The 57,671-nt window shown below is 58.1% G+C and carries 50 protein-coding genes, 1 tRNA gene and 3 pseudogenes (2 of these 54 running past the window's edge); 30 read left to right on the top strand and 24 right to left on the bottom strand.

Features of this window, described 5'->3' with window-relative positions:
* From G5193_RS14395 to G5193_RS14380, 4 genes are all read left to right on the top strand, one after another.
* A protein-coding gene (locus G5193_RS14395) for an AAA family ATPase (RefSeq protein ID WP_421206240.1) crosses the window boundary here: on the top strand, nucleotides 1-1,602 show its 3' portion. 1,089 nt of this gene lie to the left of the window's left edge; 1,602 of the gene's 2,691 nt are visible here — the last part of the coding sequence; its start codon lies off the left edge, out of view; it ends in the stop codon at nucleotides 1,600-1,602.
* A gap of 470 nt (nucleotides 1,603-2,072) precedes the next feature.
* Nucleotides 2,073-2,276, top strand: a complete 204-nt coding sequence (gene mads1 / locus G5193_RS14390) for a methylation-associated defense system helix-turn-helix domain-containing protein MAD1 (protein ID WP_219311437.1) — start codon at nucleotides 2,073-2,075, stop codon at nucleotides 2,274-2,276.
* A 51-nt stretch (nucleotides 2,277-2,327) separates the two neighbouring features.
* On the top strand, nucleotides 2,328-4,448 hold the full coding sequence (locus tag G5193_RS14385; protein WP_410741848.1) for a site-specific DNA-methyltransferase: 2,121 nt from the start codon (nucleotides 2,328-2,330) through the stop codon (nucleotides 4,446-4,448).
* 2 nt (nucleotides 4,449-4,450) lie between these two features.
* Entirely contained in the window at nucleotides 4,451-7,036 is a 2,586-nt protein-coding gene (locus tag G5193_RS14380; protein WP_219311434.1) for a DEAD/DEAH box helicase, read from the top strand.
* A gap of 144 nt (nucleotides 7,037-7,180) precedes the next feature.
* Here G5193_RS14380 and G5193_RS14375 read toward each other — a convergent pair whose 3' ends face one another.
* The 7 genes and pseudogenes from G5193_RS14375 to G5193_RS14345 all read right to left on the bottom strand — a co-directional run bounded on the left by G5193_RS14375 (nucleotide 7,181) and on the right by G5193_RS14345 (nucleotide 11,073).
* Complete coding sequence (locus tag G5193_RS14375; RefSeq protein ID WP_219311431.1) at nucleotides 7,181-7,483, bottom strand: hypothetical protein; 303 nt, start codon at nucleotides 7,481-7,483, stop codon at nucleotides 7,181-7,183.
* 70 nt (nucleotides 7,484-7,553) lie between these two features.
* Nucleotides 7,554-8,039, bottom strand: a pseudogene (locus G5193_RS14370) (JAB domain-containing protein).
* A 169-nt stretch (nucleotides 8,040-8,208) separates the two neighbouring features.
* Nucleotides 8,209-8,619 carry a hypothetical protein gene (locus G5193_RS14365; protein WP_219311429.1) on the bottom strand — a complete coding sequence of 137 codons (411 nt, stop codon included), beginning with the start codon at nucleotides 8,617-8,619 and terminating at the stop codon, nucleotides 8,209-8,211.
* A gap of 9 nt (nucleotides 8,620-8,628) precedes the next feature.
* Nucleotides 8,629-9,054, bottom strand: coding sequence for a DUF2787 domain-containing protein (locus tag G5193_RS14360; protein WP_410741847.1), 426 nt, complete (start codon nucleotides 9,052-9,054; stop codon nucleotides 8,629-8,631).
* 61 nt (nucleotides 9,055-9,115) lie between these two features.
* Nucleotides 9,116-9,562, bottom strand: coding sequence for a hypothetical protein (locus tag G5193_RS14355; RefSeq protein ID WP_421206239.1), 447 nt, complete (start codon nucleotides 9,560-9,562; stop codon nucleotides 9,116-9,118).
* A gap of 218 nt (nucleotides 9,563-9,780) precedes the next feature.
* Complete coding sequence (locus G5193_RS14350) at nucleotides 9,781-10,236, bottom strand: IrmA family protein (protein ID WP_362838202.1); 456 nt, start codon at nucleotides 10,234-10,236, stop codon at nucleotides 9,781-9,783.
* A 3-nt stretch (nucleotides 10,237-10,239) separates the two neighbouring features.
* Entirely contained in the window at nucleotides 10,240-11,073 is an 834-nt protein-coding gene (locus G5193_RS14345; RefSeq protein WP_198505933.1) for a hypothetical protein, read from the bottom strand.
* Nucleotides 11,074-11,234: 161 nt separating this feature from the next.
* Here G5193_RS14345 and G5193_RS14340 point away from each other — a divergent pair, with 161 nt between their 5' ends.
* Nucleotides 11,235-11,585, top strand: coding sequence for a helix-turn-helix domain-containing protein (locus tag G5193_RS14340; RefSeq protein WP_024945995.1), 351 nt, complete (start codon nucleotides 11,235-11,237; stop codon nucleotides 11,583-11,585).
* A gap of 11 nt (nucleotides 11,586-11,596) precedes the next feature.
* Here G5193_RS14340 and G5193_RS14335 read toward each other — a convergent pair whose 3' ends face one another.
* From G5193_RS14335 to G5193_RS14315, 5 genes are all read right to left on the bottom strand, one after another.
* A complete protein-coding gene (locus G5193_RS14335) occupies nucleotides 11,597-12,577 on the bottom strand; it encodes a hypothetical protein (RefSeq protein WP_319888704.1) in 981 nt (326 codons plus the stop codon).
* A complete protein-coding gene (locus G5193_RS14330) occupies nucleotides 12,574-13,563 on the bottom strand; it encodes a YqaJ viral recombinase family protein (RefSeq protein WP_198505931.1) in 990 nt (329 codons plus the stop codon). Before G5193_RS14330 ends, G5193_RS14335 begins: the two co-directional genes overlap by 4 nt.
* Nucleotides 13,564-13,657: 94 nt before the next feature.
* Nucleotides 13,658-14,608: a DUF932 domain-containing protein gene (locus G5193_RS14325; protein ID WP_024943923.1), complete on the bottom strand. Its 951-nt coding sequence runs from the start codon at nucleotides 14,606-14,608 to the stop codon at nucleotides 13,658-13,660.
* A gap of 254 nt (nucleotides 14,609-14,862) precedes the next feature.
* A tRNA-Thr gene (locus G5193_RS14320) sits at nucleotides 14,863-14,938 on the bottom strand.
* Nucleotides 14,939-15,027: 89 nt separating this feature from the next.
* Nucleotides 15,028-15,768 carry a phosphatase gene (locus G5193_RS14315; protein WP_111900856.1) on the bottom strand — a complete coding sequence of 247 codons (741 nt, stop codon included), beginning with the start codon at nucleotides 15,766-15,768 and terminating at the stop codon, nucleotides 15,028-15,030.
* A 461-nt stretch (nucleotides 15,769-16,229) separates the two neighbouring features.
* Here G5193_RS14315 and G5193_RS14310 point away from each other — a divergent pair, with 461 nt between their 5' ends.
* The 5 genes and pseudogenes from G5193_RS14310 (at nucleotide 16,230) to ruvC (ending at nucleotide 24,132) form a co-directional block, all read left to right on the top strand.
* Nucleotides 16,230-16,883 (top strand): TetR/AcrR family transcriptional regulator, encoded by a 654-nt coding sequence (locus G5193_RS14310; protein WP_421206238.1) that lies wholly within the window; start codon nucleotides 16,230-16,232, stop codon nucleotides 16,881-16,883.
* A 48-nt stretch (nucleotides 16,884-16,931) separates the two neighbouring features.
* The gene (locus G5193_RS14305; protein WP_005353557.1) at nucleotides 16,932-19,271 is read left to right on the top strand and encodes an acyl-CoA dehydrogenase; all 2,340 of its coding nucleotides are present in this window, start codon (nucleotides 16,932-16,934) and stop codon (nucleotides 19,269-19,271) included.
* Nucleotides 19,272-19,437: 166 nt separating this feature from the next.
* The gene (locus tag G5193_RS14300) at nucleotides 19,438-22,500 is read left to right on the top strand and encodes an efflux RND transporter permease subunit (protein WP_421206237.1); all 3,063 of its coding nucleotides are present in this window, start codon (nucleotides 19,438-19,440) and stop codon (nucleotides 22,498-22,500) included.
* A gap of 15 nt (nucleotides 22,501-22,515) precedes the next feature.
* A pseudogene (locus G5193_RS14295) lies at nucleotides 22,516-23,495 on the top strand (efflux RND transporter periplasmic adaptor subunit).
* A 115-nt stretch (nucleotides 23,496-23,610) separates the two neighbouring features.
* Entirely contained in the window at nucleotides 23,611-24,132 is a 522-nt protein-coding gene (gene ruvC, locus G5193_RS14290) for a crossover junction endodeoxyribonuclease RuvC (RefSeq protein ID WP_005334512.1), read from the top strand.
* A gap of 142 nt (nucleotides 24,133-24,274) precedes the next feature.
* On the opposite strand, the gene G5193_RS14285 is transcribed toward ruvC, so the two are convergent.
* Nucleotides 24,275-25,465, bottom strand: a complete 1,191-nt coding sequence (locus G5193_RS14285) for a MalY/PatB family protein (RefSeq protein WP_323910586.1) — start codon at nucleotides 25,463-25,465, stop codon at nucleotides 24,275-24,277.
* An 88-nt stretch (nucleotides 25,466-25,553) separates the two neighbouring features.
* On the bottom strand, nucleotides 25,554-27,125 hold the full coding sequence (malX, locus tag G5193_RS14280) for a maltose/glucose-specific PTS transporter subunit IIBC (RefSeq protein WP_115522584.1): 1,572 nt from the start codon (nucleotides 27,123-27,125) through the stop codon (nucleotides 25,554-25,556).
* Nucleotides 27,126-27,405: 280 nt separating this feature from the next.
* Here malX and G5193_RS14275 point away from each other — a divergent pair, with 280 nt between their 5' ends.
* The 18 genes from G5193_RS14275 to G5193_RS14190 all read left to right on the top strand — a co-directional run bounded on the left by G5193_RS14275 (nucleotide 27,406) and on the right by G5193_RS14190 (nucleotide 45,134).
* Nucleotides 27,406-28,443 carry a Mal regulon transcriptional regulator MalI gene (locus tag G5193_RS14275; protein WP_323910585.1) on the top strand — a complete coding sequence of 346 codons (1,038 nt, stop codon included), beginning with the start codon at nucleotides 27,406-27,408 and terminating at the stop codon, nucleotides 28,441-28,443.
* 306 nt (nucleotides 28,444-28,749) lie between these two features.
* A complete protein-coding gene (locus G5193_RS14270; RefSeq protein WP_088869536.1) occupies nucleotides 28,750-29,013 on the top strand; it encodes a hypothetical protein in 264 nt (87 codons plus the stop codon).
* A 365-nt stretch (nucleotides 29,014-29,378) separates the two neighbouring features.
* On the top strand, nucleotides 29,379-29,651 hold the full coding sequence (locus tag G5193_RS14265) for a hypothetical protein (protein WP_139407914.1): 273 nt from the start codon (nucleotides 29,379-29,381) through the stop codon (nucleotides 29,649-29,651).
* Between the two features lie 83 nt (nucleotides 29,652-29,734).
* Nucleotides 29,735-30,457, top strand: a complete 723-nt coding sequence (locus G5193_RS14260; protein ID WP_139407916.1) for an NYN domain-containing protein — start codon at nucleotides 29,735-29,737, stop codon at nucleotides 30,455-30,457.
* 45 nt (nucleotides 30,458-30,502) lie between these two features.
* Nucleotides 30,503-31,219 carry a sugar isomerase domain-containing protein gene (locus G5193_RS14255; RefSeq protein ID WP_421206236.1) on the top strand — a complete coding sequence of 239 codons (717 nt, stop codon included), beginning with the start codon at nucleotides 30,503-30,505 and terminating at the stop codon, nucleotides 31,217-31,219.
* Nucleotides 31,220-31,324: 105 nt separating this feature from the next.
* Complete coding sequence (locus tag G5193_RS14250) at nucleotides 31,325-31,840, top strand: AAA family ATPase (RefSeq protein ID WP_421206235.1); 516 nt, start codon at nucleotides 31,325-31,327, stop codon at nucleotides 31,838-31,840.
* Nucleotides 31,841-31,851: 11 nt separating this feature from the next.
* Entirely contained in the window at nucleotides 31,852-32,628 is a 777-nt protein-coding gene (locus tag G5193_RS14245) for a phosphotransferase family protein (RefSeq protein WP_266134038.1), read from the top strand.
* A 535-nt stretch (nucleotides 32,629-33,163) separates the two neighbouring features.
* Complete coding sequence (locus G5193_RS14240) at nucleotides 33,164-35,071, top strand: PTS fructose transporter subunit IIABC (RefSeq protein ID WP_421206234.1); 1,908 nt, start codon at nucleotides 33,164-33,166, stop codon at nucleotides 35,069-35,071.
* Between the two features lie 578 nt (nucleotides 35,072-35,649).
* On the top strand, nucleotides 35,650-37,056 hold the full coding sequence (gene uhpT, locus G5193_RS14235; RefSeq protein WP_005334609.1) for a hexose-6-phosphate:phosphate antiporter: 1,407 nt from the start codon (nucleotides 35,650-35,652) through the stop codon (nucleotides 37,054-37,056).
* Between the two features lie 218 nt (nucleotides 37,057-37,274).
* On the top strand, nucleotides 37,275-37,580 hold the full coding sequence (locus G5193_RS14230) for a PTS fructose transporter subunit IIB (RefSeq protein WP_113740754.1): 306 nt from the start codon (nucleotides 37,275-37,277) through the stop codon (nucleotides 37,578-37,580).
* The gene (locus tag G5193_RS14225) at nucleotides 37,580-38,347 is read left to right on the top strand and encodes a PTS sugar transporter subunit IIA (protein WP_421206233.1); all 768 of its coding nucleotides are present in this window, start codon (nucleotides 37,580-37,582) and stop codon (nucleotides 38,345-38,347) included. Before G5193_RS14230 ends, G5193_RS14225 begins: the two co-directional genes overlap by 1 nt.
* A gap of 104 nt (nucleotides 38,348-38,451) precedes the next feature.
* Nucleotides 38,452-39,375, top strand: a complete 924-nt coding sequence (rluE, locus tag G5193_RS14220) for a 23S rRNA pseudouridine(2457) synthase RluE (RefSeq protein ID WP_421206232.1) — start codon at nucleotides 38,452-38,454, stop codon at nucleotides 39,373-39,375.
* Entirely contained in the window at nucleotides 39,375-39,872 is a 498-nt protein-coding gene (locus tag G5193_RS14215) for an NUDIX hydrolase (RefSeq protein WP_227343090.1), read from the top strand. The genes rluE and G5193_RS14215 overlap by 1 nt, the downstream gene beginning before the upstream one ends.
* Nucleotides 39,873-40,022: 150 nt before the next feature.
* Nucleotides 40,023-41,129: a tRNA 2-thiouridine(34) synthase MnmA gene (gene mnmA / locus G5193_RS14210; RefSeq protein ID WP_421206231.1), complete on the top strand. Its 1,107-nt coding sequence runs from the start codon at nucleotides 40,023-40,025 to the stop codon at nucleotides 41,127-41,129.
* 23 nt (nucleotides 41,130-41,152) lie between these two features.
* A complete protein-coding gene (hflD, locus tag G5193_RS14205; protein WP_005334622.1) occupies nucleotides 41,153-41,767 on the top strand; it encodes a high frequency lysogenization protein HflD in 615 nt (204 codons plus the stop codon).
* Between the two features lie 129 nt (nucleotides 41,768-41,896).
* Entirely contained in the window at nucleotides 41,897-43,267 is a 1,371-nt protein-coding gene (gene purB / locus G5193_RS14200) for an adenylosuccinate lyase (protein WP_005334624.1), read from the top strand.
* A gap of 139 nt (nucleotides 43,268-43,406) precedes the next feature.
* A complete protein-coding gene (locus tag G5193_RS14195) occupies nucleotides 43,407-44,537 on the top strand; it encodes a cupin domain-containing protein (protein ID WP_005353621.1) in 1,131 nt (376 codons plus the stop codon).
* 183 nt (nucleotides 44,538-44,720) lie between these two features.
* Complete coding sequence (locus G5193_RS14190) at nucleotides 44,721-45,134, top strand: hypothetical protein (RefSeq protein ID WP_266134046.1); 414 nt, start codon at nucleotides 44,721-44,723, stop codon at nucleotides 45,132-45,134.
* A gap of 96 nt (nucleotides 45,135-45,230) precedes the next feature.
* Here the strand turns inward: G5193_RS14190 and G5193_RS14185 are convergent, their stop codons facing one another.
* The gene (locus G5193_RS14185; RefSeq protein WP_005344037.1) at nucleotides 45,231-45,770 is read right to left on the bottom strand and encodes a GNAT family N-acetyltransferase; all 540 of its coding nucleotides are present in this window, start codon (nucleotides 45,768-45,770) and stop codon (nucleotides 45,231-45,233) included.
* A 285-nt stretch (nucleotides 45,771-46,055) separates the two neighbouring features.
* Here G5193_RS14185 and G5193_RS14180 point away from each other — a divergent pair, with 285 nt between their 5' ends.
* Nucleotides 46,056-46,136 carry a polyketide synthase docking domain-containing protein gene (locus G5193_RS14180; protein ID WP_368150394.1) on the top strand — a complete coding sequence of 27 codons (81 nt, stop codon included), beginning with the start codon at nucleotides 46,056-46,058 and terminating at the stop codon, nucleotides 46,134-46,136.
* Nucleotides 46,137-46,592: 456 nt separating this feature from the next.
* On the opposite strand, the pseudogene G5193_RS14175 reads toward G5193_RS14180, so the two are convergent.
* From G5193_RS14175 to G5193_RS14145, 7 genes and pseudogenes are all read right to left on the bottom strand, one after another.
* A pseudogene (locus G5193_RS14175) lies at nucleotides 46,593-47,417 on the bottom strand (GNAT family N-acetyltransferase); the annotation flags it as partial.
* Nucleotides 47,417-48,031 (bottom strand): glutathione S-transferase family protein, encoded by a 615-nt coding sequence (locus G5193_RS14170; RefSeq protein WP_421206230.1) that lies wholly within the window; start codon nucleotides 48,029-48,031, stop codon nucleotides 47,417-47,419. The pseudogene G5193_RS14175 and the gene G5193_RS14170, both read right to left, overlap by 1 nt.
* Before the next feature lie 36 nt (nucleotides 48,032-48,067).
* Complete coding sequence (pdxH, locus tag G5193_RS14165) at nucleotides 48,068-48,706, bottom strand: pyridoxamine 5'-phosphate oxidase (protein WP_005353629.1); 639 nt, start codon at nucleotides 48,704-48,706, stop codon at nucleotides 48,068-48,070.
* A gap of 140 nt (nucleotides 48,707-48,846) precedes the next feature.
* Nucleotides 48,847-49,182 (bottom strand): hypothetical protein, encoded by a 336-nt coding sequence (locus tag G5193_RS14160; protein ID WP_227341066.1) that lies wholly within the window; start codon nucleotides 49,180-49,182, stop codon nucleotides 48,847-48,849.
* Nucleotides 49,161-51,128, bottom strand: a complete 1,968-nt coding sequence (locus G5193_RS14155; protein WP_421206229.1) for a reprolysin-like metallopeptidase — start codon at nucleotides 51,126-51,128, stop codon at nucleotides 49,161-49,163. Before G5193_RS14155 ends, G5193_RS14160 begins: the two co-directional genes overlap by 22 nt.
* Nucleotides 51,129-51,380: 252 nt before the next feature.
* The gene (locus G5193_RS14150; protein ID WP_227341068.1) at nucleotides 51,381-51,710 is read right to left on the bottom strand and encodes a hypothetical protein; all 330 of its coding nucleotides are present in this window, start codon (nucleotides 51,708-51,710) and stop codon (nucleotides 51,381-51,383) included.
* On the bottom strand, nucleotides 51,707-53,713 hold the full coding sequence (locus tag G5193_RS14145) for a reprolysin-like metallopeptidase (protein ID WP_421206228.1): 2,007 nt from the start codon (nucleotides 53,711-53,713) through the stop codon (nucleotides 51,707-51,709). Before G5193_RS14145 ends, G5193_RS14150 begins: the two co-directional genes overlap by 4 nt.
* Before the next feature lie 222 nt (nucleotides 53,714-53,935).
* Between G5193_RS14145 and G5193_RS14140 the strand changes: the two genes are divergently transcribed.
* Nucleotides 53,936-55,147, top strand: a complete 1,212-nt coding sequence (locus G5193_RS14140; RefSeq protein ID WP_111900853.1) for an RsmB/NOP family class I SAM-dependent RNA methyltransferase — start codon at nucleotides 53,936-53,938, stop codon at nucleotides 55,145-55,147.
* Nucleotides 55,148-55,253: 106 nt separating this feature from the next.
* On the opposite strand, the gene G5193_RS14135 is transcribed toward G5193_RS14140, so the two are convergent.
* Both G5193_RS14135 and pflB read right to left on the bottom strand, forming a co-directional pair.
* Complete coding sequence (locus tag G5193_RS14135) at nucleotides 55,254-55,643, bottom strand: RidA family protein (RefSeq protein ID WP_421206227.1); 390 nt, start codon at nucleotides 55,641-55,643, stop codon at nucleotides 55,254-55,256.
* A gap of 69 nt (nucleotides 55,644-55,712) precedes the next feature.
* Nucleotides 55,713-57,671, bottom strand: the 3' portion of a protein-coding gene (gene pflB / locus G5193_RS14130; RefSeq protein WP_421206226.1) for a formate C-acetyltransferase. The gene runs 336 nt beyond the window's last position; only the last 1,959 of its 2,295 coding nucleotides appear in the window; its start codon lies beyond the right edge, outside the window; it ends in the stop codon at nucleotides 55,713-55,715.

Here is a 57,671-nt window from a genome sequence, read left to right as displayed (position 1 = left end):
GGTGCAGGACTCTGGCAAACGATGTACCGGGCTGCTGAAGCATTCTCTCTGCAGGCGGCATACCCTGAACACTCCTTCCCACATTTGGAACCGGACGCTTACTGTGTACTCTGCCAACAACCCTATTCAACGGATGCTTCGGAGCGCATGCGGCGTTTCGCAGCATTTGTCGCCGACAGCGCTACTGCAGATGCGCAAGCCGCCACCCTTGCACGCAAGGACGCTCTAGGGAAGGTGTTGGCTGTCGATTTGAACGTTCTTGATGTGCCGACGTTGGCTGACGTGGCGGAGCGACTGCCTGATCTGCATGCTGCCATTACTGCTGCGGCGTCGGTCTGGACTATTAGGCACACTTGGGTTCGCGAAGCACTAAAAGTTGGAAACTGGTCTCCCGAGTCAGCAGAGCTTCCTATCGAAGCGAACCTCGATAACCTCTTTGCAACCAAAGCTGCTTCGCTGCGAGCCGACGCCAATACCCTGCGGACCTCTGCCGATCCCGCTGTTCGCTTGGCGCTGACCCAAGAGCTGGCAGAGTTGGAAGCCCGGCAACGTCTCAGTAGTCAGCTTGGCATGGTGGAGAGCTTCATTCAGAACAGTAAGGTCCATGCCACGTTGAGCCGCTGCCATGCCGCCCTCAACCCAGCGGGCATATCACGCAAACTGACAACCCTAGCTGCGACGCATGTAACAGAGGCATTGGCCGCCTCCATGAATGCTGAGTTAAAAGCCCTGGGCTATAAGCGACGGGTGCAACCCGACCTCAGCGGACGCACGGAGCTTGGGGTAACCAAGGTCACGCTGCGTCTGCAAGAAATCACGGCAAAAGCCTCCAAGATACTGTCTGAAGGGGAGCAGCGTGCTTTGGGAATGGCAATGTTCCTCGCCGAACTCGAATCCCTGCCACATACTTCGACCGTGATTTTCGACGATCCGTCTACCTCGCTGGACCACATATATCGTCGGGCCATCGCTCGACGTTTGGTGGCGCTAGCTGATACCCGCCAAGTACTCGTATTTACTCATGATGCGGTGTTCCTGACCGAGCTCGCCATGGCGCTTCAGCGTGCTGATCGAGCGGCCAATTACAAGACCATCTGTTGGGATGAGTCGCCGGGTTTGGTGAGCGAAGGACTGACATGGACGACGATGGACACCAAGGCCCGCCTGACTAATCTGGAAAATCGCGCGAAAGCGCTGCACGTTCCGGCCGGTAGCGACCCAGACGATGAGCTTGAGCGGCAAATTGCATCGGGGTACTCAAGCCTCAGAGGCACAGTCGAACGCGCCATTCGCGAGGTTTTCCTAAACAACACGGTCCAGCCGTTCAGCGATGTGGTGAGCGTAGAAGCATTTGGGGCCGTCATTGGCCACCCCGCTGATGAGTGGGAGCAGTTGCTAGCAGTGTATGATCGGGCCTGCGAAGCTACCGAGGCCCACGACACCCCAGGCGAGCGTCAACTACCACTTCCAACGCGTGACGAGCTGCTCGGCGATATTGCCCAGGTCTTGGAGTTAATCAACAAGGCGTCTAAACGCCGAACCGCCTACGAGAATCTACGCCGGGATAGGACCGCGCAACGCAAGAAACTCTTTGGTAGTTAGTCTGACTTTTCAAGCCGAGCTGGTCGGGCTCGGTTTGATGCAGCTTTGGCTTGCTAAATAATCACCATTTACCCAAGTCAGGTTTAACCGATTCATTTGTTGAATACTTTGCTCTGTCTTTGTTCACTCATAATCTCGCACTTTTTATACAGGTAATCAGACTCTGGTGAATGTTGACGAACCATGTTGTGTGAGCTCCTCATTTGGAAAGCAATCCCCATTCAAAATTCGTCTATTCTGTGTGCTTTAAAATGGAGTTTCAATTCCACGTTGTGGCTGAAACCCATCATTGCCGGGTAATCGCTATTCCTAGCACGACCAAGTGCCCCGGCTCCATGTCCTCCGTCCGCACCATCAGGTGAGCCAAGGTGCGGATATCAACCAGTGTCAATTCTGGATGCTGATTGAGATTTTATGGTAAATTTGGCTAAATTCTGCAATCTGAATCCATCCTTGATATAGGCACCGCCATGACAACCTCTGAAGGCGAAATCCTCACCCTCGAAGAAGTTGCCGCATACCTTAAAGCAGGCAAGCGTACGGTCTATCGACTGGCGCAGGAGGGGAAAATCCCTGCCTTCAAGCTTGGCGGCAGTTGGCGCTTCCGCCGTGCGGAACTAGACAACTGGATTGCCGCCAGTATCGGGAACTCACATAAACAAGGTGAAAGCTGATGTCGCTTTTTATTGCCATACACCGCATATCACGACAAACAGGGAGCGGCCGTGTCTCGACTCACTGACCTACTCGCCAACGCCAAGGCTAAGGACTCACAGCTGGGTGCCGATCTGGAGCGTGAGTTCAAGTTACTCTCCTCTCGACTGCCGTTTGGTCTGAACTTTGAACGTCACAGCCCGGAGGCGGTTGAGTTGCCTTTGCGCCCTGTTCGTAAGGGTGACAAAGTGCGCGTACTGCCTCAACGTGGCTCGGTCAAAAAAGGCGATCAGCGCCTGTGGCAGGTTAAGGCTATTCACAAGACCACGAAAATTGCTGACTTGGAACTACTAGATACAGCAGAGCCTGAAATACAGTCTGTGCCGCTGGTCGATCTGGTCGTGGTAGCGGAATTCCGGGACACGATTTACCCAGGCTTGGTTAGCACCGGCAAAGTCACGCGCGGCGGCGACAAGCCCTTTCACACAGTCATCAACGGCGAGAACTATCACGTGTTGAAGGCTCTGACCTACACGCATCGAGGTAGGGTTGATGCGATCTACATCGACCCTCCGTACAACACCGGGGCGAAGGACTGGAAATACAATAACGATTACGTTGAAGGTGATGACCTGTACCGCCACAGCAAATGGCTGGCGATGATGGAGAGGCGTTTGGATATGGCCAAGGTGCTGCTTAATCCTGCGGACTCTGTGTTGATCGTAACAATCGACGAAAAGGAATATCTTCGACTGGGAATGTTGCTGGAGCAAATGTTCCCCGAAGCCGCTATTCAAATGATTAGTAGTGTCATCAACCCAAAAGGTTCAGCCCGAACGGGAAGGTTTAGCAGAGTTGACGAATACATTTACTTTGTTTTCTTCGGCAACTCCAAAGTTACCCCATGGCGTACTGACATGCTTAGAGAAGTGAAGGAGGACGGCCGCAGTGTTCGTTGGGCAGGTTTGATGCGAAATGGGGAGGGAAGTCGAAGAACGCGAATTCCTTCGATGTTCTTTCCCATCTTTATCGACAAAGAGACCGGCCAATACCATTCGACTGGTGAGCCTCCTGCAGTCGATGTAAAGCCAGATGAAATACCTGTACCAGAGGGAACCATTGCAATTTTACCTATTGATGGGAACGGTCAGGAATTGATGTGGCGCCTAAGTCCAAGTTCATTTCGAGAATATTTGGAGATTGGACACGCAAAATTTGGCCCCCGAAACAAGAAGACGGGGTTGCGTTCTGTTTCATACCTTCAATCCGGTATTCGCAAGATGATTGAATGCGGCGAGATCATAGCTACCGGGCGCAATAGCGAGGGAGCTCTTGAACTGCAGTTCGCGGATTCAGTAGGTACAAGAAGCCCAGGAACTCTTTGGAATATGGTTTCCCATAGTGCAAGCGAGCACGGTGCAGGCTTGCTGAAGCGAATGGTTCCCGGGCGACGCTTTCCGTATCCAAAATCTCTGTATGCAGTGGAGGACTGTCTAAGGTTTGTGCTCGCGAAGAAACCTAATGCAGTAGTAGTCGATTTCTTTAGCGGCTCGGGTACCACAGCCCATGCCGTGATGAGGCTGAACAAGCAGGATGGCGGTAGCCGCCAGAGCATTTCGGTAACTAACAACGAGGTGGCTGCCGACGAACAGAAAGCACTTCGTGAGCAGGGGTTGCGCCCCGGCGATGCCGAATGGGAAAAGCACGGTATCTGTGACTACATCACCAAGCCGCGCGTTGCTGCTGCTATTACCGGTAAGACGCCAGCCGGTGAGCCGATCAAGGGCGATTACAAGTTCACAGACGAATTCCCGATGGCTGATGGATTCGAGGAAAACGCTGAGTTCTTCACCTTGACCTACGAGGCCAAGAACGCGGTCAATCACAACCTGGCTTATGCGCGTATCACTCCCATGTTGTGGATGCGGGCGGGGGCTCAAGGTCGCCGCATAGACAAATTGCCACCAGAGGGATGGGCAGTGGTGGATACCTATGGTTTGTTGACCGAGGTGGATCAGGCCACGCCGTTTATCCATGCAGTGAGTCAAGCCAGCGGCTTGCGCGTTGTTTACATCGTTACCGACGATGAGCGGCGCTTTCAAGCCATTGCCAAGCGCCTGCCTGATGGCGTAGAGCCAGTGCGGCTGTATGAGTCGTACCTGTCCAATTTCAGCTTCGCAAACGGGGAATAGAGATGAAGTTCACCCTCAAGGACTATCAACGTGACGCAGTACGCGATGCATTGAACAACATCAGAGATGCGCAGGATGACTGGCATCGTAAATCGCGCAAGAGTGCGTTCTCTCTAACCGCCATCACGGGTGCGGGTAAGACTGTAATGGCAGCTGCCGCCTTCGAGGCGCTGTTTCACGGCGATGACGAGTTTCAATTCGATGCTGATCCTGGTGCTGTGGTGATCTGGTTCAGCGATGATCCGTCACTGAATGAGCAAACGCGTTTCCGCTTGATGGAAGCCAGCGACCGCATCAATCACACCGATCTGGTTGTGGTGGAAAACACTTTTAACCGTCCACGGTTTGAGGCCGGGAAAATTTATTTTCTCAACACGCAAAAGTTGGGCAAAAACAGCTTGCTGGTGCGGGGGCATGACCAGGAAGAACTGGAAGCCAAGGCTGGCTCTCTGTTTCCAGAAACTCGGCCAGATCTGCGTACTTACACCATTTGGGATACGATCCAGAACACCATTGAAGACCCTGAGCTGACTTTGTATCTAGTGCTGGACGAGGCTCATCGCGGCATGGGCAATTCCACGGTCAAAGAAAAAGGCACTATCGTGCAACGCCTGATCAATGGTTTTAGCAGTGTGCCAGGAATCCCGGTGGTGTGGGGGATTTCGGCAACTGTGGAGCGTTTCAACAAGGCCATCGAGTTTGCGGGTAAGCACATCAAACTGCCGAATGTCGTTGTAGATGCAGTGAAGGTGCAGGAATCCGGCCTAATTAAAGACACCATATTGCTAGACATCCCAAACGAAACCGGTGATTTCGATACTGTGCTAGTACGACGCGCCACAGACAAGCTGAAGGAGTCCACCATCGCTTGGCATGAATATGCTAAACAACAGGATGAAGCACGCGCGGTGGTTCCGCTGATGGTGCTGCAAGTCCCCAATACGCCTGATCCGAACGAAATTGGTCGGGCACTGGACACGATCTTTGATCGTTACCCGGACTTGCCTATTGCTAGCGTGGCGCATGTGTTTGGTGATCACACCACGCAGCAATTCGGTAACCACAATGTGCCACACATCGAACCGCAACGGGTGCAGGACGCGACTTGGGTGCGGGTGTTGATCGCCAAAGATGCCATTAGTACCGGTTGGGATTGCCCACGCGCAGAAGTAATGGTGTCTTTCCGTGCGGCCAGCGACCGAACCCATATTACCCAATTGCTTGGCCGGATGGTCCGTTCACCCTTGGCCCGACGAATCCCCGGCAATGATCGACTGAATGCGGTGGATTGCTTGCTGCCGAAGTTCAACCGCAAGGCGGTTGAAGAAGTTGTCGATACGTTGATGAAAGGCGATGAATCGGCACCACCCACTGGGCGCATACTGATTGATTATGTGGAAGTCAAACCACACAGCGAGGCCAACACCTCGGTATGGAGAGCTTTTGAGTCCCTTCCATCTCAAACCCGACCGCAGCGCGGTGCGAAACCGGCAAAGCGCCTCACCGCGTTGGCTCACGAATTGGCGTCTGACGGTATTTTGGCTGGAGCTGGCAGGTTGGCTCATGCCCTGATGCACGAAGCACTGGATGCGTTCCAGGTATCTCAGAAAGAGAAGATCGAGGCTAAGCGCAAGTCTGTGCTGACCGTCGATGGCAAGACGGTTATTGCCGACATGAAGGGTAAGGAAAAGACCTTCGATCAGTTCTGGGAAGACGCCGACGTCGCAGTGATCGACGACGCCTACCGGCGCGCGGCGCGCATCTTTAGTCCGGACATTGCGAAAACATATGTCGAGCATTTGGCCAGGCAGGTCGCCAACCCACACGACGATCCAGAGGAGTTTCTTGATGCCATCGTAGAGGCCCGAGTCACTGTCGCAGGTCTAGGCTTGGTTACTGAAGTTCAAGCCTATTTTGATGAAAAAGCCGACACGCTTGCGAAAGCGTGGCTTGCGGAATACGCGCCTCAGATCAAGGCACTCTCGGACGACCGCAAGGAGTCCTATCGGCAAATCATCGAGATGAGCACCGAGCCACAGAGCGTGGATTTGGCAAAGCCTGAATCTCGCTATGAAGCTACTAAGGCGCGAGAAAACGACAAGGAAATTACCTTCCAAACCTGGAAAAACCATCTGCTGATCGACAAGGACGGCAAGTATCCAGCCGAGCTGAATGAATGGGAACGCACGGTTGTCGAAGCGGAATCCAAGCGCACTGGCTTCCGATTCTGGTATCGTAACCCACAGCAACCGGGACAGTCCTCATTGGGTATTGCTTACCGTGAAGATGAGCAATTCAAGATCGTCCGTCCAGACTTTATCTTTTTTGCAGAGCAAGATGGCAAGGTCGTGGTGGATTTGGTCGATCCACACGGGCTTCATCTGGCCGACGCCTTGCCAAAGTTGCAGGGGTTGGCTGAGTACGCTACTAAACACGCAGACGCTTACCGTCGTATTGAAGCCGTGGCTGAAGCAAGCGGTAAACTGCGTGTGCTTGATTTGACCCGCACAGATGTACGGCAAGCGGTGTTGGATGCATCGAGTGCGAAGGTCTTGTTTGAAGGTCTATTGGCCAACGACTATCTGTGACATGAAGGCCATTGAGGCCATTTTTGGCAGGTCAGGATGTCAGCCTACAACGAGCGATTCAGGAAAACTGTGGCTTGCTCAATTTCAACAACATGGAGTTTAAAGAGTAAACAAAAAAATGAAGGCCGGGTATCCCGGCCTTCTTCACATCCAGTGTTCCGGGATCGCGAGTTCAAAAGATCGTGCCACGTAGTGCAGCATGGCGATGACCTCCTTATGGCGAGCAGTATCAATCAGTTGCCCTGCCTTACGCCGCTCCAGCATATCTTGTAGCTCAGGCAGGTCAAACATGCCGAGCCGGTAGAAGTTTCCCCAAGTTGGTTGACCAAACAGGTTGTAGATGACAATGGTGCTATCACGCTCGCTAGCAAGGCGCTTCTCGCCGCTTATCTTGGTCAGGGCCGTTTCGGCTTCCTCTTTGTCATCGTAGGTGTTTAGCAGTTTCATAGTCGGATGTTTGGCAGAAATTAAACCACAGAGTCTAGCAAAAATGGTGATAGAACCACAGCGAGAGCGTTTAACCCAAAGAGCCTCTCTCCACAAGCGATACAATCCCCCCTCCGTGGCAACCACCAGATGAACTAGGATAAGGATATAGACCAGTGCACTCTGCAGCTGTTGGGTGACCTTAATGTCTGCTCGACTGGGCTCCGGGTGGCCTGATGGGTGATTATGTACCAGCACCATTGCCGCCGCATTGATTGCAAGCGCACGTTTGACAACTTCCCTTGGTTAAACGGAGGCACTACAAAACAACTCTTCATACGCCAGAACCCGGTGCAGGTTATCCAAGAACAGCATGGCATGTACTTCATGCCCTTTACTCTGCTACAAGGTTTGTAATGCACTTCTGTGCCGAGTGTTTGTCGGTAATCGATTCTCCCTTGGCCAGTTTCTGACGGGCAATCTGGTTGGCGATAGTCAACAGGTCCTCTTCGTTAATCAGTTCAGTGACGAGATAAATTCCGGAGATCTCCCCGGCGAGCAGTTTGTGGTGCAACATGATGGTGCTCCATACGCCATCGCCCCGCCATTGAGCCAGTGCATTGCCCCGTTCGTTTTCATAGCACAGGTAGAGGGCACATCCGTCAAACGGCTGACCTCGGTCATGCACTGCTTCAATCTGACCATTGTGCTCAAGGTAAGCCTCCAGCTCGATGGCGATCACGGCGTTAATCATCTTCGGTCTCCTTGTCGGGGATGGGATCACTCTCCACGCGATAGCCACGATTGATGCAGGTACGCTGCAGGTCAGCCAAGAAGCTTGCCAGTACGCGAGGCAGCTCGGTGAGCAGCACGGGCCCAGCTTGGCAACGCCAGAAACAGCGACGCTTGGGGTCGATACAGATTTCATCTCTCGGCTGGCTCATTGTGTGCCAGTCCTCGGCATTGCTGAGGGAGAGCAGTTGCCACTGTGCGCCAGACCAACGGACTTGCAAGGTGACTGTGCTGGCTTGTGGGCTATCCGGTGTCAGGTGCAGTAGCCAGCGTTGACCACTGCGAGTGGGGGTTAGCTTGGCGCTGGTGGCGACTCGTCCCAGCCACTGACGTGAGTAGTGGGAGAGCGCTAATTCTTGGCTCATAGTTACCTCCTAATCCCCTGCGACCGTGACGCTGAAGCATTCCAACAGGCAGTAGGCAATAAAGTTGCTCTGCCAGATATCGAACAACTCCCGCGCTTCGGCCAGCCGCAGCGGTCCCCAGCCCAACATGGTGTGATCCCCATCGAGGAAGTTGAAGTCGAGCACCTTGCAGAGTTCCGCATCATGGCCGAGCCCTTGGTAGCTGAAGTCGGTGACGTAATCGAACAGCCAGCCATCTAGCCCACGGATCAGGCGGATCTCGACTGGGTGCACACCGCCTTGTTCGACGCTGTAGCCGGGGTTGCGAAAGTTGAAGGTCAGTTGGGTTAAGCGCTCGATATTGAGATCGGTTTTAGCGACTTCCTGGTCGAGCAGAACCAGCAATGCTTGGGCTACGGGCAGGGCAAAGCCGTCCCGGAAAAAGGGAATTGTCATGGTGTTTCCTCATTGAGTTCCAGCAGGAGAGCACCCCTGCGTTTTGCTTTGAAGTGATGGGTCAGTCGTTTAACCAATCCCACAGTTTGCTGACGCCATAGGCTGCGACGGCGCCCACGGCAAGGGGCGCTAACAACGGGGCTGTGGCAATACCGGTCACCGATACTACCGTTGCAGCAGCGCCACTACCTCCAGCAGTTGTGGCTAGGGTGCTGGCAGCAAGTCCTGCCGTTGCACTGGTGGCCGCCTTGCCTAACGTGTGACGAGCCACTTCGGCAGCCACCACAGTTGCTACAGCGGTCTGCAGCAGCTTGGGAGGGTGCTTAACCCCTTCTATGCACCAAGTAACAAACTGCTCGCCACTGGCAAATGGTTGGCCTTGCTCACCTTCATTGAGTCGGGCGTAAGCCCGTGCCAGGCTCTCTTCTCGGCTAAACAGGCGCATGGCATGGGGCCTGACCTCGATGGCGTGGTGCTGGCTGAATTCAGCCAGGGAGGTCAGCGCCAATTGAACTGAGTGCTCACCGGCAGGAGTGCGTAGACAGTGAATGACCTGGTCATGGCCAACAAAGAGACCATGATGAGGGCCTTCTGGCTGTGGTGTTACTAAGTGATCGCCAATAATGAAATGTCGTGTCATGGGATGATGATCCTCATCAAAGGTTGGAAATGAAAAGGGCGTCACCGTTATGGTGACGCCCTTTGACTTTATTTTTTCTGAGTAGGCTACTTGCCGCCCACTGTGATCTTCAGTGGTTGATGAAATTCAGGAGTGAAGGTTGATATCGGCAGTCGGGTGACTTGGTTGTTGGCGAGCACCTCGGTTGCCTGAATAATGGCGATGGACTTGGCCTGCTCTACTTGGGCGCAATCCACTTCTGTAAAGCCACCACCATAGCGGGTAGCGTCGCTCCCACCGAATGGCTCAACCTCCAGCGTTGATTCAGCTAAGGCTTTGCCCTTTTTGTCATTAAACTGCAGCGTGATATACAGCCGCCCAAACTCATCCGCTCCCCCACTATCGAGAGAAAAATGGTACGCGCAGACGCCCTGGTTGGCGTAGACAGTATCTGTGTGCTGGATAGCGAGGTAGCGTTGATCTTCTGCATGGCTTGGGTGGGCCCAGAGCAGTCCACAAGCCATCAGGGCAGCAATCGAGCATTTAATTGAAGTGATGTTCATGATTCACCCGTTGTAATAGTCGCAAGTGGAGGTCAACTTCGTGGGCTTGACCGTCCATGTGGCTTTTTGATCCTGCCCACGGTAGATGCTCAGGGTTGAGGCGGAGAGGATCGCGTTGACGAGCTCAGTCCATTCGGCCTGGCTTTTGGCTTTACCGGACAGACGTTGGCCATTAACCTCGATCTCCTCAACGTTGCTTGAGGTATCGTAGGCTCTGGTGTATCTGAGTTCAGAGTGCAGGGGCCAAGTTGCCCCCGGCATCTGAAAGGCGCATTTGATTTCCAGTACGTATCGTGAGTAACCCTGGCCCTGTGTCAGGGTATAGCGAGGGCCATAACGCCCCTCTTCCGCCACCCACTGTGCAGGGGGACCTTTCGGGGCATCCAGCATCTGAGGCTTCTTGGCGTTCTCTTCTGCTTTTTTCCAAGATGCCACATTACCCTTCTTTCGTTCTTCCATGTACATCCAGGTATCCAGTGGATAACGCTTGATGAGCCGGTCACCGACCATGATATCGACGTTGTTCAGCCGATTGTAGGTATTGACCTCGATACTGGCGGAGGAGCTGCAGGTGCCGGTATCCAGTTTCTTAAAGCTGCGACTGGCGTGTTCGGCAACCAGCAGATCGCCAGTGGCACAGCCCGTTTGGGAGCTGTTGTTGACGAGGGCAAGGTAGTGGCTGTTTTTGTAGATCAAATCACAAGTACGTTTGTTATTACACGCTTGAGCCAAGGTGGTGCCGGTACTGTCTTCATAGGACCAGATGTCATTGGTGTTGCTGGCCATGATACTCGGTGCAGTGACTGCCAGGGTGAGCAATGGAACGAGTCGTTTCATAAGAACTCCTGTTGGTAGTAAGTCGTAGGGAATTGGGTAACTCTATACCGGTTAGATAGGCAGAAAATGCCCAGCACCAACCTTTTGGGTTGATCCTCACCTTTTGTGGTTCTTCATGTCAACGAGTCCACCCCCAACCATAGGGGTTGGTTGGAGGACTTATGACAGATATCAACTTTGAGCAGTTAGCCAAGAACGTGGGTAAGGCGATTGGGCGTCAGCGTAACCAAGCAGGGTTTACCCAGGAGCAGGTGGCTGAACACCTCAATATCGGGATGGAGGCCGTCTCCCGGATGGAGCGGGGGATTGTGGTGCCGACCGTGGTGCGGCTGGCGGAGCTCGCGCAACTTTTCGGCTGTGAGCTGGCGGATTTCCTGCGCGAGACCAGTAACCGCCCGACCGAGCAGGGCATTGTGCTGAGCCAGCAACTGGCCCGGCTCGATGATGCTGACCGAACTCTGTTGCTGGAAACAGTAGAACGGTTGGTGGAGCGGTTGGCGCGTTCCCGCTGATCATCCACCATTCACTGGGGAGGGGATGGGTTCTCTTTCCCCAATTTGTTGGTGAGTGGACTCCTTCTTGGTTGTGGTCTCTGTGGCGTTCTGGTTGCTTGGCTTTGCGGTGCGTTACGCGAGGTAGCCGCCTCCGCCCCTGCGTTTCCATTCGCCGTTTCATCGCTGTTGGCTTCGGGATAAAACTCCTCCAGCAGCATCGGCACCTCTTCATCGATATCTTCAAACTGGCCGTTACGCAGCAACTCATGAGCAGCCAGCTCCATCTGCTCGATGGCCAAGCCTGCTTCTTGGTCACGCTGTGCTGCCTCCTGTGCCAACCTGACTGCCTCAGTCAGGCTGGTCTCTTCCCGCAAGGTCAAATCCACGTAGTAGACCGGTGTGCGGTAGGACTGGGTAGTGCTCTTGGCTCGCAGCCGCAGGGTGAGCGGCAGATAGCGGGTATGGCCACTGCTCACAGCCTCCAGGTACTTGAGCCGTGCCGCCAGGGTGCGCACCGAGTTGTAGCCGGTGGTGCGGAAGATAAAACTGCCAAGCTCATCCCCTTGCCCCTCCACAAACAGGTTCAGTCGCCCGTACAGCTTGCAGCCCTGTTGCCCTGCAAAGGCGCAGCGCTCGGGCCCAGAGCAGCTGACCTCCTCCATGCCTTGCGCCCCCACTCGTCTTGCCACCTCCCCATTCCCGACACAGAGCGGCCTGCCGGTTTGCCGGTCAAAGGCGCTGTATTCCGCCCGCAGATTCAAGTCGCTATCGTTGAACAGCACCCGCACCGGAATGGCGCGGATCTTGGTCTGCTCCTGCCCTTGGCCACTTTTCTGCGATGAGTAGTGTTGATGCAGAGGATGGAGCAACCATCCCCCCTTTTGTTGTACTTGGGTGGTGAGGGTGAAGCTGTCATCCTTCTCCGGTACCCACTTATCCTGTTTTTGCACCAGTTTGCCGATGCAGATCCGCCCGATCACGGGCGGGGTGATCGCCAGTCCTTTGATCATGGTGTTTGCCTCAAGGGTTGAATGGTGAAACGGCGCACGCCGGGCACCGGTTTGACGTAACGGGTGAGCAGGTCGGGATGATCCTGACCGAGCTTATCGAGATCCGGCGCCAGCCGGTCTTTACTGCGCTTCCAGGTGATCTTGCCATCGGCAAATAGCCCGGCTGTCGCTTCGCCCAAAGTGACTTGCAGCCGCTGCTTGAGTTGTGACTCCTGCAGCTCGACGGCTTCCTTTTGCTGACGCAATCGCAGTAGCTCGCCAAACAGCTGGTTGAACTCGGGGGAATCGGAGAGATCCAGCGTTTGGCCATCATCGCGGGGAAAGAGCCAGCTCAGGGCATTGGCGGCATCACTCGAGCCGTCAGGCTCAGGCTGCTGATCTTGTTGCACCATCTGCCAGAACTGCGCTTCCCGCTCGATGAGATCCTGGATCTTCTCCTCATCGCGCTCGATGCGATAAATCCGGAAATCCTGGCCGCCGATCAGCACTGCCACTTCGGCCCAGGCATGGCCGGTGACGGCCAACTGATGGAGTACCTGACACTGGTAAGCCACAGGCACCCCTTCCTCCCACTGGGGGGCGCTGTGATAGCTGGCGGTCTTGATCTCCAGAATGCCCGGCCCATCGGGATGGCCGACCACCTCTCGGTCGAGGTTGGCGAGCATGAAGGGTTGCTCGGGGTGTTGTAGCACTGCATTGACCCGGCGCACACGAAAGCCGGTGCGTTTGGCATAGACCTGCGCCAGCACAGGTTCGAGCTCGATGCCCCACAGCACAGCTTCCTTGTGGGATATATCTTCCGGCTCCTTGCGACCGGTCTTCTCCAGCCACAGGCTGAGCGGGCATTTGTAGGGGGATAGCCCCACTGCCACGGCAGCATCGGAGGAGCCAATGCCGAGTTTACGGATAGCGAGCCATTGCTCGCGGGTTAACTGGGTAGTAGAGGCCAGCCGCAGGGCTTGGCCATATTTGGCTTTTGCTTTCATGACGACTCCTTGTTGACGGCATAAATGGCGACGCCCGGATTGGCTTGCGCCAGTCCGGGTGAGGTCGTTATGCGGTTTGAATGGGGAAGCGGAATTACTGCAGCAGAGTGAGTGCTTGGCTCAGGGCTTGGGATTTGAGTTGAGCGCCCTGACCAAACCAGGCGGAATCGAGCCGGTGATCTTGGCTGCGAGCACGGCGATGATGGTCCACGTATTCTGTGACCGCATTGACCAGCCCCCAGGCGGTATTGCGGGAACTGGCAAGCTCTGAACCCATACCCGCGCCTTGATAGAGCTCATGCAGTCGTTGTACCGGCTTGGTGAGGATGATGCTCTCCTCATCCAGCGGTTGCGCCAACAGATCACTGAAAAAGCGTAGCGCCTCTTCGGGGGCGACTGGCCGCTGTGCCAATTCCTTAGTCTGTGCCTTGAACTCATCCCAATGAGACAGCCCGAGCCCAAGCGACTCTTTGACGGCAGCGGCATCGAACTGAGTGGAGTGTGGCACCTTGATGGCACCAGTAGCGCCGCGCAGTGCCATCTGCAGGGTGTTGTTGCAGACCACCCGCAGCGAGGTGAACTGCGCCGTGGTGCAGAGCGTGCCGTCGCAGCTGGTTGCCAGCAGCAGATAGGATTTTACCAAGTCATTGCCTTTGAGTTTTAGATCCTGGCCGGTCTTAGCCAGTGCCCACAGCTTGCGGCCGCCTTTAAGCGAGCCTGCGGTCTCCAGCTCAAATCCACCGGCCTCCACTAGGTCTTGATAGAAGTGCAGTACCTCGTGAGGCTGTACCACGTTGTAGCGGCTTGAGACCACCGACAGGGGTGCGAGGGTATCGGAGCGGTAAAGTACCTTGCTGTCGCTGTAGGGGCGAATATGCAGTGCATCGGAGGCGACGTTAAACATCACGTCGCTCTGCTCGATGGTCCAATCCATGCCGGCTGCCTGTAGCCAGATATCGAGGGATTGTTGCGGGGGCAAAACATTTCCAAGGCCATGCCAGGGCGTTTGACCGGTGTAGGCCATTGTGTCGATCAGGTGAGCCATGAGAAATCTCCAATGAAAAAGGGACTGCACAGAGCAGCCCCTTGGGTAGGTTCATAGAGATAACATATACCTGTAAATGAATGTAATGAGACGTATTCATTATTTGACGAAAGGTAAACGGATTCGGGACATGGCTGAATCAGAAAATGAAGTGCAGGAGGGTAATGAAGAATAAAAGCGGGGTATATGGAGGGGTATTTATCGAAAAAGCACAAAGGGCTAGCTTCAATTAGAAGCTAACCCTTTGTTTTATATGGTGCCGATAAGGGGGATCGAACTCCTGACCTTCGCATTACGAATGCGCTGCTCTACCAACTGAGCTATACCGGCTTGTTGCTCTCCACATTCATAAAAAATGACCGGCAAGTCAATTGAGCCAACTCGATTTTATGAGTTGGCTCATGGTGTTAGAGCACGATTTACAGATCGACAAACTCGGGGATATGGGCACGGCCGCGGCTCTCGAGGAAATCGAGCAGGGCGCGGGGGGAGCGCACCAGGATCCGCTCTTGCGGGAAGCCCGCTTCGGTCACCAGACGGTGGCAATGGTCAAAATCGCCAAGGGTAAATGCCACGTGGGAATCAGAGCCGAAGGTAAGATAGGCCCCCAGATCTCGCGCGGCTTCGACTATGGCACGGCAGTTGCCTTCGCTCCCCGGGCGGGAATGAATGAAGGAGGAGTTGTTGATCTCCAGCGCCACCCGATAGTCGGCCGCCGCCTTGACCACCGCCTGAATGTCGATGGGAAATGAGGGGTTGCCCGGGTGGCTGATCATATCGACCCGGCCGCTCTTGATGGCGTTGATCATCGCCTGGGTGTGAGTGGCCTGATCGCAGGGAGGGAATACCTGCTCATGAAAGCCCGCCATGATCATGTCGAGGCGCGACTCGTAACGCTCGGGAAAATCGATCTCCCCGTCGAGGTTTTTGATGTTGGCCTCGATACCCCGCAGGATCCCTACCCCATCCACCACTCTTGGCAATATCGGCAAGTTGGCAAAATGCCAGACATGAGGGGCATCGGCCATCTCGGGGCCGTGATCCGTGGTGGCAAACAGCTTGATCCCCTTGGCCCTGGCTATCGGCAGATAGTCGTGGATGGTGCTGTAGGCATGGGTGCTGGCAATGGTGTGAGTGTGGGTATCGACCGGGTACTTCATCTTCTCTCCCCTCATATTTTGAAAGGGCAGCATAGCAAAGAGCCGCAGCTTGGGCCACGCCAGTGCTTGCCACACTTTGTCACAAAATACCGCGAAGCTGACATAGTCTGAAGGACCCTGGCTGGCATACTGCCCCCGTCGATACATGCCTGAACTCGCATCGACAGTTTGCCGTCAGGATGACGCGAACTCACTTTCCCCACCGTCGCGCCCTGCGGCGGTTTTTTTTGCCTGCAAACCGGTAACAGACGCGCAAAAAAAGGCCCAACTAGCATGGTGCAGGTTGGGCGAGACTTAATGTTTAATTGCAGTGGCATAGATATAGAGTCCTGCTTTTTGACTAAGTTCCGCCCACTTTGCTTTTTTCATCGAAAAACATTCCGCTAACACTCATTCACATTCTCTTGACACTTCACGTTATGAAACGTACTTTTTAAACATTCGTTTAAGTGAGGTGTCCAGTGAGTAAAATCGATACCAAAAACCGTATTCTCGACGCCGCTGAAGTGCTGTTTGCCGAGCGGGGATTCGCCGATACCTCTTTGCGTCTGATCACCAGTGAGGCCGATGTCAATCTGGCATCGGTGAACTATCACTTCGGCTCCAAGAAGGAGCTGATCCAGGCGGTGCTCGACCGCTATCTGAGCCTGTTTATGCCCGATCTGGATGCGCGCCTGCGGGTACTGATGGAGCAGGAGCAGCTGACCCTGCTGCAACTGTTTGAAAGCTTTGTAGAGCCGCTGATGAAGCTCTCGGCGGTGCGGGCCAACGGCCCGGCCATCTTCATGCAGTTGCTGGGGCGCGGCTATATCGACAGCCAGGGCCACCTGCGCCGCTTTATCACCGCCCACTACGGCGCCATTCTGATGCGGATCACCCAGGCCATCTCCAAGGCCAATCCGGCCCTGTCGCCGGCAGATCTCTTCTGGCGCCTGCACTTCACCCTGGGCACCGTCGTATTCACCATGGCCTCTGCCGATGCCCTGCGCGACATCGCCCTGGCCGACTTTGGCCAGCAGCTCGATGTAGAAGGGCTGGTGCGCAACGTTATTCCTTATCTGGCGTCCGGAGTCGGGGCGCCCGTGGAGTCGACCAGGCTCTCCCTGGCCGTGTAACAACCAACAATAAATCAACGGAAACAGTGAAATAGAAGGAACTTCGGTATGATCACATTGCTTGTCCTGCTGGTGCTGGCGATAGCCGTTGTGCTCGGCGTACCCTCCATCCGTAAAAAGGTGGTAACCCGTCCGGTGTTCGGCATCTTCAAAAAGATACTGCCGCCCTTGTCAGCTACCGAGCGGGAGGCCATGGAAGCCGGCTCCGTCTGGTGGGATGGCGAGTTGTTTCGCGGCAACCCCGACTGGAAAAAACTGCACGGCTACGGCAAGGCCGAACTGACCGCAGAGGAGCAGGCCTTTATCGACAATCAGGTCGAAACCCTGCTCGCCATGGTTGATGACTTCAAGATCGTCAACGAAACCAAAGACCTGCCGGAGCCGGTGTGGGACTATCTGAAGAAGGAAGGCTTCTTCTCCCTGATCATCCCGAAATCCTACGGCGGCCGCGAGTTCTCGGCGATTGCCAACTCCACCATCGTCACCCGCATCGCCACCAAGAGCCTGAGCGTGGCGGTCACCGTCATGGTGCCGAACTCTCTCGGCCCGGGTGAGCTGCTGATGCACTACGGCACCCAGGCCCAGAAAGATTTCTGGCTACCGGGGCTGGCCAACGGCAAGGAAGTGCCCTGCTTCGCCCTGACCGGGCCGGAGGCGGGCTCCGATGCCGGCGCCATTCCTGACAAGGGGATCGTCTGCAAAGGGATGCACAAGGGTGAAGAGGTGCTGGGTATTCGCCTCAACTGGAACAAGCGCTACATCACCCTGGCGCCCCGCGCTACCGTGCTGGGGCTGGCGTTCAAACTCTATGACCCGGAAAAACTGCTGGGTGACAAGGAAGAACTCGGCATCACCTGCGCCCTCATCCCCACCAGCCACCCGGGCGTGCGCGTCGGCGATCGCCACTACCCCATGGGTCTGGCGTTCCTGAACGGCCCGACTTTCGGCAAGGATGTGTTTATTCCGCTCGACTGGATCATCGGCGGCCCGGATTACGCCGGTCGTGGCTGGCGCATGCTGGTGGAGTGCCTCTCCGCCGGTCGCGGCATCTCGCTGCCTGCGCTGGGCACCGCTTGCGGTCACATGGCGAGCCGCACCGTGGGCGCTTACTCCTACGTGCGTAAACAGTTCGGCATGTCCATCGGCAAGTTTGAAGGGGTGCAAGAGGCGCTGGCTCGCATCGGCGGCCTCACCTATCAGCTGGAAGGGGCCCGTCGCATGACCGCCGGTTCGCTGGATTTGGGTCAGGCACCGGCCATCGTCACCGCGATTTCCAAGTACCACATGACCGAAATGGCGCGTCAGATCATGGATGACTCCATGGACATCCACGCCGGTCGTGCCATCCAGCTGGGCCCGAAAAACTACACCGGCTACGCCTACATGGGTATTCCGGTCGCCATCACGGTGGAAGGGGCCAACATCCTGACCCGCAACCTGATGATCTTCGGGCAAGGGGCTACCCGCTGCCACCCGTACGTCTTTGCCGAGCTGGAAGCGGCAGCCGATACCGACGTGGAACGCGGTCTCGAGAAATTTGACGCCCTGCTGATGAAGCACATCGCCTTCGGCGCCGGCAACTTCTTCGGTTCCCTGTTCCAGGGGCTGACCCTGGGTCAGTTCAACAGCGCGCCGGTGGCCGGTGAAACCGCCCGCTACTACAAACAGCTGTCCCGTATGAGTAAAGGGCTGGCCCTGTGCGCCGACGTCTCCATGCTGATGCTGGGGGGCGATCTCAAGCGCAAGGAGATGATCTCCGCCCGTCTGGGTGACGTGTTGAGCCACCTCTATCTGGCCTCCGCCACCCTCAAGCACTACGAGGATCAGGGCCGCATGGTCTCCGATCTGCCGTTCGTGCAGTACGCGGTGGAGCGCAACCTCTACCTGATTGGCAAGGCGTTCGAGGGCTTCTTCCAGAACTTCCCGAACAAGGTGGTGGGTGCCGTACTCAAGCGCGTGGTGTTCCCGTTCGGCGTCGGTTACAAGATGCCGGCCGACGATCGCTGCCACGCCATCTGTCTGGCCATGATGAAGCCGGGCGAGTTCCGCGACCGTCTGACCGCCCTCTGCTACGTGGGCAAAGACGAGGCGGATCCGGTCGGTCTGATGGAGCGTGCCTTCCAGGCCATGGTCGCCGTGCAGCCCTACGAGAAGAAGCTGGTGCAGGCCCAGAAAGAGGGCAAACTGCCCCGCAAACTGGCGCTGCCGGAGCTGGTTGCCGCCGCACTGGCCGGTTCCATCCTGAGCAAGGACGAAGCGGACAAGCTGCTGGCCGCAGATGCCCTGCGCTACGAAGCCATTCAGGTAGACAACTTCGCCCCGGGAGAGCTGGAAGGCTTCTCCCAGCAAGCAAACAAGCAGCCAAACAAGGTCGAGCACGCCGCCTGATCCCCTGGCAAACCAGTACCAAACCGGCCCTCGTGGCCGGTTTTTTGTTTGCTAACCATGCATTTACAAGCCGGGAGAATTCCAGTTAAATGCTTGAGTCCCTGTTGCAGGGACTTTGGAAGCAAGGCCAGCGGAATGGCCGATAACAACAACTCAGGAAGAGTGAATGAATCTCGCCAAAACGGCGATCGAACGCCCCATCTGGGTGGCGGTCTCGATCGTGCTGATTTTCCTGCTGGGCCTGCTCAGCATCCGGGGACTGCCGATCCAGCTGTTCCCCGACATCGACCGTCCACACCTCAACATCTCGGTGAGCTGGCGTTCCGCCTCGCCGCAAGAGATGGAGTCGGAGATCACCGACCCCATCGAGCAGGAGATGCAGGGGGTTCAGGGGCTCAAGAGCCTTGTCAGCAACAGCTATCCCGGCTTTACCGAAATCGACATGGAGTTTGCCCTCGGCACCGACATGCAACGGGCCCAACTCGATGTGATTTCGCGATTGAACCGGGTCTCGGGATTGCCGGACAAGATCGGCGGCCCCTACGTCAACAACTACAGCAGCAACGACACCCTCACCTTCTTCTTCATCCAGCAGCTGCCCGGTGCCAAAGGAGTGATCGATGATCATCAGGCGCTGATCGAGGCGCGGGTCAAACCCGAGCTGGAGCGCATCGAAGGGGTCTCGACAGTCGCAGTCGAGGGGATCAACGAGCGCCAGATCCAGATCCGCTTCGACCCCTATCGCGCCGCCGAGCTGGGGGTGGAGATCCCGGTGTTGGCCAGCCGGGCCACCACCGGCTGGGACGTATCGGCCGGTACCCTCGACATTGGTCGCTGGGAGTACAAGCTGCGCTTCGCCGGTCGCTACGATGTCGAGACGCTGGGGGACAAGGTGGTGGACTGGCGCGATGGCCTGCCCATCTATCTGCGGGATGTAGCAGAAGTAAGGGTGGCCAGGGAAGAGAACCCGGTGCTGCGGATCCAGAACGGCAATACCGCCATCGCCGCCCAGATCTTCAAGGAGAGCGGTGCCAATGCTCTGGCATCCCTTGAGGCGATCAAGGCTCGGGTGAACGAGCTCAACCGCGAGGTGCTGGAGCCGATCGGGCTGCACATGGAGCAGTCGTTCGATGCCTCCCTCTACATCAATCGCGCCGTCAGCATGGTCACCGCCAACCTGGGGCTCGGGGTGCTGCTCTCCTGTGCCATCCTCTGGCTCTTTCTGCGCCAACTCAAGGCGACCCTGATGATTGCCCTCGCCATCCCCATCAGCATCATGCTCACCTTCAGCCTGCTCAAGGTGATGGATCGCACCCTCAATATCATCTCGCTGGCAGGCATCGCCTTTGCCGTCGGTATGGTGCTCGATGCCGCCATCGTGGTGCTGGAGAGCATCTACCGGCGCCACGAGCGGGGGGATTTGAGCAAGGCGGAGGCGGCGCTCGAAGGTACCCGTCAGGTGTGGACGGCGCTGGTCGCCTCCACCCTCACCACGGTCGCCATCTTCCTGCCGGTGCTGCTGCTCAACGATGTGGAGGGTCAGCTGTTTGCCGATCTGGCGCTCACCATCGCCTGCGCCGTGACGGTCTCCATGCTGGTCGCCGTCATCGTGCTGCCCGCGGTGGCGGCGCGCTGGATGGGGCGTGAAACGCTGACCGATCCCTATGAGTCGCTGTGGCAGAGCACCACTCGTCATGTGATCCGCTGGACCTCGACCTCACGCCAGCGCTGGACAGTCATCACCCTGATGATGAGTCTGCCGGCACTGGCCACCTGGGCGCTGCTGCCCAAGATGGACTATCTGCCGGACGTGAAACGGGACGCGGTGGATGTCTGGATGAACTTCACCCCCGGGGTCAACCTCAAGGCCCAGCGCGAAGAGGTGATCGATACCCTGATCGCCCGCCTTGCCCCCTACATGAAGGGGGAGAAAGAGCCTGCCCTCAAGAACTACTACATCTTGCGCTACCCGGGGGGCGCCCAGATTGGCGTGCGCCCCAAAGACGAAAACCGCATCAAGGAGCTGGAGAGCCTGTTGATGAAGCAGCTGCTGGTGGGTATTCCCGACACCCGGGTGTTCGGCGGTCAGGGGTCGCTGTTTGGCGGCTTTGACAGCGAGAACGGCGTCTCCCTGCTGCTGCAGGGAGGCAACCTGCCCGAGCTCTATCAGGCGGCCCGAGCCAGCATGGGGATCCTCAGCAAGGACCTGCCGGGAGCACAGATCCGGCCCGAGCCGAGTCTCGACTTCACCGCCCCCGAGCTCAAACTGGTGCCGCAAGATCGACGTCTCGCCGAAGTGGGTTGGGATCGCACACCCCTGCCCGCCATCATCCAGACCTTTGGCGACGGCTTGCGGGTTGGCGAGTATTTTGACGGCGAAGATCGGCTCGACATCATGCTGATGGGGCAGAGCTCCGCCAATCCGGACGAACTGAAGGCAGTGCCGCTGGCCACCCCCTCCGGGCGCATCGTTCCCCTTGGCGAGCTGCTGCGGGTAGAGCACGACATGGGCCCGGCCAGTATCTTCCGGGCCGATGGGCGGCGCAGCATCAGCCTGCAGATAGCACCTCCGGCGGGCATGACCATGGAGCAGGTGATCGACACCCTGAAAAACCGCAGTTTTGCCGCCATCCGCCCCCTGCTGCCCGCCGGTGGCGAGCTGCGCATTGCTGGCAACGCCGACAGCCTGCAACAGGCGCTCGACAATCTGGGGACCATCTTCCTGTTCGCCGTGGTGATCCTGCTGGTGCTGCTGTGGGGAGTGTTTGCCTCCCTCAAGGATGCGCTACTGGTGCTGCTCACCCTGCCCCTAGCCTCGGTTGGCGGCGTGCTGGCGCTGCAACTGAGCGGGCTGCTGGTGCCGCTGCCGATGGATCTGCTCACCATCATCGGCTTTGTCATCCTGCTGGGACTGGTGGTCAACAACGCCATCCTGCTGGTGCATCAGACCCGCACCGCCGAGCGGGACGGCATGAGCCGTCAGCTGGCGGTGGCCGATGCCCTGCAAAGCCGGATGCGCCCCATCGCCATGACCAGTCTCACCAGCATCTTCGGCATGCTGCCGCTGATGCTGAGCCCGAGCGAAGGGAGTGAAATTTACCGCGGGCTCGCCACCGTCATTGTCGGCGGCATGAGCTGCAGCACCCTGTTTACCCTGATCCTGTTGCCTGCCTTCCTGCGTCTCGGGGAACAGGTGGCGATCCCACAACCCCTGCGCCAGCGGGCCTGAGCAAGGAGCTCATCGATGACACACATGATTACCCGAATGTTGGCTGGCGCTGCGCTGATTGCAGGCAGTGCGCTACCGGTATTGGCCGATCAGGGCAAGATGGTGACCCTGGCGGATGTGACCCAAGGGGATGCGGCCGGGTGGAATGGATCGCCGAATTTGGCAGCCGGGTCAAAAAAGGGGATGAGCTGCTGCGCCTCGACAGCGCGGCGCTGCGCCTCTCGCTGGAGCAGGCTCGCGCCGAGCAAGCGAAATGGCAGAGCAACTTGCGCTTCGCTCGCGCCGAATCCCAGCGGATCACCCGACTGCACCAGCAAAAGAGCGCCTCCCAGAGCCAATACGACAAGGCCAGTTACGATGTGGAGCAGGCCGCGCTGGCCGAGCGGCTGGCCGCCATACAGGTGAACCAGATTGAGGAACAGCTGCGCCGCAGCCACATCTATGCCCCGTTCGACGGAGTGGTGAACAACCACTTCATCCAGCCCGGCGAGCATGTGGACGCGGGCGAGCAGGCGCTGGAGCTGGTCAACCCGGATCAGCCGGATATCCGCCTGCAAGCCCCCATTCTATGGGCCCAGCAGCTGGCGCCGCAAACCCGGCTGCGGGTGGAGGGGGAGCAGCTGAGCGGTCACGGCGTCTATTACCAGCGAGCCGCCAGCGCCGATCCCAAGTCGCGCCTCATCGAGCTGCGCCTCAAACCGGAAGCGGGCAACTTCATCATCGGCTCGCCGGTAAGGGTTGCCCTGCCACTAGGGGATCAGCAAAGCATGCTGCTGCCCCGGGATGCTCTGGTGCTCGGCACCGATGGCAGCGTTGTCTATCAGGTGGCGCGAAGCGGCAAGTCGCTCAAGGTGAATCGGGTGCCGGTCACCGTGCTGTTTGGCGACAGCCAGCAGGTGGCGGTGAGCGGCGCCCTCAAGCAGGGGGATCGGGTGGTGGTACGCGGTGCCGGCAGCCTGCAGGATGGCGACACCATAGAATTGTTCAAGGGCTAGCCACGCTCGACGCAAGCTGGCCAATCTTTGCCCGCTTGACCCGGGACATACAGCCAAAAGGGCCACAGTTTGCTATCTTGGCGGCCATCACTCGCGTTTAGAGCAATCAACACCCATGAGCATTATTTTGGGCATCGATCCGGGTTCGCGGATCACCGGATACGGGGTTATCCGGGTCGTGGGCGGCAAGGCCGAATACTTGGGCTCTGGCTGCATCCGCACCGATTGCGGCGAGCTGCCGGAGCGCCTCAAGCAGGTTTATGACGGGGTATGCGAGATCATCACCCAGTTCAAGCCCACCGAGTTTGCCATCGAGCGGGTCTTTATGGCCCGCAACGCTGACTCGGCCCTGAAACTGGGGCAGGCCCGGGGCAGCGCCATCGTCGCAGCAGTCAATGCCTACCTGCCGGTGAGCGAATACTCCGCCACCCAGATCAAGCAGGCGGTGGTCGGCACCGGCGGCGCCGCCAAAGAGCAGGTGCAACATATGGTGACCCATCTGCTGAAACTCTCCGCCACCCCGCAGGCGGATGCGGCGGATGCCCTCGGCGTCGCGCTCTGCCACCTGCACACCCGCCAGAGCCTGATCAAGATGGCCGGCCGTGCCAGCAGCTCGGTACGTGGCCGCTATCGCTGAGCCCTTGTGTCGTCCACGACTCATCTCGGTATCGCAAAATAAAAAACCGCCCCGTAAATCCGGGGCGGTTTTTTATATTTCCCCACATAACGGGGCCATCACTGATGGCCCCGTTATGTTTCTCATGTTGAATGGATTTGCTCTACCCCACCTCCCCCAGCGCGCCGATCAGGGCGTCGAGCCCCTGGTCAACCTTCGAGCGCGGGCAGCCGACGTTGAGGCGGATATAGCCTGTGCCTTCGGGGCCGTAGGTGTCGCCGCGCATGATGGCGACCCGGTATTTCTCCACCAGCAAGGTTTGCAATTCATTCATCCGTTCGGTGGTGTCGATGCCAAGACCGTTCAAGTCAATCCAGGCGAGATAGGTTCCCTCGGGCACCCGATAGTCGATGGCGGGGAAGGCTGCGTTGAGGCGCGCCGCTACGTGGGCGAGATTGCCGTGCAGGTAGGATTTGAGCGCATCGAGCCAGGCAGCCCCGTCCCGATAGGCGCTGATATGGGCCAGCACCCCGAGAATGGGCGGCGATGATAGGCCATGGGCCGCCTTGAGCCGCTGCAGATAGGAGGCCCGCGCCGCGGCGTTGGCGATAAAGGCGTAGGCGCCGCCAAGGGCGGGAATATTGAAGGATTTGGAGCCCGAGCTCACCAGCGCCCAGTGATCGTCCGGTGCCACCTCGCTCCACGGCAGGTAGCGGGCAAAGCTCACATCCATATGGATGTCGTCCGAGATCACCTTGACCCCGTGGCGCTGACAGATGGCGGCCATCCGGCCCAGTTCATCCCGCGTCCAGACCCGGCCGGTGGGGTTGTGGGGGCTGCAGAGCAGCAAAATCCGGCAATCGGGACGAGCGGCTTGCTGCTCGAAGCAGGCCCAGTCGATCTGGTAGCTCCCCTCTGTTTTTTTGAGCGGACAGGGCAGCAGCACCCTGTCGTTGGCAGTCAGCATATTGCCGAAGGCGTCGTAGGCGGGGGTATGCACCAGCACCCCCTCACCCGGCGCCGACCAGAGGCTCACCAGCTGGGCAATCACATAGATGACCGAGGGGCCGTAGACCAGCGTCTCGGGGTCGAGGCTCGCCCCGTGGCGGTGGGCAAACCAGTCGCTCACCGCCCCTTTGAAGTCGTCGTGATTCCAGCGGCTGTAGCCAAATACCCCGTGCTCCAGGCGAGTTGCCAAGGTCTGGCGAATGCAGGGGGCGGTCTCGAAATCCATGTCGGAGATGGTAAAGGGGAGCAGATCGGCATGGCCAAAACGGTCGGCTACATAGTCCCACTGAGTGCAGTAGGTGCCGTGGCGGTCGACCACATGGTCGAAGTCATAAATATCGTGCATGAAGTTTCTCCCTCCATAAACAGGAGACATATTGGGAGAGGCAAACAAGGGGGGGCTTGCGCCCCCCGTTCGGATTTTATTGGCCGGTTCAGGCCCCCATCAGGCTCTGCAGCTGGTTTTTCACCAGATGCACCTGCGGGCCGATCACCACCTGCAGGTTGTGCTCGTCGAGCTTGATCACCCCGATGGCGCCGTTCGCTTTCAGTACCTTGTCATCGACCCGGCTCATATCCTGCACCGACATCCGCAGGCGGGTGATGCAGTTATCGAGCGCGAGGATGTTATCAGCGCCGCCCAGCGCATTGAGGATGATTTCACCGTTGTAACCGCTGTTGCCTGCCTTCTTGCCTGCGGGCTGGGCAGCCTCGCTGGTCTCGATTTCGCGACCGGGGGTTTTCAGGTTAAAGCGCACGATGGCGAAGCGGAACACGCTGTAGTAGATGGCAAACCAGATGGCCGCCGCGACCGGCACCAGATACCACTTGGTGGCGGTGCCCTGCAGCACGCCGAACACCAGAAAATCGATGAGGTTGCCGTCCGTGTTGCCGATGGTGACGCCGAGCAACCCCATGGTCATAAAGCCCAGACCGGTCAGGATGGCGTGAATAACGTAGAGCACCGGTGCCACGAACAGGAACAGGAACTCCAGCGGCTCTGTGATGCCGCCGATGACGCAGGCCACCACGCCGGAAACCAGCAGTGCCTTGATCTTGCCGCGATTTTCCGGGCGGGCGCAGTGATACATGGCGAGCGCCGCACCCGGCAGACCGCCGAGGAAGGCAGGCATCTTGCCCTGAGAGAGGAAGGAGGTGGCAGAGACCGAGAAGCCGCTGGTGTCGGCGCAGGAGAGCTCGGCGTAGAAGATATTGAGGGCGCCGCTCACCTCGTGACCACATACCAGCTGGGTGCCGCCCGCTTCGGTAAAGCGAATAAGCGCCACCAGAATGTGGTGCAGGCCGAGCGGCAGCAGCAGACGCTCACCGGTACCGAACAGGAAGGGGCCGAAGGGACCGGCGTGGGAGATGAGCGCCCCGATGCCATTGATGCCGGCAGCAAACCAGGGCCAGACGAACGGCACGACCAGACCGACTACACCCAGCACCAGCGCGGTGATGATGGGCACGAAGCGGGCACCGCCGAAGAAGGCGAGCGCATCGGGCATCTTGTAGGTGTAGAAACGGGCGTGGAGCTTCGCGACGATCACCCCGACGATGATGGCCCCCAGAATCCCGGTGTCGATGGAGCTGATGCCGAGGATCGATTTCACCCCGTAGGCCTTCTCCGCCGCCGCGTCACCGATGACGTTAGCCACGGTGAGGTAGAAGTTGATGGAGAGGTTGAGCGCCGCATAGCCGACGAAACCGGCAAAGGCCGCGACCCCCTTCTCTTCTCGCGCCAGCCCGAGCGGAATGGCCACCGCAAACATCACCGGCAGGTAGATAAAGGCCACCAGCCCCACCTTGGTCATCCAGAGGAACAGCAGTTGCAGCACGGTATTGTCGAGGAAGGGCATGCTCTGCTTGACCGCATCGCTGGTGAGCGAGCTGCCGACACCGAGCAAAATGCCCGAGAAGGCCAGCAGGGCGACCGGCAACATAAAGGTCTTGCCGAGGCTCTGCAGGAACTCCCAGATGGTGGATTTGGCTTGAGGCTTGGCCATGAAACGGCTCCTTGTGAATAGACAGCAATATCTGCGGCTGCCCTCCCCCGCTCGAGGCAATCTCGAAGCAAAAGGCGCGGGTCAGCATCAGGTTTTGCTGGATGATAAAACGTTTTATCAATTTACAAGTGCCGACAGGATCACAGAATAAGGGGGCTGGCTGACGGCAGGATCCAAATTTGTGAGCCGGATCGGCCAGATGGTGATGTAACGTTTCACTTGGGCATATGAGCAGGTATGCTGGGGCCTCGCTTTCAACTGTCCGTCGTCCATTCGCCCTATGTCGCCCAAATCCCTCTCTGCCAAAGCCACCAAGATCACCGATGTCGCCCAGCGGGCGGGAGTGTCGGTCACCACCGTCTCCATGGTGCTCAACGGCAAGGGACGTATCTCCCCGGCCACCGCCGAGCGGGTGCAACAGGCGATAAAAGAGCTCGACTATGTGCCCAACAGCGCCGCCGCCAACCTGCGCAGCCAGCAGTCCAATCTGGTGGGGCTGATCCTGCGCGACATCACCGACCCCTTCTATACCGAGGTGACCGCCGGGGTGAGCGAGGTGCTGGAGCAGCAGGGCTATCTGCTGTTTCTGACCCAGTGCGGCCACAGCCCGGAGCGGCTGCAGCAGAGCATCCACTCCCTGTCACGGCAAGGGGTGGCGGGCATCATCTTCAATCCGGTGCGCGGCGCGGCGGCCAAAACCCTGGAAACCCTGCTCGACTCCGAGCTGCCGGTGGTGTGCGCCGCCCGCTCCTACTATCGGGATGACGTGGACTTTATCGGCCCCGACAACACCCACGCCGCCAAGCAGGCCACCACCTACCTTATCGAGCAGGGGCACCGCCATATCGCCTATGTCGGCGGGCGGGCCGACTCCCTCACCCGTGCCGAGCGGATCGGCGGCTACTGCGCCAGCCTGCTGCAATATGGCCTGCCCTTCAAACCGGAGTGGGTACTGGAGTGCGAGCGCACCCAGCGCAGCGCCGCCGACACCATCGCCCAGCTGCTGCACCAGCATCCCAAGGTGACCGCCGTGCTCTGCCACTACCCCGAGGTGGCGCTCGGCGCCATCTATGGCGTCGAGACGAGCGGCCGCACCGTGGGCAAGGACAACTACATCGGCCAGCAGGTGGCCCTGCTCGGCTTTGACGATGTGGCGGAGGCCGAACTCACCTCCCCCGCCCTCACCTTCGTCAGCTCACCGGCCCGCGAAATCGGCCGTCAGGCGGCAAAACGACTGCTGACCCGGATGCAGCAACCCGAGCTCGCCCCCAACCGCCATATCATCACCCCCAATCTGCAAAAACGGGAGTCGGCCTGAGCTGGCTGGACAAGCCCGAGCTCGCCCCACCCGCCATATCATCACCGCTCACCAGCAAACCGCAGAAGCGAGAATCAGCCTGAGCTGGCTGGACAAGCCCGAGCTCACCCCACCCGCCATATCATCACCACTCACCAGCAAACCGCAGAAGCGGGCATCGACCAGAGGCACACGGCTGCGGCGCGCGGGCAAATAACAAAGAGGGGGCGCAAAAATGTGAGCCTGCTCACTGCGTCAGCAAGGAGAGATTGAGAGCCAAGTGGAGAGGAATATGATGGGCGCCTGCCTCACTTCACGAGCCCATTTATGAGCAACCCGCACGACCAGAACCCGCCGAGTGAAATCCATCGCTGTGACAAATGCAGGGAGCGTACCCGCCATCTCGTGGTATTGGTCGCCCGCGATCACAGCCAGGACATCATGCCCAAGGATCCGCGCAAAGCCTTCTGGCAAGCCTTTACTTCCAGCAGCATCACCAACTGGGCGTTTGGTGAAACACTGGCCTACCAGACCACCCATGTAAAACATCTTATTTGCGAACGCTGCGGGGAGAAGTTTCTGGAGTATTGAGTGGCGATAGTACCCGGCAAGAAGTGACGCTCAGCTTGCGGTCACTTTACCAAGCGGTCAGATAACAGCCGATTATTAAGCAATTTATTGATCTTTGGCAGGTTTTTGCCCGACTGCGGTTTTACCCTGCCCCTCTCTCGATTAATATGCTCCACTTGGCAACCACTCTTGCAGAGATAACCCTGTGCAGCCGTTTCGCCATCCACCACATCGCCGGATAACCGCAGCAGGCTGGAGGCTGTAATCCACGGGCGGTAGCGTGGGCTTTGCTTCCAGCAAACAATATGAATTCAAACCTAAATACCAAATAATTATTTAAATAATTAGCAGTGATATAACCTTCATTAAAAGGTGGGTAGCTCATAATGAAAATAGATACCAACAACATTAAAAATGTTGATTTAAAAAACCATCTTCATTTTAAAATCTTCATTGTTGGAACTTCAAATAGAAAAGGTAGTGGGAGAAATAATTGCTCTGGCTATAACATCAACAAACATATATTCAATGGGATGTCTGTTGACGAGTATCAAAATATGATTATTGAAAACTTCTCTAAGAGTGATCCTCAATACTCTTTAACCAAACACTTAAAATATGACATTGAAAAAGGTTTTATTGAGCTTCATGGAATATAAACCTTAGTTCGCAATGAACATTTTACATATTTTAAATAAGTTTAAATTAATTCTTCCTTTTCATTAAAGACAGGGCCGTTTTTGTGAAAAAACAGAACTTTAATATCGCCGTATATATAGACATGGAAAATGTCTCATCTCTCGACTTTATCCTTGAAGATTTAATGAATTCTTTATTAAGTTCAGATGAAGGATTAAATAGCATTTTTGCAATAAAATCAGCATATGGTAACCAGTCTACGTCAAAAAAGACGCTAAAAGAACAAATCATAAACCATAACTTTACGATTTTGGATACACCCAAAATAGGAACAGAAAAAAATAGAGCTGACCTTTTTATCAGCTTAGATGCTTTTGAAACATTATATTTAGGAAACCCACAAATTGATCGCTATTGTTTTCTTACTAGCGATTCTGATTTCACTGTCATTGGTGATAGGCTAAGGAAATTTGGAAAAGAGGTTTGGTTAATTTGCAAGCGTAAGGATAAAGATAGAGCAATTCTTGCTAAATCTTTTGACAACCTAATTTTTCTAGAGGATTTTTCAACTAAAAACACTATTAAGATTGAAAATAAAATTGAGCGGTTGTTTGTCGCTGCGATCAAAAACATTAATAGAGATAAATTACCTACAAATGTTTCCATCGCAAATTCTAGTATGAAAACTATAGATCCAAGCTTCGATATTTCTAAAACAGAATATAAAGTATTCATGAATTTAGTCAGAGAAATGAGTAAAAATGGGTACATAAAATATGATTCTCTCCCATCAGGCTTAAATCGTCTCACGGAAATATTAATTTAAGAGAACCAGCTGACCATAACGATAATAGACAAGGATCCCGCCGTTATGTTTGAGTACGTCGAAAAACTGCAAACGCGCATCGCTACCATGGTCAGCCAGAACGAAGCCGGGATCCGGCAGGCGGCCCACTGGTTTAGCGAGGCCATCGTTCACAACCAGATGATCCATATGCTGGGCACCGGACACTCTCATATGGTCGGGCTGGAGGGGTTTATCCGTGCCGGTGGCCTTGGCAATATCAACGCCGTGCTCGACTCCACCGTCACCACAGCCGATGGCGCCCTGCGCAGTTCGGCGCTGGAAAAACTGCCCGGGCTTGCCGCCATCCTGTGGGAGGAGCAGCCGATTGCGCCGGGGGATCTGATGGTGGTCATCTCCAATTCGGGGCGCAACGCCCTGCCCATCGAGTGGGCCCAGCTTGCCAGAGTACGCGGCCACAAGGTGATCGCTATTACCTCGGTGGCGCAATCGGCACAAAATCCGAGTCGTCACCCTTCAGGCCAGAAACTGATGGAGCTGGCCGATCTGGTACTGGACAACTGCGTGCCGCCGGGCGATGGCCTGTGCGAAGTCAATGATCGGGTCACTGGCGCCTTCTCCTCCATCTCCGGCATGGTGCTGATCAATACGCTGGTAGTCGAAGCGCAGAAACTGGCGCTGGTACAAGGCGTCACCCCGCTTATTTTCTCCAGCCAGAATGTAGATGGCTTTAATAACGATGATGTTTACCGCCATTTCCAAGGGCGATTGAAGTCGATGTAAGCAATTAAGATATTGTCGCGGTAAACGTTGGGCTTCACTTCGTTCAGCTCCAACCTACGATGTTTGGCCCAACATACGAGATGTTCCAGAAAATAGCGCTCAGAGATGAAACGAATTCTGATTATTGGCAACTCGGGATCGGGCAAGAGCTGGTTGGCGGCTCGATTGGCTGAGCAGTTAACTATCCGAGAGGTCAATCTGGACACCATTGTCTGGCAACCGGGCGGCTTTAACCAAAAACGGCCCCAGCATGAGATTGATCATGCCATTCAAACACTTGCTCAAGAGCCATCATGGGTGGTCGAAGGGGTATTTGGTGCCCTGGCCGAGCAACTGCTTGATGCCGCCGATACCCTGCTTTTTCTGGATCTCGACTGGTCTGTATGCCGTGATTCACTGCTATCGCGCGGATCACAAAGTGCCAGGCAACGGGATGCAGTGGCAGCCGAAAAGAGCTTTCAACAACTGCTGGAGTGGGCATCGGAATATGGGCAGCGAGCCGGCAAAAGCTCCCGCCAATTCCATCGCGAGCTGTTTGATCGATTCCCAAACGACAAGCACCGTTTCACGACTCGCACAGAGGTACATAGCTATCTCACGCAACTGACCACTCATAGCTAACGGGGTAGAGGATGACGCAACAGGAGCTGGCGAAAATGGGGGGCGCTTCGGTAAGTATCCAGCTGCTGGATGGCAAACCCTGTATCAGAAAAAGCGGCGCATCGCCTGTCGAGCGCCATTTCTACCAACGCGCCGCACTTCATTTGAGCGGGCTCAACACTCCTACCCTGCTCAAGGTCGAAGGGGAGACCCTGTTCCTTGAGCAGATCCCTCATCCGGTCACGCTCACGCAGCTGCACCACAACGAACAGACCTTTGCTCAGCTGGCCAGCCTGCATAACGCCAACTATCAGCCCGACTTTGCGGTGAAAACTCACGGCTGGTCGCTCGTCGACACCAACGAAGCGCTCTCTGTACTCTGCCTGCCGGAAGCGGTAAACGAGAAGATCCGCCATATCCAGCAACTTGGTCACGAACTATTCGAGGAGTCATGCCTGATTTCGGGAGACAGCAATGAGGGCAACTGGGGCACCCGCAACAATGGTGAGCTGGTGTTGTTTGACTGGGAGCGATTTGGTTATGGCAGTCCGGCCATCGATCTGGCCCCGCTGGTGCCGCGGATGGGTTCGCTGGCTGAATATGAAACCATCATTGAACGCTATCTGTGCCACAGTTCGCTGCTCTCTGGCGACCGGTTGCTGCGCCATCTCGTCATGGCCAAGTGCTGGCTGATTATTGAAGTCACCAATCTGCTGACCAGAAGGGAGAAGCCGCAGGCACAGCAATATCTGGAGTGGTATCGGCAACAAGTTCCCAACTGGCTGGAGTCGGTGGCGCATATTGTGTAGTCCGTAGGTTCGAATAGCGGAGCGTATTCGGACGTTCGCGTTATAACCTATCTCTTTTCAGCCATCCCTCTCTTGCCACCACACTTTCTTCCCAAACAACGCCCCTCTGCGCTCGCCCAGCCAATGCGATTGGCCTCCGCCATCAGGCGCATAAAAATCCTAATCCGCCCGACGAAACTGCGACTTTTTGTGAGAAAGGTCACATCTTATAACGCCTTAAAACCACATATAAATCCAGACCCCGCTGGTGATTAATTTATTGACATGATGCATTACAAACCTGGTTACGAGACCAGTCACAATCCATTTATTTGTTTTTAAAGACAAAATTAGCAATAACCTGAAAATGGTGAGTCCTGCCTGAAAACGAGATCTTCATCACATCGCGTTTTGCTGCGCACAAAAATCCAGTGATTAGCACATTTGTCCGATAGGGAGGGTGCGGGTGAGCCGCGATAATGATCAGGTCATTTTTATCCAGTACGTCGATACGTACTCACGCATAGCTTCCGTCACCGGAAGCGGGGAGAGCGCCATGATCACCACCTTGATCAATGAACATCTGATCAACCTCGATTTGAAAGCGACGCGTAAGGAAGAGGTCTTCACCGAGATGGCCCGCCTGCTGGCGTCGCAAGGCAAGGTCAGCAACGAGCAGGCCTTTATCAAGGATCTGTGGGCCCGCGAAGATCTGGGTAACACCGGCTTTGAAGAGGGCGTGGCCCTGCCCCACGCCAAGAGTGCGGCGGTGTGCAATCCGGCGGTCGCCATCGGCATCAGTCGCAACGGCATCGAGTACGGCGCCGAAGATGGCAAGCCGTCCCACATTTTCTTTATGATCGCCTCCCCCGATGGCGGCGCCAACCACCATATCGAAGTGCTGGCCGAGCTCTCCGGCAAGCTGATCGAAGAGGGCTTTATCGCCAAACTGCTGGCGGCAAAAACCCCGGCCGATGCGCTGGCGCTGCTGCTGACCAAGAAAGAGGAGCAGAGCGCGGCCCCGACCACCAGCAAGGGCTTTATCATCGGTGTCACCGGCTGCCCGGCTGGTATCGCCCACACCTATCTGGCGGCCGAGTCGCTGGAGCGCGCCGCCAAGGAGCTGGGTTATGAGGTGAAGGTGGAGACCAACGGCTCCATCGGCGTCAAGAACAGCCCGACCGCAGACGAGATTGCCCGCGCCACCGCCATCGTGGTGGCCTGTGACAAGCAGGTGGACATGGCCCGCTTCGCTGGCAAGCCGCTCATCAAGACCGGCGTGAAAGCCCCCATCAAGGATGGCAAGGGTCTGATCGAGCAAGCCCTGAAAGCCCCCGCCTATGTGGCTGGCAAAGAAGATACAAAAGGTGAAGAGAAGAGCGCGGGTGGCAGTTCCGATCTCTATCGCTACCTGATGAACGGCGTATCGCACATGATTCCGTTCGTGGTGACCGGCGGTCTGTTGATTGCGCTGGCACTGGCCATCGGCGGCAACCCGACCCCGAGCGGCATGCAGATCCCGGAAGGGAGCATGTGGAACCAGATCCTCAACGTGGGCGTGGCCGCCTTCACCCTGATGATCCCCATTCTGGCGGGCTATATCGCCTACGCCATCGGTGATCGTCCGGCGCTGGCACCGGGCTTTATCGGCGGCTGGATCGCCAACAACGGCAGCTTCTACGGCGCTGATGCCGGGACCGGCTTTATCGGTGCCATCATTGCGGGCCTCCTGGTCGGTTATCTGGTGCGCTGGATTGCCACTCGCCAGTACCACAAGATGGTGCAACCGCTGGTGCCGATCCTGATCGCTCCCATCGTCGGCTCCCTGTTTATCGCTGCGGTATTCATCTTCATCATCGGCGCCCCGATTGCCGACATGATGACCGGCCTCAACGCCATGCTGCTCTCCATGAGCGGTGGCAGTCTGGTGCTGCTGGGTATCGTGCTCGGTGGTATGGCTGGTTTTGATATGGGTGGCCCGGTCAACAAGGTGGCGTTCCTCTTCTCCGTCGGCATGATCGCCTCCGGCCAGACCCAGTTTATGGGCGCCATGGCTTGCGCCATCCCGGCTGCGCCCCTTGGCATGTCGCTGGCGACCGTGCTCGGTCGCAAGCTCGGTATCTTCGATGCTTCTGAAATCGAAGCGGGCAAAGCTGCCGGCGCCATGGGTCTGGTGGGTATCTCCGAAGGGGCGATTCCGTTCGCCGCCCGTGACCCGCTGGCCGTTATCCCGGCCAACATTCTGGGCAGCATGACCGCCGCTGTGATGGCCTTCCTGTTTGGCATCACCAACAGCGTTGCCCACGGTGGCCCCATCGTGGCCCTGCTGGGCGCCGTCAACAAGCCGCTGCTGGCCCTGCTCTGCATGATCTGCGGTGCCATCGTCACCGGCGTGGTGGCGGTTGCCCTGAAAAAACTGCGGGTCAAGAAGAGTGACGAGGTGACCCTGGCCAAGGCGGCCTGAGTGCCCCCTCGCCATCGCGGCTCGTAAAACATGACAAGAGGCCACCCCACGGGGTGGCCTCTTGTTTTTGGGATGGCTGGCGGGCTGTATTCCCCAATATCGACACTCACGAAATGGTGGTCGATAAGCCCTATCCCTTAACTTCTCCCTTCACCTCTCCCCTTGCCTTTCCCTGGCTCCCTTCTGGCCTCTCCCCTCCTCAGCCCAGCACTCAAACAGAGCGCCAAACTGGCTGAAATGGCAGCAATCCGGCGTCAGCGGTGTGATGTTTCTCACGCTTTGTCCGCGAAAGCGCAAAAACTAGGAAAATTTCCTATCCCCACTAGGGATGGCTCTCAAGCCATTTTTTGCCCCTCTTATTAGAGTCACCCCACCTGATGTCGTGACCCGCACCGCGACGGGCAATGTGCCCCGTCATCCCGTGCCGGGCCCGGGTTTATATGGATGGAGCGTCGAGCGCAGCAACGGCTGACAGCCCCGACGTTCCGTTCTCCCTTCCGTGGCGTGACCTCGAACAACCTATCTACAAATGAGGGGCGCGGCGGAAATACCGTCTATCTCGCAGAGGATGAACGAAGATGTTGAAATTGCTCCAACAGGTCCGGGTCCCCACCCTGGACCTGCCAGTCGAAGCCCGGCGCAAGCTCTGGTTCAAGCCGTTTATGCAATCTTATCTGGTTGTATTTATTGGCTATTTGACCATGTATCTGATCCGCAAGAACTTCAACATTGCGCAAAATGACATGATCCAGGAGTACGGTCTCTCCATGACCGAGCTTGGCATGATCGGCCTTGGCTTCTCCATCACCTACGGGGTAGGCAAGACCATCGTCTCCTACTATGCCGATGGCAAGAACACCAAGCAGTTCCTGCCGCTGATGCTGATCCTCTCCGCGCTGTGCATGCTGGGCTTCAGTGCCAGCATGGGCGGCACCGGTTTCAGCCTCTACTTCATGATCTTCTTCTATGCCCTGAGCGGTTTCTTCCAGAGCTGTGGCGGTTCGTGCAGCTACTCCACCATCACCAAGTGGACCCCTCGCAACAAGCGCGGCACCTATCTGGGTATGTGGAACCTCTCCCACAACGTGGGCGGTGCCGGTGCGGCCGGTGTGGCGCTGTTCGGTGCCAACTACCTGTTTGATGGCAACGTGCTCGGCATGTTTATCTTCCCCTCCATCATCGCGCTGATCGTCGGCTTTATCGGCCTGCGCTTTGGTAGCGATTCACCGGAAGCCTATGGCCTTGGCAAGGTGGAAGAGCTGTTTGACGAAGTGGCGAGCGAAGAGGATATCGCCACCGAAGAGCAGAAGCTGACCAAGTGGCAGATCTTCGTGAAGTACGTGCTGCTCAACAAGGTGATCTGGCTGCTCTGCTTTGCCAACATCTTCCTCTACGTGGTGCGTATCGGTATCGACCAGTGGTCCACCGTCTATGCCCACCAGGAGCTGGGCTTCTCCAAAGATGTGGCTATTCAGGGCTTTACCTTCTTCGAAGTGGGCGCACTGGTCGGCACCCTGATGTGGGGTTACCTCTCCGATCTGGCCAATGGCCGTCGTGGTCTGGTTGCCTGTGTGGCGCTGGCGCTGATCATCGCGACCCTGGGTCTCTACCAGCATGCGACCACCCAGTTTATGTTCCTGGGTTCCCTGTTCACCCTGGGCTTCCTGGTGTTTGGTCCGCAGTTGCTGATTGGCGTCGCCGCCGTGGGCTTCGTCCCCAAGCAGGGCATCAGCGTAGCCGATGGCGTCAAGGGCACCTTCGCTTACCTGATTGGTGACAGCTTCGCCAAACTGGGTCTGGGCATGATCGCCGATGGCACCCCCATCTTCGGTCTGACCGGCTGGACCGGCACCTTCGCGGCGCTGGATATCGCAGCAGCCGCCTGTCTGGTGCTGATGGGCTGTGTCGCGGTCGCCGAAGAGCGCAAGATCCGCCGCATCAAGCGCGAACTGAAAGCCGCCGAGCTGGCCGCCCAGACCGCCTGATAGCCATAACAACAGAGGCAGATTGTTCAGGGTCACCCACAGGGGTGGCCCTTGTTTTTTGGGGAAACCCCACTCCCAACTAGCCCATATCAGCCTGCATTGCCGTTCAAGGGACGGGCATATCCCCATCAAGATCCCACTTTTCATATGGACTTTTGGTAAAAGCCCCCCGCTGGCGCTATCTTGTTGCTCCCCCTTGTCAGCATCACAGAGAGCAGATGAAGATCGTCGCCGTCACCGCTTGCCCGACCGGTATCGCCCATACCTATATGGCTGCCGATGCCCTGCAAAAAGCCGCCACTGGGCTGGGACTCAAGATCAAGGTCGAGACTCAGGGCGCCATGGGCATGGAAAACATGCTGACCGCCCGCGATATTGCCAGCGCCGACCTGGTGCTGATTGCCTCCGATATCGAGATTGAGCAGAAAGAGCGCTTCCTCGGCTGCCCCATCCATCAGGTGACACTGGAAACCGTGCTGCTGGATGCCAACGCCGTACTCAAGGCCCTGCCGATCCCGGCCTGATGCTGACCCGCGAAATCACCTTCTACTGCCAGCAGGGGTTGAGCATCACCCAGGCCAAGCAGTTGAACCGGCTGGCGGGGATGTTCAAATCCACCATCCGCTGTGCCAACCTCACCCGGCGCCAGACCGTTGCCGCCAGCAACCAGCTCTCCCTGTTGACCCTCGCCACCCAGCCCGGCGATCTCTGCCAGTTGCAAATTGAAGGGTGCGATGCCGAGCTCGCCCACATGGCCTTCACCTGCTGGTGCGGCGAACTGGGTCAACCGCTGGTGCGCCCACGCACCGCCGCGCTGGCGGAGTTGCGACTGGCCAACGTCCTGCCCGACTACCATTTTGCCCTGCGCCAGCTGGCCCACAGCCCCGAACCGCTGACCAAGGCCGAAGCGCTCGAGCATCTTATCGATCTGCTGCCCGCCGAACTGATCACCGACCGCGCCACACTGACCGCCGCGGTGGAGCGGCGCGAGCAGGTCTCGGCCACCATCATCCGCCCCGGCCTTGCCATGCCTCATGTATTGAGCGAAGGGATCAGCCAGCCAGCGCTGACCCTACTCAATTGCAAGGAGCCCATTGAGTGGGGCTCTCAAATCGGGCCGGTGCAGACCGTTATTCTGCTAGCGGTGCCGGTTGGTAGCGGACGGGAGACCCTGCGCCCCCTTACCCGACTGGCGCAGGCGATGATCGACGATGTGGTCAGCCACGCCCTGCTGTTGGCGGGCTCGGCCCCCGCCCGTCAGGCTATCGTGATCGAGAGCCTGCTGAGCTAGGCGAAGTGGCTCTGGGCGCTGCTTGCTGTAACGCCAGCCATTCATCCAGCCCTCAGCACCCTGTGGTACACTCGCTGCCATCGTCTGTCTGAAGTGTGTATCCGATGAAATCTCCCCGCTCCCGTCTCTCTGTCAGCCGCGCGCCGCGCGATAACGCCCCGCGCACGGCGGCCAAACCAGCCGCCCCCCGCCATGCATCCCCCCGCAAACCGGAGCTGGCCCCAGAGGATCGCAAATTGCTCCTGCTGAACAAGCCCTACATGGTGCTCTGCCAGTTCACCGACGAGGCGGGCCGCGAGACCCTCAAGGATTACATCAAAGAGCCCGGCATCTATGCCGCAGGGCGGCTCGATCGCGACAGCGAGGGGCTGCTGCTGCTCACCAACGATGGCAAGCTGCAGGCACGCCTCACCCAGCCGGGGGAGAAGACCCCCAAGACCTACTGGGTGCAGGTAGAAGGCATCCCGAGCGAGGAGAAACTGGCCGCCCTGCGCGCCGGGGTGGAGCTCAATGACGGCATGACCCTGCCCGCCGGGGCGCGCATCATGGATGAACCTGCGGTGTGGCCGCGCAATCCGCCGATCCGCGAGCGCAAGGAGATCCCCACCAGCTGGCTGGAGATCAAAATCATCGAGGGACGCAACCGGCAGGTACGGCGGATGACCGCCCATATCGGCCACCCCACCTTGCGCCTTATTCGCTACGCCATCGGCGACTGGACCCTGGATGGACTGGCACCCGGCGAGAGCCGCAGCCTGCCCGCCCCCGAGCTGGTGCCGAGCTCCAGCAGCCGCCCGCGTCCCTCCTCATCTCGTTCAGGCGCTTATACCGCCAAACCGGCCAAACCGGCAGGGGAGGCACCACGGCGGGCCAGCCAGCCGAGACGGGACGAGCGCCCCCGCAGCACTCACCCAACCGAGCGCGCAGCCACGAACCCGACCGGCGGCAAACCCCGCAGCAGCGGTCGAGGAACGGCACGCAGACCCGCCCGTGCGGGCAATCCCAATAACAACGACAAGGAGTCATGATGAGCAATCAGGCAGAGCAATCGGCCACCAGCCACGCCCGCATGGAGGCGCGCCTGACGGTCGCCGCCCTGGTGCAGTGGCAGGGGCGCTTTCTGGTGGTGGAAGAGGAGATAAAAGGCCAGCGCCGTTTCAACCAGCCCGCCGGCCATGTGGAGCCGGGGGAAAACCTGCTTGAAGCGGCCTGTCGTGAGCTGAAAGAGGAGACGGGTCTGACCGCCACGCCGACCGCCTGGCTTGGTACCTATCTGTTCAAACCGGCCGACAGCGAGGCCACCTATGTGCGCACCGCCATCATCTTCGACCTTGAAAAAGCGCCGGGTCAGCACCATCCAGAGGATCCTGACGGCGATATCCTCGCCTGCCACTGGCTCACCCTGGAGGAGATCGCCGAGTGCAAACCGGCCCTGAGAAGCCCGCTGGTGTGGCAGTGCATCGAGGATTATCTGGCGGGAACACGCCTGCCGCTCTCGGCGCTCAAGGCCTTTATCCAGAGCTAGGGACAGAGCAGGCATCCGCTGGCAATCGCCACAAGAAAAACGATTTCCTGTCGCAAGGTTCCTGATGGGGACAGTGGCATGGAGATGTGACCGGGGGCGCAAAACTCTGGTAGAATACGCCCCGTTTAAACGAACTGGTAACTTCGACTAATGACAGACAACAGCCAAATCAAGGTGATCGTCGGCATGTCCGGCGGCGTGGATTCTTCCGTCTCGGCCTACCTGCTCCAGCTGCAGGGCTATCAGGTCGAAGGCTTGTTCATGAAGAACTGGGAAGAAGACGACACGGACGAGTACTGCTCTGCCGCCCAGGATTTGGCTGATGCCAAGGCCGTCTGCGACAAGCTGGGGATGAAACTCCACACTATCAACTTCGCGGCCGAGTACTGGGACAATGTGTTCGAGCACTTCCTCGAAGAGTACAAGGCTGGCCGCACGCCAAACCCCGATATCCTTTGCAACAAGGAGATCAAGTTCAAGGCGTTCCTCGAATTTGCCGCCGAAGAGCTGGGTGCCACCTACATCGCCACCGGCCACTATGTGCGCCGTGACGACAGCGCCGGCCGCCCGCGCCTGCTGCGCGGTCTCGATACCAACAAGGATCAGAGCTACTTCCTCTATACCCTGAGCGAGAAGCAAGTGGGTCAGAGCCTGTTCCCGGTTGGCGATCTGGAGAAGCCCGAGGTGCGCCGCATCGCCGAGCAGCTGGATCTCATCACCGCCAAGAAGAAAGACTCCACCGGTATCTGCTTTATCGGCGAGCGCAAGTTCAAGGACTTCCTGGCCAAGTTCCTGCCCGCCCAGCCCGGTAAAATCGAGACCGTGGATGGCAAGGTGATCGGCGAGCATCAGGGTCTGATGTATCACACCCTGGGCCAGCGCAAGGGGCTCGGTATCGGTGGTCGAAAGGATGCCACCGAAGAGGCCTGGTATGTGGTCGACAAAGAGGTCGAGCGCAACGTGCTGGTGGTGGCGCAGGGCGAGCATCCTCGCCTCTACTCCGATGGCCTGATTGCCAGCCAGTTGCACTGGGTGGATCGCACTCCCATTCGCGAGCCGCGTCGCTGCACCGTCAAGACCCGCTACCGTCAGCAGGATATCCCCTGCCTGATCCAGCCCATCGACGACGAGACCATCCGGGTCATCTTCGACGAGAAACAGGCTGCGGTGACCCCGGGCCAGTCCGCCGTCTTCTACGACGGGGAAGTGTGTCTGGGCGGCGGCATCATCGAACAACGTTTCAGCCATCCGGTTTGAATCCTTAACAGAAGGCAGCAGACGTGAGCGATAAATTCCAAGACAGAACCATGGCCTTTGCCGGCATCTGCCAGGCCGCGTATCTGGTGCAGAAGGTGGCCCGAGACGGCAGCTGTGACGAGGCTGCCCTGCGCGAGAGCCTCTCCAGCATTCTGGTGACCAACCCGAGCCAGCCGCTCGAGGTGTTCAACAACACCCATCTGGCCATTCGCGACGGCTACCGTGCGCTGGTCGAGCAGCTGGGTGCCGACGGCAGCCAGAAGAATGCCGAGCTGACCCGCTACGTGGTAAGCCTGATTGCACTGGAGCGCAAGCTGGCCAAGCGCAAGGACATTCTCAATATGCTGGGTGAGCGGATCAGCCAGATTGGCCGCCAGCAACAGCACTTCGATCTGCTCGACGAGCAGATTTTGGCCAACATGGCGAGCATCTACAGCGATCTTATCAGCCCCATCGGGCCGCGCATCCAGGTGGCGGGTACCCCGCTGTTCCTGCAACAGCCGCTGGTGCAGCACAAGGTGCGCGCCCTGCTGCTGGCGGGCATTCGTGCCTGCGTGCTGTGGCGTCAGCTCGGTGGCAGCCGCACCCAGATCATCTTCGCTCGCAAGAAGATGGTGGAACTGGCCAAGCGTTACTAATCATCGGCTCGCGCGCGGGCAAGCGAGGTCAACATCAGGGTGAACAGCCGCACATCCGCCCTGACAACGACTCAGCCCCACGCGCGAGTGGATACGGATCCCCCACACAAATCATCAGGAGTTCACCCCATGGAGCTGTCCGCGCTGACTGCTGTTTCCCCGATTGACGGTCGTTATGGCGACAAGGCCGATGCCCTGCGCCCTATCTTCTCCGAATTCGGCCTGCTGCGTTTTCGCGTCGAAGTCGAGGTGCGCTGGTTGCAAAAACTGGCCAGCCACGCCGGGATCCCGGAAGTCCCTGCCCTGAGCGCGGCCGCCAACGCCCTGCTCGACGGCATCGTCAGCAACTTCAACGAGAGTGACGCCGCCCGCATCAAACAGATCGAGCGCACCACCAACCATGATGTGAAAGCGGTGGAGTACTTCCTCAAAGAGAAGGTTGAAGTGAACCCGGAGCTGGCGGCTGTCAGCGAGTTCATCCACTTCGCCTGCACCTCGGAAGACATCAACAACAACTCCCACGGTCTGATGCTGAAAACCGCCCGCGAAGAGGTCATCAAGCCTTATTGCGAAAAGCTGATCAGCGAGCTCAAGCGTCTGGCTCACGAGTACCGCGATATGCCGCTGCTCTCCCGCACCCACGGCCAGCCGGCGACCCCGAGCACCATGGGCAAGGAGATGGCCAACGTCGCCTACCGTCTGGAGCGCCAGTTCAAGCAGATCATGGCGGTGGAGATCCTCGGCAAGATCAACGGTGCGGTCGGCAACTACAACGCCCACCTCAGCGCCTACCCGGATGTGGACTGGCACCAGTTCTCCGAGGAGTTTGTTACCTCCCTGGGTCTGACCTGGAACCCCTACACCACCCAGATCGAGCCGCACGACTATATCGCCGAGCTGTTCGACGCCATGGCCCGCTTCAACACCATCCTGATCGACTTCGACCGCGATGTGTGGGGTTACATCTCCCTGGGTCACTTCAAGCAGCGCACCATCGCGGGGGAAATCGGCTCCTCCACCATGCCGCATAAGGTCAACCCCATCGACTTCGAGAACTCCGAAGGCAATCTGGGTCTGGCCAACGCCGTGTTCCAGCATCTGGCGAGCAAGCTGCCCATCTCCCGCTGGCAGCGTGATCTGACCGACTCTACCGTACTGCGCAACCTGGGTGTGGCAGTGGGTTACTCACTGATTGCCTATCAGGCGACCCTGAAGGGCATCTCCAAGCTGGAAGCCAACGACGCCGCCATGGCCGCCGATCTGGATGCCAACTGGGAAGTGCTGGCCGAGCCGATCCAGACCGTGATGCGCCGCTACGGTATCGAGAAGCCCTACGAGAAACTCAAGGAGCTGACCCGTGGTCGCCGCGTCGATGCCGAAGGGATGCGTACCTTTATCGACACCCTAGAGTTGCCGGAAGCGGTCAAGGTTGAGCTGAAGAAGCTGACCCCGGCCAACTACATCGGTGACGCCCAGCGTCTGGTCGATCTGCTGAAGTAAGCCAACCGGCAGTGACGAAGGGGCCCTGTGCACGATACGCCACAGGGCCCCTGTTATTTTCCCTGCCACGGCAGGATCCCGAGTGGCTTTTCCCAAGCCTGCCTTGGGCAAAACCTCTTTGCGAGACACGAGAAACAGCATGTACGAACTCAATCTGGATATCGCTCACTTCCTTGAGCACTACTGGCAGAAGCGCCCGCTCCTTATCAAGGGTGGCTTCAAGGACTTTCAGGATCCCATCAGCCCGGACGAGCTGGCGGGTCTGGCCATGGAAGAGGTGGTAGAGTCCCGCCTCGTCACCCGTTTCGACGGCAAGTGGGATGCTGCCCACGGCCCCTTCGAATCCTACGACCATCTGGGCGAAGAGAACTGGACCATTCTGGTACAGGCTTGCAACCACTGGGCTCCCGAGGTGAACGAGCTGGCGGTGCCGTTCCAGTTCATTCCGGGCTGGCGCTTTGACGATGTGATGGTGAGCTTCTCCACCCCCCATGCGGGTGTCGGCCCCCACATCGACAATTACGATGTGTTTATCACCCAGGGTCTGGGCAAACGCCACTGGCGGGTTGGCGATGCCAAGCCGCTCAACGAGTTTGCCGCCCACGCCGCCCTGCTGCACTGCGAGCCGTTCGAGGCGATCATCGACGTCATCATGGAGCCGGGTGACATTCTCTACATTCCGCCCGGATTCCCCCACGAAGGCTACGCCATCGAGCCCTCCATGAACTTCTCGGTGGGCTTCCGCGCGCCGGATGCCAAGGCGCTTATCTCCTCCTTTGCCGATCACCTGATCGACAACGAGGTGCGTACCGAGCGTTACGGCGATGCAGATCTCAAGCCCCGCGCCCGTCACGGCGAGATCCAGCCCCACGAGCTGCACCGTCTGCGCGAGCTGATGCAGCAGGCCCTCGATGACGAGACTCTGTTCAAGGAGTGGTTCGGCACCATGATCTCCGAGGCCAAGCACGATCTGGACGTCAATCCGGTGGAGCCGGACTACAGCGCCGAGGAAGTGGCCGACCTGCTGACCCAGGGCGAGCCAGCCATCAAGGTGCCGGGTCTGCGCACCGTCTGGTTTAGCGGCGAAAGCCAGCAGTGCTTCATCGACGGCGAAGCCTGGACCCTGCAGAGCGAAGACGCGGCCGCCATTTCGCTGTTGTGTGACAAAGACATCATCACTCAAGCCGATATGGTGGAGCTGGCCGATCAGGCCGGTTTCCTGCAACTGCTGACCCGTCTCGTCAACCGCGGGTACTGGTTCTTCAACTGATCCAGCGATGACTGAACGACAAAAAGGCGCCTTATGGCGCCTTTTTTGTCACTCAGATACGGTTCAATTAACAATCGATGCGCGAAACTGAACCCACTCTTGATGAACCGACAAGTGGTGATTTATTGAACTAAGATCGATGAGTATCATGCGTCCGTCCCTGTTCAAAAGAGAAGCGCCACCATGCAAATCACCTCCCGACCCATGCCGCTGCCCGATTACGGCAAATACCCCTCCTCTCCGACTGTCACACCCGAGCAGGTCAGTCAGGCCCGTAACGAAGCACTGGCCAAGAAGGATGAAGTGCAGGCGCAGAGCGAAGAGAAAGCAACGGCTCGCAGAACTCTGGCGGTCTCTTATACGGCCAACCAGCAAGATAAGGCCGTGGTGGAGCGCTACCTGGAGGCCAGCGGTCAGGAGAGCGACAGCAAGTCGGGCCCGAGCACAGCGGAACTCTATCAGGCGGCCAATCGCTACCAGCGCCAGCAGAATCTGAGCGACTACATGCAATTCCAGCAGAGCCCGCTCGCCCAGCAGATGGGTGACATGGTGGGCGAAGATAATCGCAAGGGCACCCAGCTCGACATCATTGCCTGAGCCAATTTGCTCGAATAAGCCCGGCAGGGACCAATACAAGATGAAAAAGCCCTCGATGAGGGCTTTTTCGTTATGGCTTGTCGCTGCGACGTCTCGCTATAAATGGGACACTTCTGCCTGCGCGTCCGGCAGCTCGTCGGGGAGTTCATCAAACAGGGGGTGATAGAGCACCTCACCCTGCACACCCGCAAAACCGCGCTCCTGCAGCTCCATCGCCATAAAGCAGTCGGCAGGCACCTCATAGATGCAGTGCAGGCCAAACTCGCTGGCCGGGCGGAAACCGAAACGGCTGTAATAGGCCGGATCCCCGAGTACAACCACCCCTTTCCAGTCCATCTCGAGCGCCGTATCAAGCCCTTCACGGATAAGATCCGAGCCAATCCCCTGGCCTTGCCAGTCGGGATGAACCGCGACCGGCGCCAGACCGAGCCAAGGCCCTTCCATGCCGTTAATGGTGATCGGGCTTAGCATCAGGTGCCCCATGAACTCGTACTCTTCCTCTTCGACCATGGTCACCACGGCAGCACCACATTCGCGCAGGCGGTTGACCAGTTCGGCCTCATCGGAACGACCGAAGGCGGCACTCAGCAGCTCATAGACCGGCAGCATGTCACCGGGGCGCTCGGTTCTCAACATCAGGTATTACTCCTCGTACAGCAGAGCAGGCATTATTCCACATAACGGCTGGTCACTCTGAGTACCTTTGTCCAAAAATGGGAGGGTGCACTCAGGAAAACGAGCTGCAAACTGCTGCTGCAAGGCGGTTAGCGTCGCCGGGGTGACCCTGTTCATCGCCTCGCGGTAGGCCAGCCAAAGGGCGGGAGCCTCCCGCGCCAACCGCTCAAAAGTCAGTTCGGGCGTTTGATGCCAACAACCATCCAGCTCATCGACCAGCTCCGGCAACTCCACTAGCAGCCGTAACTGCTGATAGCGTATCTGCGACGAGTCACAGTTGCCACCCAGCGCCTGCGCCATCAATTGGTTGAACCAGTGGAGCCGTGATGCGCGCTCCTCACGGCTAAGCCGCTCGGGCCCTTGACGCTGCAGCGCGGCCAGTTGCAGCAACCACGCCAGCCCCTGTTCATCCCTGTCTTTCAGCAAGACGCCGCCAAGATGGGACAACTGCTCCGGTTCGGCCTGCTCCAGCAGTTCGACGGGGTAACAGTGCAGCTCCAGAGACCTCTCAAGATGCGGCGGGCAGCGAATAGAGCAGGACTCCTCCCCCGCGCCCCTCTCATCCACAAAGAGCGAGATAGCCTGCTTTCCGTTGGCACTCTGCCGATTGGTCGTTGCGGGATCACACAGGATCACTACGGCGATCCGCTCATCCGCCAGCCAATGATCAATCTCATCAAGTAAAGGGGCTGGCAAGGAGAGGGGGCGATCCAGCCGCCAGTAGCTCACCTCACACGACTGGCGACCGCTGATATGGCGCCGCCCGCGATAGTGCATCCCCACTTTTGCCATCACCCGGCCGGAGGCTAAATTGTCTGGCATATGGCGAGCCGTCAGCGCAGGCAGTTGCAGTTGGTCAAAGGCGAACCCCTTGACCAAGCTGGCGGCCCGGGTCGCCAGACCGCGATTTTGCCAGGGCACGCCCACCCACCAGGCGAGCTCGCCATTCCAGTGCAGGGAGATCACCCCAAGCAACGCCGCACCTTGCTCCTCTGGCAAGGTGATGGCCCAGCTCCAGCCAAGGCCAAGCGCCGCCTTGCGCCAGCTGAGCGCCAGCCAGTCGCGGGCCCCCTCGGGCGGATAGGGGTGAGGAATATTGAGGGTGTAGCGCGCCAGCGCCTCGTCGCTGCAGTAGCGCACTATCTCGCGCTCATCGTCGGCCTGCAGTGGTCGCAATACGACACCTGATAGCGAATGCCCCTCAGCCAGGGTTGGCACCGTCACGCGGCGCGCCAGCAGGCGATTAAGCACGGCGCCCAAATCGGCCTCGGGGGGGAGCAGCAGATCGGCCCCCACAGGGCCAAGGGTGAGCAGTCCCTGCTCCCTGGCGAGGGTCAATAGGGAGGTAGAGGCACTGATCAGAACCCGGCGGCTGGGATCAACATGAAAATCCGCCAGCAGCTCCCCATCGAGCCAGGCAGCCAGCAGGGCTCCCGGGCAGAGCACCCCGTCTGGAGGGCTGCTCGCCCAGGGTGCATCGGTTTGACCGAGGGCGGCGGCCGCCTCTTTGCCCAGCAGCAGCTGCCAGCGATGACCCTGCTGCTGCCAGTGCGGCAACAGCGCAGCCCACTGCGGTTGCCACAGACTGGCCTCGATCAGCAATTCCATCAACTGGCCTGACAGGCCGCTGGCAGCGTCAGATGGCGGGGATGGGCTTCGATACGGGCGATCCAGCTACGGATAGCGGGCCACCCCTGCAGGGAGAAGATCCCCTCCTCTGCCACGTGGGTGTAGGCATAAAGGGCGATATCGGCGATGGTCGGCGCATCACCGCACAGGTAGGGGCTCTGTTTCAGCTGCTGCTCCATTACCGCCAGCGCCTTCTCGCCACCGGCTTTCAGCCCGTCGAGCCGCGCCTCCTGCGACTCGGGTCGGCCGAGATAGTGAACGATAAAGCGGGCCACCGCGATGTATGGCTCATGGCTGTACAGCTCAAAGAACATCCATTTGAGCACCTCGGCCTGCTGGCGAGGATCGGTTGGCCACAAGGCACTGCCTTGCCCCAGATAGAAGAGGATGGCGTTGGATTCCGCCAGCATGTCGCCTTGGCCAATCTCCAGCACCGGGATCTTGCCGTTGGGATTCATGGCCAGAAATGCGGGGGTACGGGTATCCCCCGCCTGAATATCCACCTCTACCCACTCAAGGGGCAGATCCAGCCAGCGGGCCAGCAGCCACACCTTGTAGCAGTTGCCGGAACGCAGATCACCATACAGACGCATACACACTCCTTGTGAAAACAGATTCGAATAGCGCGCTCAGGGAGCCAGACGCTCGATATGCCAGCCATCCCCGTCGCGGGTGTAGTAGAAGCGGTCGTGCAGCCGGTGCTCGCCCCCCTGCCAGAACTCCACCGTCTCGATCACCACCCGGAATCCGCCCCAGAAGCTCGGCAGCGGCACTTCGCCATTGGCAAACTTCTGCTTGAGCTCGAGGAACTTGGCCTCCAGCACGCCGCGGGCCGAGATGCGGGTCGACTGTTTGGAGACCCAGGCAGCGATCTGGCTATCCTTGGGACGGCTGTGGAAATACTTCATCACCTCGAAGGTGCTCATCTTCTCCACCCGGCCGGTCACGTGAACCTGCCTGTCCAGAGTGTGCCAGGGGAAGAGCAGGCTGATACGGGGATTGCCTTCCAGCTGCTGCGCCTTGCGGCTGCCCATGTTGGTGTAAAAGACCATCCCCTGGGCGTCGTAGTGCTTGAGCAGCACGGTACGCTGCCACGGCTGACCATCGGCATCGACGGTCGCTACCACCATGGCGGTGGGATCGGTCAGTTTGGCCTCACAAGCCTGCGCCAACCACTTCTCGAACAGCGCCAGCGGCTCGGCCGGCAGATCGGCCCGGTGCAGCCCGCCACGGGAGTATTCACGGCGCAGATCAGCAACATCCATCATCTTGATTTTCCTTCAAATAAATAATGGTTCCACGACCATCAAGAGAGTGACGCAGGCATTGTGCTCCGCTCATCTGTCAGTGACAAGCCATAACACAGCGGGGAGGCAACTGCCTCCCCGCTGTGTTTACCTGCAAACTATTACCTCTGAATCGCCTCCGGCATGCACCTTTCCAGCATCTGTCGGTTATATCGGGTGGCATAGTCAATCCGCTGCTCAAACTCCGCCTCCTTGCCCATCTCAATCACATCGCCGAACCCTTTCAGATAACGGACTCCGCACCGGGTTCTCGCTTCTGCTTGCAATGACTCCACAACCCCCGGGGCCATGCCGCCACGCCCGCCGCGCACGATGAGCCGATAATCCTGAGCAGCAAGACTCTCATCTATTGCCTCGGTCAGTGATGCGGCCACAACAGGCGCTGCGCAGATATGCAGAAACAGCAAACTGACGGCTAACCGTAATACCTGCGCCATCCGGCTGCACCTCCCATCAGGATGATCACAATGATACTCACCGCACCACCACCGCCGCCGCCGCCACCCGTATTGTTGTCGGTAATGACAGTTGCACTTTCCGTAGTGGCCGACGCATTACCTCTTATCCCATTGATAGAGAAAAAAATATTATTGCTGCATGCCAGCTTCAGCCTAGCCGTGCTGATCAACGGTGCAGGCAACACCACACTGGCCGAACCGTTATTGACAAGCCCGCTTGCCAGCGTAGTCCAGCTAGAACCGCCATTCTGTGTCAGTGCCAAATCCACGCTGGGACAGTTGATAGGAGGCTGATCGGTCCCGGCAACATTCCATGTCACTAGCTGAGTGCTACCCGCCACCATGGCGCCAATCTGCGGGGCTGTGATGGCAAATGCCGCGCCGGTATTGATCACCTGCACCACCATCTCATCACTGCTGACCGCCCCCTGACCATCGCGCACCGTAAGGCGAAACTGAAGGTTACGATTGGTCGCTGGCCACGCCTCCCCTTTGGCCAGCACACCCGTGATCAGCGAGCTCATGGCAGGCAAGGTTCGGCGGGGATCCGAAGTTGGCGAGACAAAGCGAAACAGCGGGCGTGACCCATCATCCACCATGGTGGCCAAACTGCTGGATGCGTTGCCCAGATCCACTTGCTCCCAGGTGTAACTCAAGGCATCTCCATCCAGATCCAGCGCGCTGCCGCCAAGGGTGAAAGGGGTATTGGCCGGGATCACGCGATCAACACCCGCATCCACGACCGGCGCATTATTGGCAAGTGCCAGGTCGGTGCCGCAGGAGGGTAAATAGGCCATCAAGGTACGCATCTGCTCGATCGACTTGCTGTGCAAGAAAGGTGCGCTGTTAACCTGCAGATTCTCCTCACCACAGATCCCGGCATAGGCCATGATGGTCGAGCCACTGCCCGGCTCCCAGGCTGAGCTAGCCTTGCGACCCGTGGCACAACTGTCGGCCATGCCATTGAAGGAGTGCTCGGCCCCCAGCTGGTGCCCCAATTCGTGAGCCACATAATCAATAAAGAATGCATCGCCGATAGGCTGTGACCCTCCGGTCATGCCCCGTGAACGGCTAAACGGGTTACAGAGGGATCTCAGGGTCGCCACCCCGCCGCCTGATGTCGCCAGCAGATGGCCCAAATCAAAGGATGGATTCAACAGCAAATCCTGTTGGACCTGATTGATGGCAATATCCTGAGTCGAGTTGGTGAAAGGATCCATCGCCGGATCAGTGAAAATCACCTTGTCTGTATCGGCTGCAAGCTGAAACTCGGCCCCCACATCACGGCGATAGACTTCATTGACCCGATTAAGCAGTGTTGCAATCGCAGAGAGTGCAGCAACCTTGGTACCACCATGATACTGGGTATATTCTCCGGTTGCCGAGATGGCGATGGTATAGCGCTTGCGCAAATTGCCATCGACCAGCACAGCTCGCTCACGCTCGATACCATGAGGATCAATCACCTGATCCACATCCTGTCGCCGCCAGGCATCTTGCTGTTCATAAACGGCATAGGAGAAACCATTCTGAAGCGGATCGACATAAAAGGTACGCCCCTGATGGGTAAACATACCGTGAAAACCATGTATGGTGACATCAAATCGGCCTGTATCCGCCGCCCGATCGATAGCCTTCCCACTGTAAGTATTGATAGAAGGGTAGCGCTGGGCCAAAGGCTCCGGGAGCAAGGCATTGGGATGAACATCAAACTGCACCGTAGTGCCATCCGGCAGTGGCAAAGTCAACACACTGGCGAGATGCCCGGGCTCAAAAGGCTTGTCAGGAACCACCACTCTGACCTTTTCAGCTCGCACATCATAGACCCCTCCCCTTTCCAAGTTTTCATCCATGAAGGTCCACTGTGGTTCTGCTGCAACCTGAACAGACAAACTGGTGATAATCACCGCAATGCCATGCTTCATAGAGCCTCCTTGCCCTACCTTGGTGACAACAAGTATGGTGCAGCGTCAATTGACGATCTGCGTGACAGACAGAAAAGAAAATTCGCACAAAACTTCTGTCACGCTGAGACATCGTGCTACACCCACGCTCCCCATCTCAGGCGATACAGACTGACCCCATTCAACAACGGAAAAAAGTGAAGGCGCCATTGGCGTCTTCACGGATAGATAGGGGGCTGAATATCCCCCCATTTGGATTGGTTCGTTGGCGTATTACTGCTTATCCGCGCCCGATGCTATCGGGCAATGAATCACCATGCGCCGGTTAAACTCGCTGGCGTAGGCACTCAGTTTGGCATGCGTTTCGTGCTGGCCGGGCCTTATCACATCGCCCAATCCATCCAGATAACGCTTGCCACAGCGCGCCTTGGCCTCTGCCTGCTGCTCGGCTGCAATACCGGGGGCGAACTCTCCCCGCCCCGCGATCACGATGAGGCGGTAATCCTGCCTGGCAAGGTTTGCACTCAGCTCCTGCTCCAGGGTGCTGGCATCGACCCGACAACCGCCGAGCATGGCAAGCAGCAACAGGGGGATTCCCCTCATGTGCGCCTCCGTTGCCAGCCAAGCAGCGCCAGTGCTAGCGTCCACAATCCGAGCACCCCGCCACCACCACCGCCACCTGAATTAGAGCCACCTTGCACCAGAGGCAATTTGAGGGGACTGATGGCAAAGAAGATGTTGTCGCTGCAAGCCACTTTCAGCCTGACACTGCTGGTGAGGTTGCCCGGCAGGGTCACTGTGGCAGAGCCGCTGTTGGGCTGGCTGGAGACGAGGAGTGCCCAGCTAGCACCCTCGTCCTGGGTTACAGATATATCCACCTTGCTGCAACTGATGGGTGGCAACGTGGTGCCAGCCACGTCCCATGTCAGTGACTGACTCCCCCCGGGCGTGAGGGTGACCCCGGAAATTGGGCTGGTGATGCGAAATGCTGTGCCGGTATTGACCACCTGCACCTTCATGTCATCGCTGGCAACGCCACCCTGACCATCTCGCACCGTCAGTCTGAAATTGAGATCCCGGTTGGTGGTCGGCCAGGCCTCTCCTTTGGCAAGCGTGCCGGAGAGCAGGGATGGCAAACTCGGCAGGATCCGCTCCGGCGATGCCGTGGGAGAGACAAAACGAAACAGCGGCCGGGAGCCATCGTCAACCATGGTAGCGACGCTGCTCGATTCGGTGCCTTTGTCGATCTGCTCCCAGTTGAAGAGCAGAGGGTTACCATCCAGATCCGCCCCCGCCCCCTTCAGGGCAAAGGGCGTATTGGCCGGGATCACATAATCGTTGCCGGCCGCAACCTGCGGAGCATTATTGCTCAACTCGAGCGTGGTTCCGCAGGTCGATACGCTCGCCATATGAGCTCGCATCTGCTCGATGGACTTGCTATGGAAATAGGGATCGCTGTGTGGCTGGATATTCTCCTCACCGCAGATGCCGGCATAGGCCATGATGGAGCTGCCACTGCCCGGCTCCCAAGCTTGCTCCTCAGCACGGTTACCCGCACCACAATTGCCGGTCGTGCCGTTGAAGGTATGCTCGGCACCAAACTGGTGGCCAATTTCATGGGCCACATAGTCTATAAAGAAAGCATCACCGACTGGTTCTTTTGAACCCGTCATGCCAGATGACTTGGCGCCATAGGCGTAATAGGGTGGCAGGGTATCAACACATAACACCCCCAAACTCGCCAAACCACCGCCTCCAGTATTGAGGACATGGCCGATATCAAATGCCCCCACATCCCCGGCAGCAAACGCCTGAGCCTGCACATCTACGTTCAGATCAGCATCCGCATTGGTGTTATCAAAGGGATCACCGGCCGGATCGGTAAAGACCAGGTTGTCATTGCCACTGGCCAATACAAACTCTGCCCCCACATCCTGTTGATAGACCTGATTCACCCGGTTGAGCAGGGTTGTGATGGCCGCCATGGTCAGTACCCTGGAGCCTCCGTGGTATCGGGTATATTCCCCCGTCGCCGAAATGGCGATGGTGTAGCGCTTACGCACATTACCATCCACCTGCACCCTTTGCTGCAACGCCCTGTCGGCATCATGGCCAAGCACCTTGTCCGCCTCATCCTCCAGGCGACTATGGGCATCCTGCTGGTAATAGACGGCATACCCTTCGGCATTGCGCAGCGGATCGACAAACACAATCTTGCCCTGATGGCTGAACATGGCATGGAAACCCTGTGGCCCCAGATCGAAGCGCCCCGTCTCTATCGGATGCGCCGGGTTGTACCCCTTGAAGGTGCGGATCTGCGGATACTTGGCGGCAAGATCTGCAGGCAGCAAGTCGTAGGCTTCCAGAGCAAAGGTGACCTCCCCCCCATCGGGCAGCGGCAGGGTCAGCTCACTCACCCCGGCTTGCAGTCCGGCAAAATAGTCGAGCGGCACCTTGGCCACTCGAAACTGATTGGCCCGCACCTCATAACCTTGCTCCGCAGTCGCTCTGGCGGCTACCGTGCTCCACTCGCTGGCCATCAGGCTGGTTGAGCCCAGCATGCTGGCAACCAGCAAGGCCACCCTAGAGTATTTCGTCACATGCATTGTTTTTAGTCCTTGTATTAATGCAATCGCCTGAATTGCGGCCTGTACTTTATTTTTATTCGGCCACATCAATACAAAGCTGAAGCAACCCTTTCCACCATTCCCGAGTGGGAGTGTTGCGCCAACCCCGTCTAACCCCTATCATTGCGCGGATTTGTCAATTTTAGAACTGCTCCTCTTCACAAAGGTGCAGTTCATCTTTATCTGGCCAAGGTTAATCTCATGCTCAAATCCCCACTGTTGCCCCGTTTCGGGGATCTGGTCGTTGCCATTGTTGACGATGTGCTCGGTCAGGGTCTTACCCTCGACCGCGCCTATGCCCGTCACTTCTCCGGCATCGAACTCAAACCGCAAGAACAGGCAAGGATTGCCCTGGTCACCGGCGACCTGCTGCGCCGTCTCAGCCTCTATTGTTTCCTCACCGGTATTCAGGTGCGTCAGGCCGAAAAGAATGTCTGGCCACTGCTGCACAGCTGGCACGCATTCCACAAAATTGCCCAGCCCAACCACCCGACCCTGGATCGCTTCAATGAAGAAGCATTCCGCCGCCGTCTGACCGAGGCGAAGAAGAACCCGGTATTGATGGATGGTTGCCCGAGCTGGCTGGAGAAACTGGGCAGCGAGCAGCTGGGTGAAGCCTGGCCTGCCGAGCGTGCAGCGCTGGCCTGGATGCCCAAGCGCTACCTGCGGGTCAACACCCTCAAGTGCACCCGTGATGAGCTGCAAGCCATGCTGGCCAAAGAGCAGGTCACCACCATTCCAGTTGAAGGTGTGGAGACTGCCCTGCAGGTCACCTCCGACGCCGCCCTGTTCCGTACCAAGGCCTTTGCCGATGGTTGCTTCGAACAGCAGGACGCAGGCTCCCAGCTGGTTGCAGCGGCTCTGGAGGTTACCCCAGGCATGCGCGTCATCGACGCCTGCGCAGGTGCCGGTGGCAAGACCCTGCATATCGCCGCCATGATGCAGGGCAAAGGCCGTTTGCTGGCAATGGATGTGGAAGAGTGGAAGCTGGAGAACCTCAAGCAACGCGCTCGTCGCGCCGGTGCCCACAACGTGGAGACCCGGGTCATCACCAGCAGCAAGACCGTCAAGCGCCTCAAAGAGAGCGCCGACCGTGTACTGCTGGACGTGCCCTGCTCCGGTCTTGGCGTACTCAAGCGCAATCCGGATGCCAAGTGGCGTGATACCGCCGAGCGTCTGCCGGTGCTGGTCGCGCTGCAAGAAGAGATCCTGCAGCGTTACAGCCAGATGGTGAAAGTGGGTGGTCTGCTGGTTTATGCAACCTGCTCCATCCTGCCCGAGGAGAACCGCCAGCAGGTGGACAAGTTCCTCGCCGCCAACGAAAACTTCCGTCTGCGTGACGATCACACCGTGAGCCCGTCCGAGACCGGCTTCGACGGCTTCTACATGGCTCGTATCGAACGGATCGCCTGATCCAGAATGACCTGCTCCTTGCGCCCTTATCGCGCACGGCGGGTTCGATGAAAAAAGAGCGGCAGCCCTCGAGCTGCCGCTCTTTTTATTGATAAGGATCGCCGCGTCAGGACTCCAGCGCAGCAATCGCCTCTATCTCGATCTTCACATCCTTCGGTAACCGAGCCACTTCTACGCAGGAGCGAGCCGGATACATGGCATCGTGCCGGGTGAAGAAGTCGTTGTAGACCCGGTTGACCGCAGCAAAGTCGTTCAGATCCGAGACAAACACCGTGGTCTTGAAGATGTTTCGCACCTCGCCGCCTGCCGCCTCGACAATCGCCTTGACGTTTTGCAGGGAGCGCAGGGTTTGCGCTTCGATACCCTCTGCAATGTCACCGCTCACCGGGTCCAGCGGGATCTGGCCGGAGGTGTAGAGGATGTTGCCAATCCGGGTGGCTTGCACATAGGGGCCGATGGCGCCCGGCGCCGCTTTGGTAGTGATAACCTGTCGCATCTGTTACTTCCTCGTGCTGACAAACAAAAAGTAGGCCCGGAGCAAGCCTGCTCACCCCGGGCATCAGAGTTACATCATGTTGGTGAAGGTTCTGGAGATGACGTCCTGCTGCTGCTCGCGAGTCAGGGCGTTGAAGCGCACCGCATAACCGGAGACCCGGATGGTCAGGCTGGGGTACTTGTCCGGATTGTCGATGGCATCCAGCAGCATCTCGCGATTCATCACGTTGACATTGAGGTGCTGACCCCCTTCTACATCCCGCTCATGGTGGAAGTAGCCATCCATCAACCCCACCAGATTGTTTTCGCGATTGGCGGGTTCCTTGCCGAGCGCCCCCGGCACGATGGAGAAGGTGTAGGAGATCCCGTCCTTGGCATATTTGAACGGCAGCTTGGCCACCGAAGCGAGCGAAGCGACCGCCCCCTTGCGATCCCGACCGTGCATCGGGTTGGCCCCCGGTGCAAACGGGGCACCGGCACGGCGGCCATCCGGGGTATTGCCGGTCTTCTGGCCATAGACCACGTTGGAGGTGATGGTCAGGATCGACTGGGTCGGCACCGCATTGCGGTAGGTCGGTAGCGCCTGGATCTTCTTCATGAAACGCTCGACCAGATCGCAGGCGATAGAGTCGGCCCGCTCGTCATTGTTGCCGTACTGGGGATACTCCCCCTCAATCACAAAATCGACCGCCAACCCGTCAGCATCGCGCACCGGCTTGACCCTGGCGTACTTGATGGCCGCCAGCGAATCGACCGCCACCGACAGACCGGCAATGCCGCAGGCCATGGTGCGATAGACGTCGCGATCGTGCAGCGCCATCAGTGAAGCCTCGTAGCTGTACTTGTCGTGCATGTAGTGGATAAGGTTGAGCGCACTGATGTACTGCACCGCCAGCCAGTCCATAAAGCTGTCGAGGCTGGCCATGACGGTGGCGTAATCCAGCACCTCGTCCATGATGGGCGCCACTTTCGGGCCGACCTGGATCTTCAGCTTCTCGTCCACCCCGCCGTTGATGCAATAGAGCAGGGTCTTGGCCAGGTTGGCGCGGGCACCGAAGAACTGCATCTGCTTGCCGATCACCATGGGGCTCACGCAGCAGGCGATGGCGTAGTCATCGCTCTCGAAGTCGGTGCGCATCAGATCATCGTTCTCATACTGCAGGGATGAGGTATCGATGGAGACGCGGGCAGCATAGGTCTTGAAGGCCCGCGGCAGCCCTTCCGCCCAAAGGATGGTTAGGTTGGGCTCGGGCGCCGGCCCCATGGTCTTGAGGGTGTGGAGGTAGCGGAAGGAGTTCTTGGTCACCAGGGTGCGACCATCCAGCCCCATGCCGCCGATCACCTCGGTCGCCCAGATTGGATCGCCGGAGAAGAGGGAGTCAAACTCGGGGGTACGCAGGAAGCGTACCATGCGGATCTTCATGATGAAGTGATCGACCAGCTCCTGGGCATCCTGCTCGCTGATGAGCCCCGCCTTCAGATCCCGCTCGATATAGATATCGAGGAAGGTGGCGGTACGACCGAGGGACATGGCGCCACCGTTTTGCGACTTCACCGCCGCCAGATAGGCAAAGTAGAGCCACTGCACCGCCTGCTGGGCAGTGCGTGCCGGCCCGGAGATGTCAAAGCCGTAGTTGGCCGCCATCTGCTTGATCTGCACCAGTGCCCGCTTGTGCTCGGCCAGCTCCTCGCGCTGGCGGATCACCTGCTCCAGCTGCTCTCCCCGCTCGAGAGCCGGTTGCAGATCGGCAAACTGCAGCTCCCGCTCACGGATTAGATAATCTATGCCATAGAGCGCTACCCGACGATAATCTCCGATAATGCGACCACGACCGTAACCATCCGGCAAACCGGTCAATACCCCTGACTTTCGGCAGCGCAACATCTCGGGAGAGTAGACGTCGAACACTCCCTGATTATGGGTTTTGCGCAATTCGCTGAAGGTATATTCAAATTCGGGATCCATCTCCCGGCCATATGCTTCAAAAGAGCTTCTGATCATATTTACGCCGCCAAACGGGTGCAGCGC

The sequence above is a fragment of the Aeromonas sp. 601027 genome (genome assembly GCF_049174455.1).
Taxonomy (GTDB): Bacteria; Pseudomonadota; Gammaproteobacteria; order Enterobacterales; family Aeromonadaceae; genus Aeromonas; species Aeromonas veronii_A.
This window is presented reverse-complemented; position numbering and strand designations above follow the sequence as displayed.

Bases quoted from the DNA above. Each gene is read 5' to 3' on its own strand.
- G5193_RS14275 (WP_323910585.1), top strand. From the start codon at position 27,406: ATGTCGCCCAAATCCCTCTCTGCCAAAGCCACCAAGATCACCGATGTC.
- ruvC (WP_005334512.1), top strand. From the start codon at position 23,611: ATGAGCATTATTTTGGGCATCGATCCGGGTTCGCGGATCACCGGATAC.
- G5193_RS14365 (WP_219311429.1), bottom strand. From the start codon at position 8,619: ATGAGCCAAGAATTAGCGCTCTCCCACTACTCACGTCAGTGGCTGGGA.
- G5193_RS14330 (WP_198505931.1), bottom strand. From the start codon at position 13,563: ATGAAAGCAAAAGCCAAATATGGCCAAGCCCTGCGGCTGGCCTCTACT.
- uhpT (WP_005334609.1), top strand. From the start codon at position 35,650: ATGTTGAAATTGCTCCAACAGGTCCGGGTCCCCACCCTGGACCTGCCA.
- G5193_RS14315 (WP_111900856.1), bottom strand. From the start codon at position 15,768: ATGAAGTACCCGGTCGATACCCACACTCACACCATTGCCAGCACCCAT.
- G5193_RS14145 (WP_421206228.1), bottom strand. From the start codon at position 53,713: ATGCATGTGACGAAATACTCTAGGGTGGCCTTGCTGGTTGCCAGCATG.
- G5193_RS14265 (WP_139407914.1), top strand. From the start codon at position 29,379: ATGAAAATAGATACCAACAACATTAAAAATGTTGATTTAAAAAACCAT.
- G5193_RS14190 (WP_266134046.1), top strand. From the start codon at position 44,721: ATGCAAATCACCTCCCGACCCATGCCGCTGCCCGATTACGGCAAATAC.
- G5193_RS14245 (WP_266134038.1), top strand. From the start codon at position 31,852: ATGACGCAACAGGAGCTGGCGAAAATGGGGGGCGCTTCGGTAAGTATC.
- G5193_RS14170 (WP_421206230.1), bottom strand. From the start codon at position 48,031: ATGCGTCTGTATGGTGATCTGCGTTCCGGCAACTGCTACAAGGTGTGG.
- G5193_RS14380 (WP_219311434.1), top strand. From the start codon at position 4,451: ATGAAGTTCACCCTCAAGGACTATCAACGTGACGCAGTACGCGATGCA.
- G5193_RS14285 (WP_323910586.1), bottom strand. From the start codon at position 25,465: ATGCACGATATTTATGACTTCGACCATGTGGTCGACCGCCACGGCACC.
- mnmA (WP_421206231.1), top strand. From the start codon at position 40,023: ATGACAGACAACAGCCAAATCAAGGTGATCGTCGGCATGTCCGGCGGC.
- G5193_RS14215 (WP_227343090.1), top strand. From the start codon at position 39,375: ATGAGCAATCAGGCAGAGCAATCGGCCACCAGCCACGCCCGCATGGAG.
- G5193_RS14325 (WP_024943923.1), bottom strand. From the start codon at position 14,608: ATGGCTCACCTGATCGACACAATGGCCTACACCGGTCAAACGCCCTGG.
- G5193_RS14375 (WP_219311431.1), bottom strand. From the start codon at position 7,483: ATGAAACTGCTAAACACCTACGATGACAAAGAGGAAGCCGAAACGGCC.
- malX (WP_115522584.1), bottom strand. From the start codon at position 27,125: ATGGCCAAGCCTCAAGCCAAATCCACCATCTGGGAGTTCCTGCAGAGC.
- pdxH (WP_005353629.1), bottom strand. From the start codon at position 48,706: ATGATGGATGTTGCTGATCTGCGCCGTGAATACTCCCGTGGCGGGCTG.
- G5193_RS14230 (WP_113740754.1), top strand. From the start codon at position 37,275: ATGAAGATCGTCGCCGTCACCGCTTGCCCGACCGGTATCGCCCATACC.
- G5193_RS14305 (WP_005353557.1), top strand. From the start codon at position 16,932: ATGATCACATTGCTTGTCCTGCTGGTGCTGGCGATAGCCGTTGTGCTC.
- G5193_RS14250 (WP_421206235.1), top strand. From the start codon at position 31,325: ATGAAACGAATTCTGATTATTGGCAACTCGGGATCGGGCAAGAGCTGG.
- G5193_RS14335 (WP_319888704.1), bottom strand. From the start codon at position 12,577: ATGATCAAAGGACTGGCGATCACCCCGCCCGTGATCGGGCGGATCTGC.
- G5193_RS14345 (WP_198505933.1), bottom strand. From the start codon at position 11,073: ATGAAACGACTCGTTCCATTGCTCACCCTGGCAGTCACTGCACCGAGT.
- G5193_RS14135 (WP_421206227.1), bottom strand. From the start codon at position 55,643: ATGCGACAGGTTATCACTACCAAAGCGGCGCCGGGCGCCATCGGCCCC.
- G5193_RS14255 (WP_421206236.1), top strand. From the start codon at position 30,503: ATGTTTGAGTACGTCGAAAAACTGCAAACGCGCATCGCTACCATGGTC.
- G5193_RS14350 (WP_362838202.1), bottom strand. From the start codon at position 10,236: ATGAACATCACTTCAATTAAATGCTCGATTGCTGCCCTGATGGCTTGT.
- G5193_RS14195 (WP_005353621.1), top strand. From the start codon at position 43,407: ATGTACGAACTCAATCTGGATATCGCTCACTTCCTTGAGCACTACTGG.
- purB (WP_005334624.1), top strand. From the start codon at position 41,897: ATGGAGCTGTCCGCGCTGACTGCTGTTTCCCCGATTGACGGTCGTTAT.
- G5193_RS14225 (WP_421206233.1), top strand. From the start codon at position 37,580: ATGCTGACCCGCGAAATCACCTTCTACTGCCAGCAGGGGTTGAGCATC.
- G5193_RS14150 (WP_227341068.1), bottom strand. From the start codon at position 51,710: ATGAGGGGAATCCCCCTGTTGCTGCTTGCCATGCTCGGCGGTTGTCGG.
- G5193_RS14360 (WP_410741847.1), bottom strand. From the start codon at position 9,054: ATGACAATTCCCTTTTTCCGGGACGGCTTTGCCCTGCCCGTAGCCCAA.
- G5193_RS14240 (WP_421206234.1), top strand. From the start codon at position 33,164: ATGATCACCACCTTGATCAATGAACATCTGATCAACCTCGATTTGAAA.
- G5193_RS14340 (WP_024945995.1), top strand. From the start codon at position 11,235: ATGACAGATATCAACTTTGAGCAGTTAGCCAAGAACGTGGGTAAGGCG.
- G5193_RS14185 (WP_005344037.1), bottom strand. From the start codon at position 45,770: ATGTTGAGAACCGAGCGCCCCGGTGACATGCTGCCGGTCTATGAGCTG.
- G5193_RS14160 (WP_227341066.1), bottom strand. From the start codon at position 49,182: ATGGCGCAGGTATTACGGTTAGCCGTCAGTTTGCTGTTTCTGCATATC.
- G5193_RS14155 (WP_421206229.1), bottom strand. From the start codon at position 51,128: ATGAAGCATGGCATTGCGGTGATTATCACCAGTTTGTCTGTTCAGGTT.
- mads1 (WP_219311437.1), top strand. From the start codon at position 2,073: ATGACAACCTCTGAAGGCGAAATCCTCACCCTCGAAGAAGTTGCCGCA.
- G5193_RS14270 (WP_088869536.1), top strand. From the start codon at position 28,750: ATGAGCAACCCGCACGACCAGAACCCGCCGAGTGAAATCCATCGCTGT.
- G5193_RS14140 (WP_111900853.1), top strand. From the start codon at position 53,936: ATGCTCAAATCCCCACTGTTGCCCCGTTTCGGGGATCTGGTCGTTGCC.
- rluE (WP_421206232.1), top strand. From the start codon at position 38,452: ATGAAATCTCCCCGCTCCCGTCTCTCTGTCAGCCGCGCGCCGCGCGAT.
- G5193_RS14300 (WP_421206237.1), top strand. From the start codon at position 19,438: ATGAATCTCGCCAAAACGGCGATCGAACGCCCCATCTGGGTGGCGGTC.